The following is a 54,821-nucleotide window of genomic DNA, read 5'->3' on the forward strand; positions in this document are numbered from 1 at the left end:
CCGTGAACATGCCGGCCATCAGACCGTTCGCGGCGGTGGCGGCGAGCAGCCCCGGGACCAGGAACTGTCGGTACTCGGAAGCGGGCATGGCGAGCGCGCTGCCGAAGACGTAGCCGAAGAACAGCAGCATGGTGACCGGCATGGTCTGCGTGAGGATCAGCAGGCCCGGGGCGTGCCGGGCCTTCTGCAGCTGGCGGGTGAGGACGGCGCCGCCGTCGGACAGCAGGGTGCTCATGCGGCGTTCTCCTTGAGTTCGGTGGCGGGACGGGCCGCGGTGAGGCGCAGGAACACCTCGTCGAGGGTGGGCGGGCGCAGACTCGCGTCGGTGACGGCGATGCCGGCCGCGTCGAGCGCCCGGACGATCTGCGGCAGCGTGAGCCCGGGGTCGAGGACGGTCGCGCCGACGGTGAGGCGCTCCCGGTCCAGCGCGGGCAGGCCCCCCGTCAGCCGGTCGAGTACGGCGGCCGCGTGCGCGAGCGCCTCGGCCCCGTCGACGCTGACCTCGGCGTAGGCGCCGATCAGGGCCTTGAGCTCGGCAGGGGTGCCGGTGGCGGCCGCCCGGCCGTGGTCCACGACCACGATGTCGTCGGCGATCCGGTCGGCCTCCTCCAGGTACTGGGTGGTGAGCAGCACGGTGGTCCCCTCGCGCGCGAGGTCTCGTACGGCCCTCCAGATCTGCTTGCGGGCCGCCGGGTCCAGGCCGGTCGTGGGCTCGTCGAGGAACAGCACGCGGGGCCGGGTGACCAGTCCGGCGGCCAGGTCGAGGCGCCGGCGCATCCCGCCGGACCAGGTGCCCGCCACCCGGTCGGCGGCCTCGGCGAGGCCGAAGCCCTCCAGCAGCTCGTCGGCGCGGTTCCGGACGGCCCGGCCGCGCAGTCCGGCGAGGCGCGCGAAGAGCCGGAGGTTCTCGGCGCCGGTCAAATCCCCGTCGACAGAGGCGAATTGACCGGTGGCCCCGATGTTGCGACGGACGGCGGCCGGGTCCAGGGTCACGTCGTGGCCCGCGACCAGGGCGCGGCCGGCCGTGGGTGCGGTGAGGGTGCTGAGGATCCGGACGGCGGTGGTCTTGCCCGCGCCGTTGGGGCCGAGGAGACCGCACACCGTGCCCGGCGGTACGGCGAGGTCGAGGCCGCGCAGTGCATGGACCTTGCCGTAGCTCTTCTCGAGACCCTCACTAAGTACAGCGTACGTAGTAGTCATGTGGTGCACCCTACCTGACTACGTACGCCGTACGTAACTACGATGGTGGGGATGGACGAGGTGATGAGCGATGACACCCAGCGGCCGCTCCGCTGAACCCGAAGTGATCTGGGCCCGCCCGCCGCGGGCCGGCCGCGGCCCCCGGCCCGCCCACAGCCGCGACTCGATCGCCGCCGAGGCGGTGCGGATCGCCGACGAGGAGGGGGTCGACGCCGTCTCGATGCGGCGCGTGGCGGCCGGGATTGGCGCCGGGACCATGTCCCTCTACAACTACGTACCGCGCAAGGAGGACCTGTACGAGCTGATGGTCGACGCGGTCAGCGGGGAGTATGATCTCGCGCCGCCGGCCGGCGACTGGCGGGCCGACCAGCTCGCGCTGGCCCGCCAGACCCGCGCGATCATGCACCGGCACCCCTGGCTGCCCCGGCTGCTGAGCCCGGTCCACGGATTCGGCCCGAACGCCCTGCGGTACCTGGAGCACAGCCTGGCCTGCCTGGCGCCGCTGGACGCCCCGAGCGGGGAGAAGCTGGAACTGATCGCGGCGGTCAACGGCACGGTCGCCACCTTCGTGGCGGGCGAGCTGGCCCTGGCCGAGCGGGCCCGCCAGCTCCCCTGGAGCGAGGCGGAGGAACAGGCGGTACGGGCGGCCTGGCTCGGCTCCCGGCTGATGACGGGGGACTACCCGCTCTTGGCGGGCGTCCTCGCGACCGCGCCGGGCGTCCCGGGCGAACTGGCCGATCCGGCCGCGATGTTCGACCGCTCGGTGTCGCGACTATTGGGAGCCTGGGGCTCCTGACCCCCGCCGCACCGCAGCCCGGGGTCCCCTGCTTTCAGCCCGTCCGGCGTTTGAGGGCCGGGGTCCGGGCGGAGCCCGGGGAACGGTGGAAGGGCGGGTAGGGGACTCCGCGGGCCCCGGTGTGAGGCCCCGGTCACGGAGTCAGAGCAGGGCGAACTGGCCGCCCGGGCCTTCCTCCTGGTGGTCCAGGACCGAGGCCGGGCGCCGGGTCCAGGCGGGGGGCGGGAGGACCCCGGCCTGGCGCAGCGCGGTGGGGTCCAGGGGCGGGCCGACCTCGAACGCGGCCCGCTCCGGCTCCAGTTCGGCCAGCAGGGCCAGGGTCGTGACCAGCGCCAGCAGCTCCGTGGTCCAGCCCTGCGGCCACTCGGCCGGGCCGACCGCGTCCAGTCCCTCGGCCTCCGGGTCCCGGTGCGCGAGCCGGGCGGCGAACCAGGACTCCAGGACGCGGACGCCCTGGACCTCGTACTCCCAGGCCGAGGCGGGTACGGGCGACACGGTGCCGCCGTCCCCGACGGTCAGCGTCTCCGTCTCCGGGTCGTAGGAGAGCTCCCGCGGCCACGCCGGCAGGGCGGAGCGGACGTACGGACGCCGCCCGCCGGGCAGCCGGGGTGCCTCGCCGCCGCGGGCCCCGCGGAGCCGGACGGAGAGCACCCGGTGGCCCAGCTCCAGCCCGGCCCGCCAGCGCGCGGCGTCGGCGGTGAGGGGGACCTCGTACCCCCGGGGCCCGGGGCGGCCGGCGGCGAGGATCCAGCAGAGCACGTCCTCGGGGGCGACCCAGGTGCCGTACTGCTCCCCGAGCAGGTGCTGCAGCCCGGGGGCGAGATTGGGCTCGGCGCCGCCCGGGCGGCGGTGCAGCGGGCGGATCCGGCCGAGGCGGCCCGCCGGGAGGTGTGCGGTGACCAGCAGCGCCGCGGGCTGCGCCGGCTCCACGACGAACAGCTGCTGCTCGTCCAGCACCCGCCACAGCTCCGGGCGGGCCAGGTCGATGAGCCGCTGGTCGGGCAGCAGCCACTGTTCGTCGTAGGGCTCGCGCAGGATCCGTACGGGGTCGGGGCGCGGCCCGGGCGTGTCCGCGAAGCGGGCCGTGGACCCGGCGCGCTGGCCCGGCAGGGCCGCCGCCCCGGCGCCGGTGGTCCGCGCCCGGGTGGGGCGGAACAGCCGCTCCCGCTCGGGGCCCTCGGCGGCGGCCAGGGCGGCCCACCGGGCCCGCAGGGTCGCCGGATCGGGGGCCGCGATCCAGGACCGGCCCAGGCGCAGGGAGCCCACGGCCCAGGGCATCAGATCGTCCAGCAGCGGGTCCCGCGGGGATGCGTCAGCACTCACGGGGCCGATGGTAGCGACGCCACCCGGTGGCCGGGCCGCGTCCGGGCCGGAGAGCTAGGCTCCTTATGTAGGGATCTGTACGTGTAGGTACCCGGGAGGCGGACATGAGTCAGTACGACGAGTACTCGACCCCTTCGCAGGCCGAGGGGGAGCGGCTGGACGAGGATCTGGACGAGAAGCAGAAGAAGCTCCGCCACGCCCAGACGCAGCGGACCACCCCGTCCCAGGCGGAGGGTGAGCGGGGAGCGGAGGACGACCAGAAGTAGCTGCCCGTCAGTGTGCGTCGACCGTCACCGTGAAGGAGAAGCGGTCGCCCCGGTAGCGGATCCGCGCCACGTCGACCACCCGCCCGGGGCCGTCGTAGGTGACGCCCGTGTAGTGCAGGATCGGGCTCAGCAGGGGCACTTGGAGCAGCTCGGCCGTGAGCGGGTCGGCGAGCCGCGCCTCCACGGTGTCGGTGATCCGGCTGATGTCCACCTTCGCGATGTCCCGCAGCACCTTCGTCATCGGCCAACGCTCCAGATCCGCCAGGTCGATGGAGTCGGCGAGCTCCGGACGCACCGCGTTCTCCGCCCAGTTGGTCGGCTCGCCGCTCTCGCTGTCGCGGCGGAGCCTGCGGTACGTGACCACCTCGGCGGTGTCCGGGAAGTGCTCCAGCAGCTCCCCGGACACCGCCGTCCGCTCGTGTCCGAGGATCGTCGTGCGGTCGCCCGACTGCTGGGCCACGATCGCGTCGACCGAGCCGAGCAGCCGGACCGGGGCCCCGCGCAGCGCCCCCGGCTCGATGAAGGTCCCGCGCCGCCGGTGGCGGCTGATGAGCCCCTCGGTCTCCAGTTCCTTGAGCGCCTGCCGCATGGTCAGCACGCTCACCCCGTAGTGCTCGGCGAGCTGCTCCTCGGTGGGCAGGCGCAGCGAGGCGTCCGCCGTGCGCCCGAGTATCGAGGCGCGCAGCGACTGGGAGACCTGGTACCAGAGCGGCAGCTTCCGGTTCAGTACCAGTGAGTCGGGGGCGAAGGCGGTCACGGGTGGATCTCCGTACGACGGGACGGGGTGGCGCGGCGGGCCGCGCCGCGCGGCGTGCTGCTCGTGATGTTAGGCGCGGAAGTGGCGCTCCAGCCCCTGCCAGACGTCGTCGTATCCGCTCTGGAGGTGGTCGGCGCCGGCCGCCTGGGCGGTGGCGGTGATCGGCCAGCGGGTCTCGAACATGAAGGCCAGGCCGTCGTCGATCTTCTGCGGCTTCAGCTCGGCGGCGCTCGCCCGGTCGAAGGTCTCCCGGTCGGGGCCGTGCGCGGACATCATGTTGTGCAGGGAGCCGCCGCCGGGCACGAAGCCCTCGGCCTTGGCGTCGTAGGCGCCGTCGATGAGGCCCATGTACTCGCTCATCACGTTCCGGTGGAAGTACGGCGGGCGGAAGGTGTCCTCGCCGACCAGCCAGCGGGGCGCGAAGACCACGAAGTCCACACCGGCCAGGCCCGCCGTGTCGGAGGGCGAGGTCAGCACCGTGAAGATGGACGGGTCGGGGTGGTCGTAGCTGATGGAGCCCAGGACGTTGAAGCTGCGCAGGTCGTAGACGTACGGGACGTGCGTGCCGTGCCAGGCGACCACGTCGAGCGGGGAGTGATCGTAGGTGGCGGTCCAGAGGTTGCCGCAGAACTTGTTGACCACCTCGGTCGGACGCTCGGCGTCCTCGTACGCGGCCACCGGCGCGCGGAAGTCGCGGGCGGCGGCCAGGCCGTTGGCGCCGATGGGGCCCAGGTCGGGGAGCTCGAAGGGACGGCCGTAGTTCTCGCAGACGTACCCGCGGGCGGTCTCGTCCTGGAGCTCCACGCGGAAGCGGACCCCGCGCGGGATCAGCGCCATCTCGCCGGGGCGGGCGCTCAGCAGGCCGAACTCGGTGCGCAGGAGCAGGCCGCCGCGCTCGGGGACGATCAGCAGCTCGCCGTCGGAGTCGCTGAACACCCGGTCGGTCATGGAGGCGTTGGCCGAGTAGAGGTGGATGGCCATGCCGGAGCGCTGGGTGGTGTCGCCGTTGCCGCCGAGGGTCCACAGGCCCGCCAGGAAGTCGGTACCGGGGGCCGGGTCGGGCAGCGGGTTCCAGCGGAGCCGGTTCGGGTCCGCCGGGGCCTCCGTGAAGGGCGCGCTGCGCAGGGCGCCGTTGTCCGCGGCCAGGGTGAAGCGCGGGTGCGCGGCGGAGGGGCGGATCCGGTAGAGCCAGGAGCGGCGGTTGTGGGACCGCGGCTCGGTGAACGCGCTGCCGCTCAGCTGCTCCGCGTAGAGGCCGAGGGGGGAGCGCTGGGGCGAGTTCCGTCCGAGCGGGAGCGCCCCGGGCACGGCCTCCGAGCTGTGCTCGTTGCCGAAGCCGGTGAGGTACTCCAGCCCCTCCGCCGTCTTCCTGGCCTGCTCGCTGCCGCCGCTCATTGCACGCTCCCGGTCTGCCGAAGGAATCCTATGCCTGACAGTAGGATTCCCCGGCCCCCGCGTCAACGGGTGGCCCATTCCTGCACGAGGGGGTCCCAAAAGATGAACATTGCTCTACTCTCACGCGCATGTCGTGGACCCGCAGGTTTCCTGCCGTGCCGGCGGCGCTCCTCGCCGCCCTCCTCGCCCTCCTGTCACTCCTCGTCGCCGCGCCCGCCGCGAGCGCGCACGAGGAGCGCCCCGTCGAGTTCCCCGACGGCACCGGCTCCGTTCCCGTCTACCGCACGGGCGAGCCCGACCTGATCGTCTGCAAGACCGACCGGCCCGCCTTCGAGCGCCGGATATCCGCCTTCCCGGACGCGCTCAAGCAGCGCAACCTCGCCCTCTACGAGCGCTGCGAGAAGAACGGTTTCCGCGACCTCCAAGCGGCCGTGGACGCCGTGGACCGCCCGGGCATGAACATCGCGATCCTCCCCGGCCTCTACGAGGAGGAGCCCTCGCTCCCGGCGCCGACCGGCGAGTGCGCCTCGCTCAAGGCGCCGAACTCCTCGCTCGGCTACCAGATCCTGACCTACGAACAGCAGGTGGCCTGCCGCCACAACCAGAACCTGGTGGCGATCCTCGGCAAGACCGACCTCCAGATCGAAGGCACGGGTGCCTCCCGCCAGGACGTGGTGATCGACGCCAAGTACCAGAAGCTGAACGCCATCCGGGCCGACAAGGCCGACGGCATCTACTTCCGGAACTTCACCGCCCAGCGCACCACCTTCAACTCGCTGTACGTCCTCGCGGCCGACGGCTTCGTCATCGACGACGTCCTGACCCGCTGGAACGACGAGTACGGCTTCCTGACCTTCGCCAGCGACCACGGCCTCTACAAGAACTGCGAGTCCTACGGCAACGGCGACTCCGGCATCTACCCCGGCAGCGCCTCCGACATCAACGAGGACCGCGGCTACGACGTCCCCCGCTACTCCATCGAGATCACCGGCTGCCGCAGCCACCACAACATGGTCGGCTACTCCGGCACCGCGGGCGACTCGGTCTGGGTGCACGACAACGAGTTCGACCAGAACATGGGCGGCGCCTCGATGGACAGCGCCTTCCCCGGCCACCCCGGCCTCCCGCAGAACCACGCCTTCTTCGAACGCAACCTGATCCACGACAACAACGCCGACTACTACCGCCACGTCGCGGACGGCACCTGCGCGAAGCCTCCCGTGGAGCGCGGCTACGAGCAGGGGGTGGTCTGCCCGCAGATCTCCATGCCCCCCGGCACCGGCATCATCACCGCCGGCGGCAACTGGAACCTCTACGAGAACAACTGGGTGTACGGGCACCAGCGCGCGGGCTTCTTCCTCTCGGCCGTGCCCGCCTTCATCCGCGGCGAGGAGGAGCTGTCCAAGCAGACCGACACCTCCCACCACAACCGCTACGCCGGCAACATCCTGGGCAAGGACAAGTCCGGCGCCTCCCGCCCCAACGGCATGGACGTGTGGTGGGACGGCCAGGGCCGGGGCAACTGCTGGCAGCAGGGCCCGGACGGCTCCACCCCGGGCACGCTCCCGCAGTGCGGCGAGCGCCGCGGCGCGGTCTCCGGCGCCTCGGCCCGGCTGGCCGGTGAACCGGTGAAGCTGGCCCAGCTCCTCGTCTGCGCCGACTACAACGTGCAGGCGCGCAAACTCCCCGCCGGCTGCGACTGGTACGGCTCCCGGGGCCTCCAGCGGGTGGAGACCCAGCTCGCCCTCGCCGTCGCGGCGGTCCTCCTCCTGGTCGGCGGCCTCCTGTGGTGGCGCCGCCTGCGGGCCTCCCGGCTCGCCACGGTGGCCGCCCTGCTCGGCCTCGCGGGCCTGGCCCTGGACGTGGCCGGCTCCACGATGGGCCTGATCGGCACCTTCGTCCCGGCCCTGGCCCTGCTCTGCCTCGGCCTGTGGTGGACCGGCACCGGCCTCGCCCTGCGCCCCACCCGGCCCTGGCTGGCCCGCCTGACCCTGCTGCTGGGCGCCCTCACCCTGCTCGACGCCTTCGACAAGGCCGTCCTGATGGTTCCCTGGATCCCGCTCAGCCCCGCCTGGATCCGCTCCCTCGTCGCGGTGTTCTGGATCCTCTGGGCCGTCATCGCCGCAGCCCGCCCGGGCGGCACCCCGGCCCGCCCGGCAGGCCCGGGCGCGGACCCGGCCGGCGACCGGGTACCCGTCCCCGCGGGCCCGGCACCGACCCGCAGCGCGGAAGGCGAGGCCGGAGCCGGAGCCGTGGCCGCAGCCGGTCCCGGCACCGGTCCCGGCACCGGTTCCGGCACCGGTTCCGGCACCGGTCCCGGCACCGGCACTGGGACCGGCACTGGCACCGGGACCGGGACCGGCACCGGCACTGCGACCGGCCCGGAGCGGGGCGCTGCCGACGGAGGCCGGCCGTGACGGGGCAGCCGGGCGGTGACCGCCCCGAACGCCGGACCTCGTGCGAGGCCTGTGGGACACCGCCCGCCGGGGCCCGCCGGACCCGCCGGGTGGGCCGCGCGGCGGCGCTGCTCGCCCTGGCCCTGCTCCTGGCGGGCGGCGCGGCGACGGGCTGCGGGGGGCGGGCCACCACCCACCACAAGCCCGGCACCACCCACGAGCAGGCCTCAGGGAAGGTCGGCACCCTGCTCACCGCCGACGACGGCACGGGCCACCGGCTCCGCGAGGTCCCGGCCGAGGGCGCGCCGGAGGTCCGGCTCGCCGCCCGGCCGGACTCCGAGGACGGCTGGAACCTCCAGCTCACCGTGGCGAATTTCCACTTCACCCCCGACAGCACCGGCGGCGCCGCCCTCCCGGGTGCCGGACACGCGCACCTGGAGCTGGACGGCCGCAAACTGGCCCGCCTGTACGGCCCCTGGTTCCACCTGCCCGCCGCGCAGGTGCCGGAGGGCGGCCCGCACACCCTGACCGTCCGCCTCTACGCGGACGACCACACGGCCTGGGCGGTGGCGGGCAAGCCGGTCGAGGCGACCCTCCAACTCGCCGCGGCTTCGGGCCAGTCCACCCACACCCACTCCTCGGCCACACCGTCTCCCACACCCCCGGCGGCGTCGCAGGCGTCGGAGGCCGACCGCACGGTGACCGTCACCGTGCGGGACGGCAAGGTCAGCCCCGCCCCGGGCCGGGTGGAGGTGACGCGCGGCGAACGCGTGGCCCTGCGGGTCACCAGCGACCGCGCGGACACCCTGCACGTCCACGGCTTCGACAAGGAGCTCGCCCTGCCGGCAGGCCAGGAGGCCACCCTGATCCTGACGGCCGACCGCACGGGCCTCTTCGAGGTCGAGACCCACGGGTCCGGCCTCGTCCTGACCCAGCTCCTCGTCCGATGACCCCGCCGTCGCCGGTGCCGGTGCCGGTGCCGCTGGTGCCGTCGCTGCCGTCGCTGCCGTCGCTGCCGTCGCTGCCGTCGCTGCCGTCCCCGCCCACCGTGCTCGCGCACGGCATCGGCTCGCAGCACGACCTGCCGATCTCTCCCTTCTACGCCTTCGCCGGTGCCTTCACCGCACTCTTCGTCTCCTTCCTCGCGCTGGGGCTCCTCTGGTCCGCCTCCCGCTTCCGCGGCGACCGGTCCGGCCTGGCCCTGCCCGCCGGGCTCCAGCGGGTGGCCGACGCGCCGGCCACCCGCACCGCCCTGCGCGGGCTCGGCCTCGCGGCCTCGCTCGCCGTCCTCCTGTCCCTCCTCCTCGGCCCCGACGACCCCGCACGCAACCCCGCTCCCGGCGCCGTCTACGTCCTGCTCTGGGTCGGCCTCGTCCCCGCCTCCCTGCTCCTCGGTCCCGTCTGGCGCCTCCTCAACCCGCTCCGCGCCCTGTACCGGCTGCTCGCCCGGCTGCCGGCGAAGCCCCGGACGAGACCCCCGCTCCCCGCCCGGCTGGGGCAATGGCCGGCCGCCGCCGGGCTCTTCGCCTTCACCTGGCTCGAACTCGTCTCTCCCGATCCCGCCTCCACCACCACCCTCCTGATCGCCCTGACCGGCTACGCCGCCGTGCAGCTTCTGCTCGCCGCCCGCTACGGCGAGCGCTGGTTCGCCCACGGAGACGCCTTCGAGGTGTACTCCGAACTCCTGGCCCGGCTCTCTCCCCTCGGCCGTCGCAGCGACGGCCGCCTCGTTCTCCGTAACCCCTTCCACGGACTCGACGCGACGCCCGAGCGGCCCGGACTCGTCGCCACCGTCTGCGTCCTGCTCGGATCCACCGCCTACGACGGCTTCTCCGACAACCCCTCGTGGATCAACGCGATCCAGACCTCCCCCCTCGGCCGCACCGCCGCGGCCACCCTGGGGCTGCTCGGAGCCGTCGCGCTCGTCGCCGCCCTCTACTGCCTCTGCGCGGCGGTCACCCGCCTCGTCTGCGGCCCGCACCCCGGCCCGCTGACCGCCTTCGCGCACTCACTCGTACCGATCGCCCTCGGCTATCTCGTCGCCCACTACTTCTCCCTCCTTGTAGTCGAAGGACCACGCACAGTCATCATGGCATTGGGCACTGACAACGCCCCCGAACCCTTTTCCCCCTTGGGTCCCGGCGGCCTCGCAGCCCTCCAGGTGATCGCCGTGGTGACCGGCCACGTCCTCGGAGTGATCGCCGCGCACGACCGCTCCGTACGCCTCTTCCCGCCCGCGAGAGCCGTCGCCGGGCAGCTGCCGATGCTCGCGCTGATGATCACGTACACGGTCGGCGGCCTCAGCCTGCTGCTGAACTGAACTGAACTGAACTGAGCCGGTCGAACCGGCCGAACCGGTACCGCCGCCGACCCGTGAACCCAGGAGCGGCATGATGGACCCCGTGCCCCCAGCCCACCCCCTGCGCCGGACGCCGATCCAGCAGCGCAGCGCCGACCGGCTCGCCCGGATCCTCGACGCCTGCGCGGAACTCCTCGACGAGACCGGGTACGAGAACCTCAGCACCCGGGCCGTGGCCCTGCGGGCCGGCGTGCCGATCGGTTCGATCTACCGGTTCTTCGGCAACAAGCGGGCCATGGCCATCGCCCTGGCCCACCGCAACCTCGACCAGTACGCCGCCGGCATCGAGCAGCGGCTCGCGGACCTCCCGGACACCGACTGGCGCCCGGTCGTCGACGCGGTGCTGGACGAGTACCTGGTCATGAAGCGCAGCGTGCCCGGCTTCGCCCTCGTCGACTTCGGGGTGCCGGCGCCTCCCCCCGAGGGGCCCGCCTCCGACCCCAACCACCTGGTCGCCGTCCGCCTCACCGAGCTCCTCGGCGCGCACCTCGCCCGTACCCCGGACGCCGCCCTGGAGCGGGCCGTCCTGGTGGCGGTCGAGGCCACCGACGCCCTGATCCAGCTCGCCTTCCGCAACGACCCGGCCGGCGACCCCGACATCGTCGCCGAGACCCGCGCGATGATGCACGCCTACCTCGCGCGCGTCCTGGACTGAGGGGACGGCCGGCGCGCTCCCCTCAGGAGCGGCCGGGCAGGCCGGTCACCACCAGGTTGCCGTCCGGCGTGCGCCGGGCGAGGACGCCGGTGCGCAGGTAGCCGTCGGCGGTGAAGGAGGCCGCGTTGAGGCCGGGCGAGCGGTAGTAGCCGCGCGCGGTGTAGGGGCCCCGGGCCAGGAGTTCGCCGGGCTCCCCGGCGGGAACCTCCTCGCCGTCGGAGCCGACCACGCGGATCTGGTCGTCGGGGGAGAGCGGACGGCCCTGCGTCGTCAGCACCGTCTCCTCCGGGTCATCGGTCCGGGTGAGGGTGAGCAGCCCCTCGTCCGTACCGAAGACCTGCTGGAGGCGGCAGTCCCATGCGGAGCCCACCCGTTCGGCGGTCGCGCGGTCCAGCGGCGTGGTCCGGCCGCCGATCTGCACGAGCCGCAGGCTGCTCACGTCGGCCCCGGCCCCGGAAGGCGCGTCGAGCAACAGCCGGGCGGTGTCCGGCGTCAGCGCGGCGACGGTGACCCGCTCGCGCTCGACGGCCGCCAGGAGGGCGGCGGGTTCCGGGTCCTCGACCAGGACGACGGTGCCGCCCGCGGTGAGGGTGCCGATGATGCCGGGGCCGCCGAAGGCGAGGTTGAGGTCGGCGGGCAGTGCGGCGAGGTACACGTCGTCCTGGGTGAGCGACACCAGCTCGGCCGCGGCCCGCGCCTGGTAGGCGTAGTCGTTGTGGGTACGGGGAACCAGCCCGGGCGCCTCGCCGGCCCCGCCGGAGAGCAGGAAGAAGGCCACCTGCCCGGCACTCAGCGTGAGCGCCGGCTCGGGCGGCGAGTCGAGGGAGTGCAGCGGGAAGTAGTGGCAGCCCGAGGTGTCGGTCGTGAAACCGCCGTACGGGTCCGAGGCGCCCGGCGCCTCGAAGGTGAACACCCGGCGCAGGAAGGGGCCCTGGGCCGCGATGCCGGCGGCCATCTCCGTGTGGTCGAAGCCCCGGTACGTGGCGGGGCCGATGTACCCGGTGGCCTCGGAGACCTGGACGACGTGGGACACCTCGGGCGCGCGGTGCGAGACGGGGCAGAGCACGGGGACCGCGCCGGCGCGCATCAGCGCGAACGTGGCGACGACGAGCTCGGGGATGTCGGGAAGCTGGACGACCACCCGCTGCCCGGGCCGCAGGCCGCGCAGCCGGAATCCGGCGGCCATCCGGCTCACGCGGCGGTTCAGGGCCGCGTACGTGAGGCGGGTGTCGCCGTGGACGAGCGCCGTCCGGGGTCCGTACTGCAGGGCCCAGCCGCGCAGCAGGTTGTCCAGCGTGTTGCCCCGCCAGAGGCCGGACGCCCAGTAGTAGTCGACGAATTCCTCGGGCCAGGGCGTACAGCCGTCGAGCATGGATGTCATCCGGCCATCCAAACCGTCGCCGTCCGCGAGGGGCAATGTGCTTTCCCGACCAAGGGTGCTGAATCGCGTCAGCAGAAGGACCAATCGGCGCCGCTGACCAGGGGGAACGGTCCCGGCGCGGGGCGGCGGCCGCGCGTGCGCGGCGGGGCGGCGGTCCCGGCGCGGGCCGCCCGCGGAATCGGTGGGGCGCGGGCCCTCCCCACCGTGCCTACCGGTCGGTATGCTCGGTGCCGCCCGCGCGGTTCCGGCGCCCGCGCCGGTGTCCGTGCCCTGTGTCCGCCCACGCCCAGCGCCCCGCATCTCTGCCGGTGTTCCGCGCCCCTGCCCGTGCTCCGCAGCTCCGCCTGTGCCCAGTGCCCACTGCCTCCGCCCCTGCCCCGTGCCGCAGCCTGCCGCCCCCTGGAGGGCCCATGCCCCGCACCGCCCTGCGCATCTGCCCCCTCTGCGAAGCCACTTGCGGCCTCACGCTCACCATCGAGGGCGCCACCGTCACCGGGGCCCGGGGGGACCGCGAGGACGTGTTCAGCCGCGGTTTCATCTGCCCCAAGGGCGCCGCCTTCGGTGGCCTCGACGCCGACCCCGACCGGCTGCGGACCCCCCTCGTGCGACGCGACGGGCGGCTCCGGGAGGCCACCTGGGAGGAGGCGTTCCAGGCCGTCGCCGATGCGGTCCCCGCCCTCGTGCGGACGTACGGGCCCCAGTCCGTCGGCGTCGTCCTCGGCAACCCGAACGTCCACACCATGGCCGGGCAGCTCTACCCGCCCCTGCTCCTCAAGGCCCTCGGCACCCGCAACCTCTTCACCGCCAGCACCCTCGACCAGATGCCCAAACACGTCTCCAGCGGGCTGCTCTTCGGGGATCCCTTCGCCATCCCCGTCCCGGACCTCGACCGCACGGACTTCCTCCTGCTGCTGGGCGCGAACCCGGTCGAGTCCAACGGCTCCCTGTGCACCGCACCCGACTTCCCCGGCCGGCTCAAGGCGCTGCGCGCCCGCGGCGGCACCCTCGTCGTCGTCGACCCGCGCCGCACCCGCACCGCCGCACTCGCCGACCGCCACCTCGCACCGCGCCCCGGCAGCGACGCGCTGCTGCTCGCCGCCCTGGCCCGCACCCTGCTCGCCGAGGAGCTGACCGATCCGGGCGTACTCGCGGAACACACGCGGGGACTCGGGGAACTCGCCGAAGCGCTCGACCGTTTCACCCCCGAGGCCGTAGCACCCGCCTGCGACCTCACGGCCGATGAGATCCGCGACCTCGCCCGCGACCTCGCGGCCGCGCCGACCGCCGCCGTCTACGGGCGGATCGGCAGCTGCACCGTGGAGCACGGCACGCTCGCCAGCTGGCTGGTCGACGTGCTGAACATCCTGACCGGCAACCTCGACCGGCCGGGCGGAGCCCTGTTCCCGCTGTCCGCGACCGACCGCGCACCCCGGCCGGCCGGACCCGGCAAGGGCTTCGGCCTCGGGCGCTGGCACAGCCGGGTCAGCGGCCATCCCGAGGCCAAGGCCGAACTCCCGCTGTCCGCGCTGGCGGAGGAGATCGACACCCCGGGGGAGGGGCGGATCCGGGCCCTCGTCTCCATCGCGGCGAACCCCGTGCTGTCCGCCCCCGACGGCCGGCGCCTCGACGCGGCCCTGGCCGGGCTCGACTTCATGGTCAGCATCGACCCCTACCTCAACGAGACCTCGCGCCACGCCCACGTGGTCCTGCCTCCCGCACCGCCCTCGCAGAGCGCCCACTTCGACTTCGCCTTCAACACCTTCGCCATCCGCAACCAGGTCCGCTATTCACCGCCCGCCGTCCCGCTCGAGGACGGGCGCATGGACGAGTGCGAGATCCACGCCCGTCTCGTGCTCGCCGTCTCCGGCATGCACGGAACCGACCCGGCGGCCGTGGACGACCTGGCCATCGGCGCCACCCTCGCCCGGGAGTGCGCCGACCCGGACTCCCCCCTGCGCGGCCAGGATCCGGTGCGCCTCGCCGGGCTGCTCGCGGGCGGCAGCGGCCCCGAGCGCCGCCTCGACCTGATGCTCCGGCTCGGCCCCTACGGAGACCGCTTCGCGCCGGCCGCCGACCTGCCCGGGAGCGCCGCTACGGACACCCGCGCGGGCGCGCCCGACGGCGCGGCGGGCCCCGACAACGCGGCGGCCCCCGGCGGCCTCGGGCTGGAGCGGCTGCTCGCGCACCCGCACGGAATCGACCTGGGCCCGCTGCGGCCCCGGCTCCCCGGCCTGCTGAGGACGCGCAGCGGCGCCATCGAGCTCCTGCCGGACCCGATCGCGGCCGAACTCCCCAGGCTGCGCGCGGCCCTCGCCGACCGCCCCGCCGCCCTGGTGCTCGTGGGCCGCCGCCACCTGCGGTCCAACAACAGCTGGCTGCACAACGTCCCGGCCCTCACCGGAGGTTCCAACCGCTGCACCCTCCAGGTCCACCCGGAGGACGCCGCCCGGCTCGGCCTCACCGACGGGCGGCCGGCCCGGATCACCGCCGACGGCGGCAGCCTGGAGGTCCCCGTGGAGATCACCGACGCCGTCCGCACCGGGGTCGTGAGCCTCCCGCACGGGTGGGGACACGACCGCCCCGGCACCCGCCTGTCGGTGGCCGCTGCCGTGCCCGGAGTCAACGTGAACCAGCTCCTCGACGGCAGCCGGCTCGACCCGCTCTCCGGTACGGCCGTGCTCAACGGCTTCCCCGTCGAACTGACACCCATCCCCTGAGCTGGGGTTTTGCTCGTATTGCTCACGCGTGGACGTCTTGTTGGCCCCAGGAGGGGGCACCTAGGTTCCCCCCATGCTGACCTTCCTCGGCTTCGCCATGATCGCGACCTTCCTGGTCCTGATCATGCTGAAGAAAATGTCGCCCATCGCGGCGCTCGTCCTCATCCCCGCGCTCTTCTGCGTGTTCGCCGGACAGGGCGCGCAGCTCGGCGGCTACGTCATCGACGGAGTCGGCAAGCTCGCGCCGACCGCCGCCATGCTGATGTTCGCCATCGTCTACTTCGGCGTGATGATCGACGTCGGACTCTTCGACCCGATCGTGCGCGGCATCCTGCGCTTCTGCCGGGCCGACCCGATGCGCGTCGTGGTCGGCACCGCCGTCCTCGCCGCCATCGTCTCGCTCGACGGCGACGGCTCGACCACCTTCATGATCACCGTTTCGGCCATGTACCCGCTCTACAAGCGCCTCGGGATGAGCCTGGTGGTGATGACCGGAGTCGCGGCCACCGCCAACGGCGTCATGAACACCCTGCCCTGGGGCGGTCCCACGGCCCGCGCCGCCACCGCGCTCAAGCTCGATGCCGCCGACATCTTCGTACCGATGATCCCCGCGCTCGCGGTGGGCCTGCTCTTCGTCTTCGCCCTGGCCTACGTCCTCGGCCTCAAGGAGCGCCGCCGCCTCGGCACGCTGGCCCTCCCCGGGGACACCGAGCGGTCGGCGGAGCCGGCCGGGGAACTCCTGGTCGCGGCCGGCGGCGGCCCGGGCGGCCCGGCCGCCGCCGGGGGCACGCGTACGGCCTCCGGCGGCTACGCCGCGTCCGGGGCGGGCTCCGTCCCGTCCGAGGCGCCCACCGGTTCCGGAGCGTCCACCGGTTCCGATGCCTCCGTCGAGGGAGGCTTCCAGGGCCTCGACCCGCACCGCGCGACCCTGCGTCCCCGCCTCTACTGGTTCAACGCGGGCCTCACCGTCGCCCTGCTCACCGCCATGATCATGGAACTGCTCCCGATCCCGGTGCTCTTCCTCCTCGGGGCCGCCCTCGCCCTCACCGTCAACTTCCCCCACATGCCCGACCAGAAGGCCCGGATCGCCGCCCACGCCGAGAACGTCCTGAACGTCGCCGGAATGGTCTTCGCCGCGGCCGTCTTCACCGGCGTCCTCACCGGCACCGGCATGGTCAAGCACATGGCCGACTGGCTCGTCGGGGCCGTACCCGAGGGCATGGGCCCGCACATGGCCCTGGTCACCGGCCTGCTCAGCCTCCCGCTCACCTATTTCATGTCCAACGACGGCTTCTACTTCGGCGTCCTGCCGGTCCTCGCCGAGGCCGGCGCGGCCCACGGGGTCTCCCCGCTCGAGATCGCCCGCGCCTCCCTGGTCGGGCAGGCCCTGCACATGTCGAGCCCGCTCGTTCCGGCCGTCTACGTCCTCGTGGGCATGGCCAAGGTCGAGTTCGGCGACCACACCCGGTTCACCGTGAAGTGGGCGGCCCTGACCTCCCTGGTGGTGCTGGCGGCAGGGATGCTTTTCGGCATCATCTGACCCCGCCCGCCCCTGGCGACGCAAAACTACCGGCGCTAGTTTGTAGGGTGTTGCGATGTCAGGTCACGTGCTCGGGAGGATTGCCATGAAGGCGCACGACGGGATGTACATCGGCGGCGAGTGGCGGGCCGCCCTCGGCCAGGACCGCATCGAGGTGCTCAACCCGGCCGACGAGCGGCCGATCGCCTCGGTCCCGGCCGGTACGGCCGAGGACGTGGACGCGGCCGTACGCGCGGCCCGCGCGGCCTTCCCGGCCTGGGCGGCCACGGCCCCGGCCGAGCGCGCCGCGCTCATCGGGGCCCTGCGCGACGTCCTGGTCGCCCGCAAGGCGGAGATAGCCGGGACGATCACCGCCGAGCTGGGCTCGCCGCTGGGGTTCTCGGAGATGGTCCACGTCGGGGCGCCGATCGCCGTGGCCTCCTCCTACGCCGAGCTCGGGGCCTCGTACGCCTTCGAGGAGCGGATCGGGAACTCGACCGTGCTGCTGGAGCCGGTCGGCGTCGTCGGGGCGATCACCCCCTGGAACTACCCGCTGCACCAGATCGTTGCCAAGGTGGCACCCGCTCTCGCCGCAGGCTGCACCCTCGTCCTCAAGCCCGCCGAGGACACCCCGCTGACCGCACAGCTCTTCGCCGAAGCCGTGCACGAGGCGGGGATCCCCGCCGGGGTCTTCAACCTGGTGACCGGCACCGGACCGGTCGCCGGTCAGGCGCTGGCCGCACACGAAGGCGTCGACCTCGTCTCCTTCACCGGATCCACCGCAGTCGGCAAGCAGATCGGCGCCACGGCCGGCGCCGCCGTCAAGCGGGTCGCCCTGGAACTGGGCGGCAAATCGGCCAACGTCATCCTGCCCGGCGCCGACCTCGCCAAGGCCGTCGCCGCGGGCGTGGGCCACGTCATGAACAACGCCGGCCAGAGCTGCAACGCGCTCACCCGCATGCTCGTCCACCGCGACGAGTACGAGGAGGCGGTCTCCCTGGCGGCCGCCGCCGCGGCCAAGTACGCCTCCGGTGACCCCCTCGACCCGGGCACCCGTCTCGGCCCGGTCGTCAGCGCCAAGCAGCGCGACCGCGTCCGCGGCTTCATCACCCAGGGCGTGGAGGAGGGCGCGCGCCTTGTCGCGGGCGGGCCCGAGGCGCCGCACGAGCAGGGGTACTTCATCGCCCCGACCGTCTTCGCCGACGTCACGCCCCAGATGACCATCGCCCAGGAGGAGATCTTCGGCCCGGTGCTGTCGATCCTGCCCTACGCCGACCAGGACGAGGCCCTGGCCATCGCGAACGGCACCGACTACGGGCTGGGCGGGGCCGTCTGGGCGGCGGACGAGGAGACGGCCGTGGCCTTCGCCCGCCTGATGGACACCGGCCAGGTGGACATCAACGGCGGCCGCTTCAACCCGCTCGCCCCCTTCGGCGGGTACAAGAAGTCGGGCGTGGGCCGCGAGCTGGGCCCGCACGGCCTCGCCGAGTACCTCCAGACCAAGTCCCTGCAGTTCTAGCCGCCGTAGCCCCGTAGTCCCGCACGGTTCCAGCCCCGCAACACACACGGAGACGACGATCATGGTCCGCGCCGCCATCCTGCCCGCCGTCGGAGCCCCCCTGGAGATACGGGACATCGTGCTGCCCGAACCAGGCCCCGGCCAGGTCCGGGTGCGGCTCGCCGCCGCCGGTGTCTGCCACTCCGACCTCTCCCTCACCAACGGCACCATGCGGGTGCCCGTACCCGCCGTCCTCGGCCACGAGGGCGCGGGCACGGTCCTCGCCGTCGGCGAAGGGGTCACCCATGTCGCCCCCGGCGACGGGGTGGTGCTCAACTGGGCCCCGTCCTGCGGGCAGTGCCACCACTGCTCGATCGGCGAGGTCTGGCTCTGCGCCAAGGCGCTCACCGGGGTGGGCGCGGTGTACGCCCACGACGCCCTGGGTGCAGAGCTGCACCCAGGGCTGAACGTGGCGGCCTTCGCCGAGGAGACGGTCGTCGGGGCCAACTGCGTCCTGCCCGCCCCCGCGGGGATCCCGCTCACCGAGGCCGCACTGCTCGGCTGCGCGGTCCTCACCGGCTACGGGGCCGTCCACCACAGCGCCCAGGTCCGCCCCGGCGAGTCGGTGGCCGTCTTCGGAGCCGGCGGTGTGGGGCTGGCCGCCCTCCAGGCGGCCCGGATCGCGACGGAGGGACCGGTGGTGGCCGTCGACGTCTCCCCGGACAAGGAGGAACTGGCCCGGGCGGCCGGGGCCACGGAGTTCCTGCTCGCCTCCGAGACCACCGCCAAGGACATCCGCGCCCTCACCGGCGGCCAGGGCGCGGACGTGGCCGTCGAATGCGCCGGCCGGGCCGTGAGCATCCGGGCGGCGTGGGAGTCCACCCGGCGCGGCGGCCGTACGACGGTCGTCGGCATCGGCGGCAAGGAGGAGCAGGTCGGCTTCAACGCCCTGGAGATCTTCCACTTCGCGCGGACTCTCACCGGCTGCGTCTACGGGAACAGCGACCCCGCGCGTGACCTCCCGGTGATCGCCGACCACGTCCGGGCGGGGCGGATGGACCTCGGGGGGCTCGTCACCGACCGCATCACCCTCGACGGGATTCCGGCGGCGTTCGACGCGATGCTGGCGGGCAAGGGGGGTCGCTCGCTGGTGGTCTTCTAGGGCCCGGCCGGGCCCTGGGAGGCCGCGGGGCGGAGTTCCCCTACCCGCCCTTCCACCGTTCCCCGGGCGCTGCCCGGACCCCGGTCCTCAAGCGCCGGACGGGCTGGGAGGGGGCCCCGGGCTGCGCCCGGCCCCCCTGGGGCTCCGCCCCAGACCCCGCGCCTCAAACGCCGGCGGGGCTGGATTCGGCTCCGCCCGGCTGAAAGGCCCAGAGCCGGCGGAGCCGGGACTTCGCTGCTCCCGTCAGGCGTTTTCCCGCAGTGCCGCGTACTGGAGGGCCAGGCCGTCCAGCAGGGCCGCCAGGCCCGTTTCGAAGGCGCCCTCGTCCACCTCGTGCTGGCGTTCCGCCAGGAGGTGGGCCTGGCCCAGGTGCGGGTAGTCCGACGGGTCGTACGCCGTCTCGTCGTCCACGAAACCCCGGGCGAAGGAACCCACCGCCGAGCCCAGGATGAAGTACCGCATCAGCGCGCCGATCCGGGTCGCCTGCGCCGGCGGCCAGCCGGCCGCGGTCATCGCCCCGAAGACGGCGTCCGCCACCCGCAGCCCGGCCGGCCTGCGGCCCGGCCCCCGCGCCAGCACCGGCACGATGTTCGGATGGTCGGACAGTGCGGCCCGGTACGAGTGCGCCCAGTCGCGCAGCGCGACCTGCCACTCCCGCCCGTCCCCGGCCTCGAACATCGACAGGTCGACCCGCGCGCTCACCGCGTCCGCGACCGCGTCCAGGATCTCGTCCTTCGTGCGGAAGTGGTTGTACAGCGAAGGTCCGCTGACCCCCAGCGCCGCCGCCAGCCGCCGCGTCGAGACCGCCTCCAGTCCCTCGCCGTCCACGAGCGCGCCCGCCGCCTCGACGATGCGGGCTCTGCTGAGGAGGGGCTTGCGCGGTCTGGCCATGCGCCACATAGTAAGGCCTGCCCGAATTAAACTAGCGGTGGTAATTAACCCCGTACCGCCGCTCCCGTCCCGCCCGGAGGTGCCCGGTGAATCTGGAGCTCAGCGAGGAGCAGTCCGCCGTCCGCGATCTCGCCCGCGCGTTCACCGAGCGCGAGGTCGCCCCGTACGCCGCCGAGTGGGACCGCGCCGAGAGCGTCGACCGGGCCGTCGTGAAGAAGCTCGGCTCCGTCGGCTTCCTCGGCCTGACCGTCCCCGAGGAGTACGGCGGCTCCGGCGGCGACCATCTCTCCTACGTCCTGGTCACCGAGGAGCTCGGCCGCGGGGACTCCGCCGTGCGCGGCATCGTCTCCGTCTCCCTGGGCCTGGTCGCCAAGACGATCGCCGCCTGGGGGAGCGAGGAGCAGAAGCGCGCCTGGCTGCCGCGCCTGTGCTCCGGGGAGGCCCTCGGCTGCTTCGGGCTCACCGAGCCCGGCACCGGCTCCGACGCCGCCGCCCTGACCACCCGCGCCCGCCGCGAGGGCGACGCGTACGTGATCAGCGGCAGCAAGATGTTCATCACCAACGGCACCTGGGCCGACGTGGTCCTGCTCTTCGCCCGCACGAACGAGGACCCCGGCCACCGCGGGATCTCCGCGTTCCTCGTGCCCGCCGACGCCCCGGGTCTGACCCGCCGCGCGATCCACGGCAAGCTGGGCCTGCGCGGCCAGGCCACCGCCGAACTCGTCCTCGACGGGGTGCGCGTGCCCGCCTCCGCGATGCTCGGCCCCGAGGGGAAGGGCTTCTCCGTCGCCATGTCTGCCCTCGCCAAGGGCCGGATGTCCGTCGCCGCGGGCTGTGTGGGCATCGCCCAGGCCGCGCTGGACGCGGCCGTCTCCTACGCCGCCCAGCGCGAGCAGTTCGGCAAGCCGATCGCCCACCACCAGCTGGTCCAGGAGCTGATCGCCGACATCTCGGTCGACGTGGACGCCGCCCGGCTGCTGACCTGGCGGGTCGCCGACCTGATCGACCGCGGGCAGCCCTTCGCCACCGAGTCCTCCACCGCCAAGCTCTTCGCCTCCGAGGCCGCCGTCCGCGCCGCGAGCAACGCCCTCCAGGTGCACGGCGGTTACGGCTACATCGACGAGTACCCGGCCGGCAAGCTGCTGCGCGACGCCCGCGTGATGACCCTCTACGAGGGCACCAGTCAGATCCAGAAGCTCCTCATCGGCCGTGCCCGCACCGGGATTTCGGCCTTCTGAGCGCCGAAGTTCCTGAGTACGTAAGTGAGTACGTGCGCGGATGTGCGGCGGCCCGGCCCGCCCGAAGCTGGATCCATGAACGAGACACCGGTCAAGCAGCAGAACACGGGGGCCTACTACGGCCAGGCGGTCGCCTCCTTCGGCATCGCCATCGGTGCGGTGGCCCTGGGGATCTACAACATGGACGCCGACGGCTGGGTCCGCGCCTTCCTCGGCATCGCGGTCCTCTACCTCACCACCTCCGCCTTCACCCTCGCCAAGGTGATCCGCGACCGCCAGGAGGTCACCCAGATCGTCAGCCGGGTCGACCAGGCCAGGATGGAGAAGATCATGACGGGCTACGATCCCTTCGCCGTCCCGAAGCAGCCCAGCCCCCAGGATCGCTAAGCGCTTGCTCACCCCTCCGGTAAGCTGTTCCTCCCGGGATGTTCATTCCTGCGGGCCGAAGAGGGGGAGTGAGCGATGGACAGCATGGAGGAGACCGGCGGCTACCGGCCGTGGTCGGAGGTCACCCCCGACGCCGCGCGGCGGCTGCTCGTCGCCGCCGTGGAGGCCTTCGCGGAGCGCGGGTACCACGCCACCACCACCCGGGACATCGCCGGGCGGGCCGGCATGAGCCCGGCCGCGCTCTACATCCACTACAAGACCAAGGAAGAGCTGCTCCACCGGATCAGCCGGATCGGCCACGACAAGGCCCTGGAGATCCTGGACATCGCGGCCGCCGGCCCCGGCAGCGCCGCCGAGCGGCTCGACGCGGCCGTGCGGTCCTTCGTGGGGTGGCACGCGGCCCATCACACCACCGCGCGCGTGGTCCAGTACGAGCTCGATGCTCTCGCTCCGGAGCACCGCTCCGAGATCGTGGCCCTGCGACGGCAGAGCGACGCGGCCATCCGCCGCATCCTCGCCGACGGCGTCGCGGCCGGGGAGTTCTTCGTCCCCGACGTCCCCGGCACGACCCTCGCCGTGCTGTCGCTCTGCATCGACGTCGCCCGCTGGTTCAGCGCGGACGGCCGCCGCACGCCCGACGAGGTCGGCGCGCTCTACGCCGGCCTCGTGCTCCGCATGGTGGGCGCGGGCGGTGCGTCCGGCGAGCCCGGCACGCCTCAGAAGTAGTAGCGGGACACCGACTGCGCCACGCACACGGGCTTCCCGCCGCCCTCGATCTCCACGGTCACGGTGGCCGACACCTGGACGCCGCCGCCCGCCTCCACCACCTCGGTGATCACCGCGGTCGCGCGCAGCCGCGATCCGACCGGCACCGGAGCGGGGAAACGCACCTTGTCGGTCCCGTAGTTGATGCCCATCCGCATGCCCTCGACCCGCATGATCTGCGGCACCAGGCTCGGCAGCAGCGACAGCGTGAGGTAGCCGTGCGCGATCGTGGAGCCGAAGGGTCCGGACGCCGCCCGCTCCGGGTCCACGTGGATCCACTGGTGGTCCCCGGTGGCGTCCGCGAAGAGGTCGATCCGCTTCTGGTCCACCTCCAGCCAGTCGCTCGGACCGAGCGGCGCGCCGATCCCGGCGGTGAGCTCCTCGGCGGACGTGAAGATCCTCGGCTCGGACATACCCGTACCCCTCCTTGGCGAATAAGCGCTTGCTCAGCATGCTGGCGCCGTCATGGATCTGTCAACGACGTGCCACGACCTGCCACGACGTGCCCGCCTTCGCATCGGGCCGGGCCGATTACCCTCGGCTACCCTCGGCGGTGTGCCGCAGATTCCCGAGAAGGTCCACGAGCTCACCGTCGGCCAGCTGTCCGCCCGCAGCGGCGCGGCCGTCTCCGCACTGCACTTCTACGAGGCCAAGGGCCTGATCAGCAGCCGCCGCACCTCCGGCAACCAGCGCCGCTACACCCGCGACGCGCTGCGCCGGGTGGCGTTCGTACGGGCCGCCCAGCGCGTCGGCATCCCGCTCGCCAGCATCCGCGACGCCCTCTCGCAACTCCCCGAAGGCCGCACCCCCAACCGCGAGGACTGGGCCCGGCTGTCCGAGAGCTGGCGCGCCGAGCTCGATCAGCGCATAGCCCAGCTCGGGCGGCTGCGCGACCATTTGACCGACTGCATCGGCTGCGGATGCCTGTCCCTGGAGAACTGCGCGCTCTCCAACCCGGACGACGTCTTCGGTGAACGCATCACCGGTTCCCGGCTGTTGTGACCTCCCGCGCACGGGCGGCCGCCGCGACCAGCTCGGCATTGGACCGCGCCGCCCGCCCGTCCGGCAGGCGCAGTACGTCCCCTACGCCGATCCGCGCCCCGGTGCCGTACCGCGCGGCCAGCCGCAGCGCGGGCCAGGCCGCCTCCTCCCGCCCGAACAGCACCACCGCCACCGGCGGGAGCCGCCGCAACAGCTCGGCGACCACCCAGGGCCCCGCGGAGCCCAGCTCGGCGACGAGCCGCACCCGCGCGGGATCCCGTAGCGGCCAGGCGAGGAACCGCGCGACCGACCCGGCCCGGCCGCCCGCCGCGCCCGCCGCGGGTTCCGTGCCGGCGAGGCGGTTCCCGCCGGCCGCGGCGGCCCCGTCCGCCGGGACGTTCCCGCCCGCCGGGACCGCCCCGCCCGCCTGGACCTCCGCGTCCACCGCCACCCCGCGCTCCAGCAGCGCCTGGGCGAGCTCGCGCGCTCCCGGCTCCGCGAAGCGGACCACCGCACGGTCGGGCAGGACCGTCCAGCTCCGGATCCGCGCCAGCCGCGCCGCGTGGTCCGGCTCCGACGCGATGCTCAGGGGCACGGAGACCGCCACCCCGCCCCCGAGGCCGGCCTCGCGCAGGGCCTCCAGCAGCGGCCCGACCACCCGGGGCGAGAGGCTCTCGCGGCCGCACGGGGTGCGCGGGTGGACCAGTACCTCGCGGGCCCCGGCGGCCACCGCCGCCAGCGCCGCGGCGACCAGGTCCTCCGGGCTCATCGGGACGGCCGACCCGTCGGCGGCCCCCCGGGACCCGTTGAGCGACACCACGAGCGTCGGCTGCGCGCCCCCGCCCGTCCCGCCCCCGGGCGTCCCGCTCACGCCGCCCCAGCCAGGTCGCCACCCTGGAGCGCCGCGTCCGCGAGCGCCGGTCTCGGCACCACGATTCCGCAGCCCGCGCACACCGGCCCGTCCCAGGCCACCCCGGCCGAGGCAGAGGCCGATCCCCCCGCAGGTCCGACCCCCAAGGCCCCGGCCGCCCCCGGCTCCGGCCAGTGCAACTCCCGCGCCCCGCACACCGGACACGCCGTCCCCGGCTCCGACTCCAGCGCGTCCACCAGCCGTCTCAGCACCTCGCCGAGCGCCCCCTGCGGCCGCACGCCCGGATCGGCGCACCGGACCACCGCGTCCCCGCTGCCGCCCCACGCCCACTCGGGGCGCCGCAGCCCGTCGTGCTTCTCGCGCCGCCGGCGCTCCGCGAACTGCCGTTCGTACGCCAGCCAGACCCCCCGTGCCTCCTCCAGCTCCTCCAGCGCGGCCACCAGCCGCGAGGGGTCCGCCGCCCGGTCCTCGGGGCCGATCCCGTGCCGGTCGCACAGGTGCCACCAGGTCGCGCGGTGCCCGTACGGGGCGAACCGCTCCAGGCAGCGGCGCAGCGAGTGGCGCCGCAGGGCCCCGTCGTTGCGCGCGTCGCGCACCTGGTGGGCCAGACTCCGGAATCCCGCCATCACACCTTCACCTCCGCCGAGCGCCCAGCACCGGGCGCCGTGCCCGCCGCGCTGTGTTCCGCACAGGACCGGCGCCGTGTGCCCAACATGCCCGGCCCGGTGCGGGCGCATGCGGGGGCGGTCGGGGCGTGCGGGTGGCACATGGCCGGAAGTCAGCGCCCCATGCGCCCCGCGGCCACCACCAGCCGGGCCAGCTCCTCGTGGCAGATGTCGCTGTGCGCCCCCGAGGGGGCCCCGCCGCGCCGGACCACGGAGCCCGCGTCCACGCTCACGCAGCCCGCGCCGGGCAGGCCGTCCCGCAGCGCCGCGTCCAGGGTCAGCCGCGGGGATCCCGGCACGCCCCGGATGCCGTCGTGCCCGATCGCGCCCCACCGCTCGTCGAAACCGAGCAGACCGGCCGAATCGCCGGCCATCCGGGAGGCCAGCGGATAGAACACCTTGAGGGAGGAGTCGTAGGGGGAGTGGCAGGCCGTCACCGGCCCGTCGACCCTGCCCTGCAGTCCGCGCAGGGCGCCCCCGCGCCCCCGGTCGTGCGGCAGGTTGTCGGCGAACGCGTAGTGGGAGAAGGCCCCTTGGAGGACGGTGAGGGACTTCACGTTCCGCGCCCCGGACGGCAGGCCGCGCAGTGCGAAGGAGACCAGCCGGCCGCCGAAGCTGTGCCCGATGAGGTGCACCCGCAGGGCCGGGCGGCGGCCGGCCAGCTCCGCGAGCAGCGGCCCGAGCCCGTGCTCGCCGACCACCCCGGCCCGGGCCTTCATCTGGTAGTAGGTGGCCTGGCGCAGCACCTCCTTGGCACCGTTCCACAGGGTCCGCGTCCCGCCGCCCATCGAGAGGCCGGGCCCGGGGGAGTCCCCGGCGCCGCGGCCGTCCCCGGGGAGGGTGGCGCCCGCCTCGGCCAGGGCCGCGGTGAACTCGCGGCACACCCGCAGGACGTCCCCGCTGAGGAAGTCCGGCACCTCGCGCGGGGCGAAGGGCGCCGACAGATCGTCGCCCGGGCCCACCCCGTCCACCCCGGCCAGCTCCCGTACGAGCGCGCCGAACTCGGTGAAGTCGCCCTCGCGCGTGGGCCGTTCCTCCAGCAGCTCGGCGATCCGGTCCAGCTCCGCGGCCCGTCCGGGCCAGAACGCGCCGAGGGCCTGCCGGGTGACCGGGTCCAGGGCCGTTCCGTGCCCCGGGCGGCCCGACTCCGGCGCTGCGCCGACGGCCCCGCGGGCGTCGAAGTCGGGGATCGGTTCGTCCGAGAACCGGATCGAGGGCCACACGACCCCCACGTACCCCAGCCGTACCCCGGTCCCCACCAGATCCGCGAAGGGCGCGTAGAACCGGTCGAAGAGCCGGATCGCGGTGGACCGGTCGGAATTCCATCCGTGGGCGAAGACCAGCAGGTCGGTGGCCTCGATCCCGAAGACCCCCTCCCGGGCGCCCGGGCCCGCGTCGCCCTGCGCGTCGAAGGTCAGCTCCACGTACGGCCGGGCGCCGATCCCCGAAGCCGCCGCCGCCCCTGCCGCCCCCGCGGGCACCGCACCGCCGATGTGCACCATGACGCCCCCCTCCACGCCGTGTCCCTGCCCGCAGCATCCTGCGGAACAGGCCGCCCGGCCAGCCCCTCCGCACCAACCGGTTCACGGACGCTCACGGATACAGCAGGTACTCCTCCCGCACCGCCGCGAACTCCGCGAGCCCCGCCGCCCAGTCGCCCGCGATCTCCTCCACGCCCGCCCCCGCGTCGACCATCCGCCGCACCCGGTCCGAGCCCGTCAGCCGGTCGATCCACTGGTCGGAACGCCACGCGAACCCGCTCCACACCCGCCGCGCGGTGACCAGCAGCCCGATCCCGGCCCGTACCGGGTCGAAGGCCTCCCGGTCGTGGACGAGCAGCCGGACCCCGCCGCAGGTCTTCCCGGCGTGCTTGGAGAAGGAAGGCGTGAAATAGGCCTCCCGGAACCACACCCCGGGCAGCTCCAGCGCGTTCGCCGCCTCCGCCCACCGCCGGTCCACGCCCTCCGCGCCGACCAGCTCGAAGGGGGTGGTGGTCCCGCGCCCCTCCGACAGGTTGGTCCCCTCGAACAGGCAGGTCCCGGCGTACGCGAGGGCCGTGCCCGGCGTCGGCATGTTGGGGCTGGGCGGCACCCAGGGCAGCCCGGTCTCCTCGAAGAAGGACTCCCGCCGCCACCCCGCCATCCGCACCACCTCCAGCCGCGGGGCGGCGCCGGCTCCCCGCAGGAACTCGGCGGCGAAGAGCCCGGCCAGCTCGCCCGCCGTCATCCCGTGCGCCAGCGCGATCGGCTCCCGGCCCACGAAGCTCGCGTACGGGCGCTGCAGGACGGGCCCGGCCGCCCGCCGGGCGCCGACCGGGTTGGGGCGGTCCAGCACCACCACCGCCTTGCCGGCGAGCGCGGCCGCGCGCATGCAGTCGTAGAGGGTCCAGATGTAGGTGTAGAAGCGGGCGCCGACGTCCTGGATGTCGAAGACGACGGTGTCGACGCCGGCCGCCGTGAAGACGTCCGCGAGCCGCTGCCCGCTCTTGTCGTACGTGTCGTACACGGGCAGCCCGGTCGCCGGATCCCGCCCGGCCCCCTCCGAACCGCCGGCCTGGGCCGTCCCCCGGAAGCCGTGCTCGGGGCCGAACACCGCGACCAGGTCCACGCGGCGGTCCGCGTGCAGTACGTCGACCAGGTGGCGGGCGTCCGCGGTGATGCCGGTCGGGTTGGTGACCACCCCGACCCGCTGCCCGGCCAGGACGGCGTACCCGTCCGCGGCGAGCCCCTCGAACCCGCTCCGCACCCGCCCGCCAACACCGCCCACCGTCCCCGGACCCCGCACCCCGGGCCCGCGGGGCCCTGCCGCCGGGGCCGCTGCGCCGGGGGAGCCGGCGGCCGCTGCCCCCGCCCCCGGGGCTCCCGCCCCCAGGGCACCCGCGGCACCCGCCGCCCCGGCCAGACCCAGCAACCCGCGTCGCGACAGCGTCATCGCGCCAAAGTAGGGCTCCGAGCCCTTCCACCCCGACATACCGACTGGTTAGTCTGCCCGTGATCCGACAGGCGGCCCACGCACCAACCCACGAAGGGCGGACCCGTGAACGCGTTCCAGGACCAGCGAGTCGTCGTCACCGGCGCGGGCGGCGGCATCGGCGCCGCCCTCGCCCACCGCTTCGCCGCGGAGGGGGCGACCGTGGCGGTGAACGACCTGGACCCCGCCAAGGCGGCCTCCGTCGCGGAGGCCATCGGCGCCCGCGCGGTCGCGGTGCCCGGCGACGCCTCCGCGGTGGCCGCCGAGGCCCGCGAGGCGCTCGGCGGCACCGTCGACGTCTACTGCGCCAACGCCGGCCTGGCCTCCGGCGGCGACGCCTTCGCCGAGGAGGCCGTCTGGGAGGCGGCCTGGGACACCAACGTCATGGCCCACGTCCGCGCCGCCAGGCTGCTGCTGCCCGACTGGCTGGAGCGCGGGAGCGGCCGGTTCGTGTCCACCGTCTCGGCCGCCGGACTGCTGACCATGATCGGAGCGGCCCCGTACAGTGTCACCAAGCACGGCGCGCTCGCCTTCGCGGAATGGCTCTCGCTGACCTACCGCCACCGCGGGCTCCAGGTCCACGCCATCTGCCCGCAGGGGGTCCGGACCGACATGCTCACCGCCGCCGGATCGGCGGGCGAGCTGGTCCTCGCGCCGACCGCGATCGCGCCGGAGGCGGTCGCGGACGCACTGTTCGACGGCATGGAGAAGGGCCGGTTCTTGATCCTCCCGCACCCCGAGGTCGCGGACTTCTACACGTCCCGCGCCACCGACCCGGACCGCTGGCTGAGCGGCATGAACCACCTCCAGCGCAAGTGGGAGACCCGGTGACCGCAGACACCACGCCCGCGACCCCGCCGCCGCCCTCCCGCTACGCCGCCAAGCCCTGGCTGGGCCTGCTCAGCCCCGCCCAGCGGGCCCCGATCGCGCCCCCGCCCAGCGTCCTGCACGCCTTCCGTGCCGCCGTCGCCCGCGCCCCCGAACGCACCGCGCTCGCCTACTTCGACGGCCGCCTCGACTACGCCGAGGCCGACGCGCTCTCCGACTCCCTCGCCGGCCACCTCGCCGCCCGGGGCATCCGCCGCGGGGACCGGGTCGCGGTCATGCTCCAGAACACCCCGCACTTCGTGCTCGCCGTCCTGGCCGCCTGGAAGGCCGGGGCCGTCGTGGTCCCGCTCAACCCCATGTACAAGTCCGGCGAGGTCGGCCACGTCCTGCGCGACTCCGGGGCCGCCGCCCTGGTCTGCGAGGCCGGCGCCTGGTCGGCGTACCTGGGCGAGACGGTACGGGGGACCGGCGTACGGGTCGCCCTGACGGCGCACGACACGGACTTCCAGACCCGCAACGACCCCCGGGTCTTCCCCGAGCCCGGCAGCGCCGGGTTCCGCGGCGCGGAGCCGCCCCCCGGCGGGGCCGGAACCGCCGACGGGGCGCCGGGGTCCTGCGCAGCGGAGCCCTACGCGCCGGGCCCCGACGGGCCGGGCCCCGCCGACCTGCTCACTGTGGCCCGCCAGGGCCACCCCGTCCCGCCCGACCCGGAGCTCACGGCCGCCGACACCGCCCTCATCAGCTACACCTCCGGCACCAGCGGCACCCCCAAGGGCGCCATGAACCCGCACGGCGCGCTCACCCACAACGCCCTGCGCCAGGTGACCGGCCACCCCCTCCCCGAAGGCGCCGGCTACTTCGCGCTCGCCCCGCTCTTCCACATCACCGGCATGGTGTGCGAGCTCGCCGCCTGCTTCGCCAACGCCGGCACCCTGGTCCTCGCCCACCGCTTCGACGCCGGCGCCGTCCTCGACGCCTTCCTCGAGCACCGCCCCGCCTACACCGTGGGCCCGGCCACCGCCTTCATGGCCCTCGCCGCGCACCCCGCGGCCACCCCCGACCACTTCGCCTCGTTCCAGGTGGTCTCCTCCGGGGGTGCCCCGCTGCCGCCCGCCCTGGTCGAACGGCTGCGCGCCGCCTACGGCTTCTACCTGCGCAACGGCTACGGCCTGACCGAATGCACCGCCCCCTGCGCCTCCGTGCCCTTCCACCGCGAAGCCCCCGTGGACCCGGCCTCGGGCACCCTCTCCGTGGGCGTGCCCGGCGCCGACACCCTCGTACGGATCCTCGACGAGAGCGGCGCGGAGGTCCCCTTCGGCGAGACCGGGGAGATCGCCGTACGCGGACCCCAGGTCGTCCCCGGCTACTGGGGCCTGCCCGCCGACACCGCCAAGGCCTTCCCGGACGGCGAACTGCGCACCGGGGACGTCGGGTTCATGGACCCGGAGGGCTGGCTCTACGTGGTCGACCGCAAGAAGGACATGATCAACGCCTCCGGCTTCAAGGTCTGGCCGCGCGAGGTGGAGGACGTGCTCTACACCCACCCCGCCGTGCGCGAGGCGGCCGTCGTCGGCATCCCGGACCCCTACCGCGGGGAGAGCGTGAAGGCCTACGTCAGCCTGCGCCCCGGGACCGCGGCCGACCCGGCGGAGCTGTCCGCGTACTGCGCCGAGCGCCTTGCCGCGTACAAATACCCGCGCCGGGTGGAGATCCTGCCTGTCCTTCCGAAGACGACCAGTGGCAAGATCCTGCGACGGGAACTGCGGACACGCGACCACGGCTGAAAACAGCCGGACCGCGTGCGCACGGCCCGCACACACGAGGACACGAAAGGGAGGCGACAGCCATGGCCGCCAGAACCACGACGGAGACCGTCGGGGCGCACGAGGCCCCGGTACCGCGCCGGCTGCTCGCCGTCGCGACCAGGCTGTTCGCCGAGCGCGGCTACGACCGCACCTCGGTCCAGGAGATCGTCGAGGCGGCCGGGGTCACCAAGGGCGCGCTCTACCACTACTTCGGCTCCAAGGACGACCTGCTGCACGAGGTGTACGCGCGCATGCTGCGGCTCCAGCAGCAGCGGCTCGACGCGGTGGCCGGTTCCGATGCCCCGGTGGAGGAGCGGCTGCGGGCCGCGGCCGCCGACGTGGTGGTCACCACGATCGAGAACCTGGACGACGCGGCGATCTTCTTCCGCTCCATGCACCAGCTGAGCCCGGAGAAGTCCAAGCAGGTCCGGGCCGAGCGCCGGCGCTACCACGAGCGCTTCCGCGCCCTGATCGAGGAGGGCCAGAGCAGCGGGGTCTTCTCCGACGCCACCCCGGCCGACCTGGTGGTGGACTACCACTTCGGCTCGGTCCACCACCTGTCGACCTGGTACCACGAGGACGGCCCGCTCACGCCGCAGCAGGTGGCCGACCACCTCGCGGACCTGCTGATGCGGGCGCTGCGCCCGTAGCGGGCGCCGGGTGGAGCGCCGGGTAGTCGGTGTAGCCCTCCGGTCCGGACACGTACATCAGGAACTCCGGCCGGAGCTCGTTGAGCGGGGCGCCGGTGCGCAGCCGCTCCACGAAGTCGGGATTGGCCAGGAACCCGCGCCCGAGCGCGACCAGGTCCGCGCCGCCCGCCAGCAGGGCCTCGGCCCGCCGCCCGCCGCCGTCGGAGGCGACCTCCTCGTGGGAGAGCCGGGGGTTGGCGATCAGGGTGCCGGGCCAGGCCGCGCGGATCCTCCGGAAGAGGGGCCGGTCCGGCTCGGCGTGGACCAGGTGCAGATAGACCGGCCCGACCTCCGCCAGGGCCTCGACCAGCGCCGGGTAGATCGCCTCGGTGTCGCCCTCCTCGACGCCGTTGACCTCGATTCCGGGGGAGATCCGTACGCCGACCCGCTCGGGGCCGATCGCCTCGGCGACGGCCCGGACCACCTCGGTGGTGAACCGGATCCGGCCCGCCACCGATCCGCCCCACCCGTCGGTGCGCCGGTTGGTGTTCCGGGCCAGGAACTGGTGGAGCAGGTGGCCGTTGGCGGAGTGCACCTCCACCCCGGCGAAGCCCGCCTCGACGGCGCCCCGGGCGGCGGCCGCGAAGTCGGCGATGGTGGCCTCGATGTCCTCGGGCGTCATCTCCCGCGGGGCGACGGCCTCCCGGAGCCCGTCGGGGGTCTGCAGGAGTTCCGGGAAGCGCACCGCCGAAGGGGCGAGCGGGACGTGCCCGCTGGTGTCGGGGTGCCCGACCCGGCCGCCGTGCTGCAGCTGGAGGAACATCCGCCCGCCGGCGTCGCGGACGGCGTCGGTGACGCGGCGCCAGCCGGCGATCTGCTGCGGGGTGTGGATCCCGGGGATGTTCGGGTAGGTCTGCCCGACGGCGTTCGGGGTGGTGCCCTCGGCGATGATCAGGCCGGCCGAGGCGCGCTGGGCGTAGTAGGTGGCCATGAGGGTCCCGGGGGCGCCGTCGGCCCCGGCCCGGTTCCGGGTCAGCGGAGCCATGACCAGGCGGCTGGGGAGCTCCAGGCCGCCCAGGCGGGCGGGTTCGAAGAGCCGGGATGCGGTGGGGGCCTGCTGTGTCTGCGCCTGCTGTGTCTGCGTCATGCCGGGTACCGTAAAACCTGACACTGATGTCAGATTCAAGCCGGGAAACGGGGACGGAGCGCACATGAGGATCGGGGAGCTGGCGGCGCGCACCGGGGTCAGCGAGCGTTCGCTGCGCTACTACGAGCAGCAGGGACTGCTGGTCTCCGACCGGACCCCGGGCGGCCACCGCGACTTCGCCGAGCGGGCGGTGGACCGGGTCATCCGGATCCAGGAGCTCTACGCGGCGGGCCTGCACAGCACGAAGATCGCCCAGATCCTGCCCTGCATGCGCGACACCGACGGCGGGCCGAACGTACGGGCCACACCCGCGCTCGTCGCCGAGCTGACAGCGGAACGGGACCGGATCGACCGGCTGATCGCCGATCTGATCCGGTCCCGTGAGGTCCTGGACGAGGTCATCGACACGGCGGCGGGCCGCACCGCGACCCCCGCCGCGCGGAAGGTCTAGCCGAGCGGAGCGACCTTGCGTCCCCAGGTCTCCTTGGCCACCACGGCGAAGGAGACGTACCAGGCGACGCCCGCGGTGAAGAGGCCGAGGAAGCCGCCGGTGTGGCCGAGGGCCGTGCTCTGCGCCAGGTCGCCGAGGGCGAGGAAGAGGAAGGTCAGCGCCAGCGAGACGAACAGCACGCGGTGCGCGATGTCCAGCTTCATGGCGGCGATCGACATGTACGCGGTGAAGATGAACCAGGCCACCAGGAACCAGCCGGTCGCCACGTGCGCCTGGTCGGCCGGCAGCGTCGGGACGACGAACTTCACGTAGCCCGCGAAGGACATCCAGAACGCGCCGTACGAGACGAACGCCGTGGTCCCGAAGGTGTTGCCGCGGCGGAACTCCATGATGCCCGCGACGAACTGCGCGAGGCCGCCGTAGAACAGCGCCAGCGGCAGTACGACGGCGCTGAGCGCGGCGTTCGAGATCAGCCCCGAGTTGAAGAGGCTGAGCACGAAGGTGGTGAGGGCGAACGCCGCCAGACCGAGCGGGCCGGGGTTGGCCATGGCCTGCGGCGCGGTGACGGGGGAGGCCGTGGCATGCGGCGCGGTCGGTGCGGGGGCGGGCAGGGTGGTGCTGGGCATGGCGGGGCACTTTCAGTGGGGGACACTCCAAGATATCGGACATCTCGGGCTGGTCTGGACCACTTCGGGCCGTGCGGGGCGGGCCGAAGGACCCCTTCAGGGCCCGCCGATGGGCCTCCTGCGGGCCTCTGACGGACCTCAGGCGGGCCGCCGGAGGGCCGGGTCAGATCACCCGGCGGCCGCGCCGAGTGACTCGCCCGCGGACCCCGCCCGCGGACCTCGCCCAGAAGCCCGCCCGCGGACCTCGCCCAGAAGCCCGCCCGCGGACCTCGCCCAGAAGCCCGCCCGCGGACCCCGCCCGGGGAGCCCGCCCGCGGACCCCGCCCGGGGAGCCCGCCCGCCGAACCCGCCCGGGGAGCCCGCCCGCCGAACCCGCCCGGGGAGCCCGCCCGCGGTCCCCGCCCGCGGAGCCCGCGCGGGGACCCCGGGCCGGGTGGCCGGGCACCCCGCCACCGCGACCGCCCCCGCCCTCCCGCACTCAGCGGTAGCGCTTCAGCTCCCGGTGCGCCAGCGAGCGCTGGTGCACCTCGTCCGGCCCGTCCGCCAGCCGCAGCGTCCGCGCCGCCGCCCACAGCTCCGCCAGCGGGAAGTCCTGGCTCACCCCGCCCGCGCCGTGCAGCTGCACCGCGTCGTCCAGGATCCGCACCACCGCCCGCGGGGTCGCGATCTTGATGGCCTGGATCTCGGTGTGCGCACCCCTGTTGCCGGCCGTGTCCATCAGCCAGGCCGTCTTCAGCACCAGCAGCCGCAGCTGCTCCACGGTGACCCGCGCATCCGCGATCCAGTTCTGTACGACGCCCTGCGCGGCCAGCTCCTTGCCGAAGGCGGTACGTCCCACCGCGCGCCGGCACATCAGCTCGATGGCCCGCTCCGCCATGCCGATGAGCCGCATGCAGTGGTGGATCCGCCCCGGACCGAGCCGGGCCTGCGCGATGGCGAAGCCGCCGCCCTCCTCGCCGATCAGGTTCCCCGCCGGGACCCGGGCCCCGTCGAAGACGACCTCGGCGTGGCCGCCGTGGTCGTGGTCCTCGTACCCGTACACGGTCATCGCGCGCCGGATCTCCACGCCCGGAGTGTCGCGCGGGACCAGGATCATCGACTGCTGGCGGCGCGGATCGGCACCCCCGGGATCGGTCTTGCCCATCACGATGAAGATCCGGCAATCCGGGTTCATCGCCCCGGAGATGAACCACTTGCGGCCCGTGATCACGTACTCGTCGCCGCCCGCCGAGCGCTCGATCCGGGTCTCGATGTTCGTCGCGTCCGACGAGGCCACCTCCGGCTCGGTCATCGCGAACGCGGACCGGATCTCCCCGGCGAGCAGCGGCTCCAGCCACTGCTTCTTCTGCTCCTCGTTGCCGAACTGCGCGAGCAGCTCCATGTTCCCGGTGTCCGGAGCCGCGCAGTTCGTCGCCATCGGCGCCAGGTGCGGGCTGCGGCCGGTGATCTCGGCGAGCGGGGCGTACTGGAGGTTGGTCAGCCCGGCGCCGTACTCCGCGTCCGGCAAGAAGAGGTTCCAGAGCCCCTGACGGCGCGCCTCGGCCTTCAGCTCACCGAACACGGCCGGGGTGTCCCAGGGCGAGGCCAGCCGTGCGCGCTGCGCGGCGGCGACGGGCTCCGCCGGGTGGACGTACTCCTCCATGAACGCGAGCAGCCGCTCGCGGAGTTCCGCGGTCCGGGCGTCGAATGCGAAGTCCATCGGGTTCCTCAGCCTTCCTGGAGTGTGGTGAGTCCGTGCTCGATGAAGACCGGCACCAGCTCGCCGATCCGGTCGAAGCCCGCCCCGACGGTCTGTCCGAGCGTGTAGCGGTAGTGGATGCCTTCGAGGATCACCGCGAGCTTGAACCAGGCGAACGCCGTGTACCAGGCGACCTGCGAGGCGTCCCGGCCCGAGCGGGCCGCGTACCGCTCGATCAGCTCGGCGGGCGCCGGATGGCCGGGGGCCCCGCTGGTCGTGCTGACCGGGGAATCGGTCAGCCCCAGGTCGGAGCTGTACATCACCAGCAGCCCGAGATCGGTCAGCGGATCCCCGAGCGTGGACATCTCCCAGTCCAGCACCGCCCGGATCCTGTCGTCAGGACCGCCGATCAGTACGTTGTCCAGCCGGAAGTCCCCGTGCACCACGGTCGGCGCGGGGGAGTCGGGCAGCGCCCGGCCCAGCGAGCCGTGCAGCTCGTCGATCCCGGCGAGCTCCCGCCCCCGCGAGGCCGCGAGCTGCTTGCCCCAGCGGCGCAGCTGCCGGTCGAGGAAGCCCTCCGGCCGGCCGAAGTCGCCCAGGCCCACCGCCTCCGCGTCCACGGCGTGCAGCTCGACCAGCGTGTCGACCAGGCCCAGCACCGCCCGACGGGTCCGCTCCGGCCCGATCGCGGCGAGCTCCACGGCCGTCCGGTACGGCACCCCCTCCACGTACTCCATCACGTAGAACGGCGCCCCCAGCACGGCCTCGTCCTCGCACAGCAGCAGCGGCTCCGGCACCGGGACCGCCGTACCGTGCAGCGCCGCGATGACCCGGTGCTCGCGCCGCATGTCGTGCGCGGTGGCCAGTACGTGGCCCAGCGGCGGCCGCCGCACCACCCAGCGGGAGCTGCCGTCGCCCACCTCGTACGTGAGGTTCGACCGGCCGCCCTCGATCAGCCGGCCGGTCAGCGGCCCGGCCGCGAGCCCCGGCAGGGCCCGGTCGAGATGACCGCGCAGCCGCTCCAGATCCAGGCCTCGCGGATCGGCCGGCCCTGATCCTGACCCTGAGTCCGATGCTGACGTCATGCTGCGCACCTCCGTGCGGAGTCGGCGACGGGTTTCCGTGGGCCATCATGCCGACCAGTCGGTATGCCGTCCAGGGATCGGGCCGAAAGAACTCCTCCGGCCCCCGGGCTCCCAGGTCAGGCGTGGCAGAGGATCGGCGTCCCGCCGTTCATCACCGTCATGTCCCGCAGCACCGCCATGATGTCCAGCGGCACCCCCTCGGGCTCCCCGGCCAGTTCCGCGTAGGCCCGGTGCACGTTGGCCACGAGCCGCTCGCTCTCCCGCCAGCCGGCGAACTCCCCGAGGTCGGCCTGCCGGGCCGTCTCCAGCGGGGTCAGCCCCTTCGCGCGGCCCTCCCGGGCCAGCTCGGCCACGTACCGCAGGTAGCGCTCGGTGGCCTCGTACGCGCCGGGATCCGTCAGCGGCCCGTGCCCCGGCACGACCGTCTCCGCTCCCAGCGAGCGCAGCAGCTCCAGCGCCCGCAGCGAACCGGCCAGCGAGCCCATCGCCAGGAACGGCGTGCCCTCCGCGAAGACCAGGTCGCCCGTGAAGACGATCCGCTGCCCGGGCAGCCACACGAGGGAATCGCCCGTGGTGTGCGCGACGCCCGGGTGCAGGATCCGCACCTCGGTCTCCCCGACGTACAGCGTCATCCGGTCGCCGTACGTCAGATCGGGCGCGGTGATGTCCAGCGCGCCGAAGTCGGTCTCCGGCCAGATCAGCTCCAGCTGCCGCCCGGCGGCGAGCTGCTCGGCACGCGCGTTCTCGTGCGCCAGGACCAGCGCCTCCGGCGTGAACACCCCGTTGCCGTAGGTGTGGTCGCCGTGGTGGTGGGTGTTGACCACCGTGCGGGGGAGCGGCGCCCCGGCGGCCAGGACCGCCGCGCGCAGGGCCAGCGCCCGCCGCTCGGTGGCCGCCGTGTCCACGAGCAGCGTCCGGCCCCCGTCGGTCACGAAGCCGGCGTTGTTCAGGCACCAGCCGCCGTCCGGCTGCACGTAGGCGTGGACCCCGGGCGCGGGCTGGACGAGGTACGGCTCTTCGGCGGGCATCTGCGCTCTCCCCGGGTCGCTGTGACGGGCGCCTGGCATCCTGCCAGTCACGGCGGCCCGGGGGGAGGGGAAGTCAGGCCGTCAGCGGCCGTCAGTCAGTGGTCGTCAGTGGTCGTCAGTGGTCGTCGTAGTGTTCACCGTGCTGAGCGTGCCGGTGCCCGTCGTGCAGGTAGTCGACGTGGTCCCCGTGCCGGACCGAGTCGTGGCCGCAGTCCGTGCCGTGGGCGTGCTCGTGGGCGGTGTGCGGGGCGTGCCCGGCGGGCTCGCATTCGTCCCAGTGCCCGGAGTGCTCGCGGTGCAGATGCCCGTCGTGCGCGTAGTCGAGGTGGTCGCCGTGCTCGACTGCCCGGTGGCCGCAGTCGGGACCGTGGGCGTGGGCGTGCTCCTGGGCGGGGTGTTCCTGGTGCAGAGTCGTCATGACACCGACGCTAGTGCGGTACGACCCGGATCGCCCCTTGTGTCCGCTGCGCGCCGGGGTGGCATCACAAGGCGGACCTTCGCCTCATCGGCTCACACGATGAGCGCCATCGCGAACACGGCCAGACCCACCGCGCACGCCGTCGCGGCCAGCGCCGCGCCCGCCGTCAGCCCGGCCGGCCGCGCCGCCGCCAGCTCCCGCATCCGCCGGTGCGCCACCCACTGGAACGCCAGCCAGAGCAGCGCGATCACCGCGATCCCGGCGAACGCCACCGGGGAGCCCCCTCCGTGCAGGGCCTGGCGCAGCGCCAGCACGGCCACCACCGCGCACGACAGCGTCGTACGCCGCCACGCGAGCCGGGTCCGCTCGGGCTGCAGCCCCGCGTCCCGGCCGCCGGGACCCTCGGCGTCGGCGGCGTCGGCGGCGCTCACCGCCCCTTCGTCCAGCCCAGCAGGACGACCACCACCATCGCCACCGCGACCAGCCCCACCCCCAGGCTCAGCACCACCGGGAACCGGGACATCGGCAGGTCCTCGCCGCGCCGCATGGCCCGCTCGCACCGCACCCAGTGGTTGACCGCGCGCAGCGCGCACGCCGCACCCACCGCGAGCAGCGCGAAGGCCATGCCCACGCGCACCCCCCAGCGCAGGTCGGGCAGGAACTGGTCCACGGCGAACCCGCCGCCGATCAGGGCCAGGGCGGTCCTGATCCAGGCCAGGAAGGTCCGCTCGTTGGCCAGCGAGAAGCGGTAGTCGGGGGTCTCGCCCTCGTCCCTCACCCGAGCCGGCGCGAACCACAGCCGCGCGTCCTTGACGAAGTCGATCACCCGCCCAATCTACTGGCGCCCCGCCCCACCGGCCCCCGGAGCCGCCCTTCGGGCGCCCGCACCCGCCCACTGCCCCGGTGCTGCGCCCCCGGCGCCCGCACCCACCGCCCCGGGGCTGCGCCCCCGGCGCCCGCACCCACCGGCCCGGGGCTGCGCCCCCGGCGCCCGCAGCCGCCCGGCGGGCCCCGCCGGCCCCCGGGGCGGGCGCCGCCGCCCGGGTGGCTCCGTCGGTGCCCGGAGCCGCCCTACCCCCGCCCCGAGAGGAACTCCCGCAGCCTGCGGTACGCCTCCAGCCCGTCCGGCACCCACGGCCAGGAGCCGTCCGCGACCCGCGCCCCCACCTCACCCTCGGAGAGCCACGCGTGCCAGGCCACCTCCGAGGCCTGCGGCCGGACCGGCAGCTCGCAGCGGACCTCGTGGACGTAGCTCCACCAGGCCCCGCCCGGGCCCTCGTACAGGAACTTGAACAGCGGCTCGGGCTGCTCCAGCCCGGACACCCCCAGCTCCTCCTCCGCCTCCCGCAGGGCCGCCTCCGCGTAGCTCTCGCCGGCGCCGACCACCCCGCCCACGAACATGTCGTAGCACGAGGGGAAGACCAGCTTCGAGTCCGTCCGCCGGTGCGTGAAGATCCGCCCCTCCCCGTCCCTGGCCAGCACGAACACGCAGCGGTGGATGAGCCCCTCCGCGTACACCTCGCCCCGCGTGGCCCGCCCCGTCACCCGGTCCTCCCGGTCCACCACGTCCAGCACCTCGTCGGCCGCGCCCATGTCGTGATCCTCCACACCTGTTGACTGGTTACCGCTCCGTAGCAAAGGATCGCCCCACCACCGACGGAGGACGGGTTCCACATGACGTACGACGCAGACGTGATCGTGATCGGGGCCGGGCTCGCGGGCCTCGTGGCCACCGCCGAGCTCGTCGACGCCGGCCGCAAGGTCATCCTGCTCGACCAGGAGCCCGAGCAGTCCCTCGGCGGCCAGGCCCACTGGTCCTTCGGCGGCCTGTTCTTCGTCGACTCGCCCGAACAGCGCCGCATGCGGATCAAGGACACCCGTGAGCTGGCCCTCCAGGACTGGTCCGGCACGGCGGGCTTCGACCGCGAGGAGGACGCCTGGCCGCGCCGCTGGGCCGAGGCCTACGTGGACTTCGCGGCCGGCGAGAAGCGCCCCTGGCTGCACGCCCAGGGCGTCCGCTTCTTCCCCGTCGTCGGCTGGGCGGAGCGCGGCGGGTACGACGCGAACGGCCACGGGAACTCCGTCCCCCGCTTCCACATCACCTGGGGCACCGGCCCCGGCCTCGTGGAGCCCTTCGAGCGCCGCGTACGGGCCGGGGTGGCCCGCGGGCTGGTCCAGCTGAAGTTCCGCCACCGGGTCACCGGGCTCTCCCGTACCGCCGGCGCCCTCGACACCGTGACCGGCGAGGTCCTGGCCCCCTCCGACGCCGTGCGCGGCACCGCGAGCGGCCGCGAGGCCACCGGGGAGTTCTCCCTGCGCGCCCAGGCCGTGATCGTGACCAGCGGCGGCATCGGCGGCAACCACGACCTCGTACGGGCCCAGTGGCCGGCCCGCCTCGGCACCCCGCCCGCGCGGATGCTCTCCGGGGTCCCGGCCCACGTGGACGGCCTGATGCTGGGCATCGCCGAGGAGGCGGGCGCGAGCCACATCAACAAGGACCGGATGTGGCACTACACCGAGGGCATCGACAACTGGAACCCGATCTGGTCCAAGCACGGCATCCGCATCCTGCCCGGCCCCTCCTCGCTCTGGCTGGACGCCACCGGCAAGCGGCTGCCCGTACCGCTCTTCCCGGGCTTCGACACCCTCGGCACCCTCGACCACATCATGAGGACCGGGCACGACCACACCTGGTTCGTCCTCAACCAGCGGATCATCGGCAAGGAGTTCGGGCTCTCCGGATCCGAGCAGAACCCGGACCTGACCGGCAAGTCGGTCCGAGGGGTCATCGACCGTGCCCGCCAGGCCGTCCCCGGGCCGGTGCAGGCCTTCATGGACAACGGCGCCGACTTCGTCGTCGAGAAGGACCTCTCCGCGCTGGTCCGCGGCATGAACGCGGTCACCAAGGAGGGACTCCTCGACGAGGAGACCGTCCGCCGCGAGATCGTGGCCCGCGACCGGGAGATCGCCAACCCCTTCACCAAGGACCTCCAGGTCACGGCCATCCACGGCGCCCGCAAGTACCTCGGCGACAAGCTGATCCGCACCGCCGCCCCGCACCGGATCCTGGACCCGGCGGCGGGCCCGCTGATCGCCGTCCGGCTCTCGATCCTGACCCGCAAGTCCCTGGGCGGCCTGGAGACCGACCTCGACTCCCGCGTCCTGACCGCCACGGGAGAACCCCTCCCGGGCCTCTACGCGGCGGGCGAGGCGGCCGGCTTCGGCGGCGGCGGCGTCCACGGCTACCGGGCCCTGGAGGGCACCTTCCTCGGCGGCTGCATCTTCTCGGGCCGCGCGGCGGGCCGTGCGGCGGCCGCGGCCGTCTCCTGACCGGTCCTCTCCCGGCCGGCCCGCTCCTGACCTGCGCCGTGTCCGCCCAGGCCGGGGCCCCGGCCGGGACGGGGACAGGACTGGTGTGCGGGTCCGGCGGGACGGGGTAACGTCTTTGTCGTGACTGACAGCAAGAACATCAACAACCCCGTGGGCCAGGGCGGCGGCCAGCGCAAGAAGCTGTCCCGCGCCGAGCGCCAGAACAACGGCCCGCACCGCAACCTCGACCGCCAGAACGCGGCCGACCGCAAGGCGGAGCTGCTGCGCAAGATGCGCGAGAAGGCAGCCGCGGCCGAGGGCGCCGCGCAGGCGGGCGACGACACCGCCCAGAGCTGAGCCACCGCCGCCGCAGGGCGGCACGTGCATGACAGGGCCCGGACCGCGACGCGCGGTCCGGGCCCTGCTGCGGTCTCCCGGCCCCTCAGGGCAGGCGGGTCACCAGACGGAACCGCTCCGCCACGACCGGGGTGTCGTCGTCGACCGTGAAGTGCGGGTCGCCGATGGCCTCGCGCATCTGCGGGCCGTGCCAGAACTCCTCGTGACCTGAGCGCCATTCGGCCACTGACGCGAATCCCTCGCCCTCGTCCAGCGCGTGCTGGAGGTCCACGTCCGCCAGCCGCAGGACCCGTACGTCCGTCACCTCCAGGACACCCACCGGAAGCCCGGCGGAGTCCACGATCACCATCCGCTCGCCCGCCACCGGCAGCGGATCCCCGGCCGCCTCGTAATCGGCCACGACGCCCGTGGTGGTGGTCTTGGCGCCGCTCAGGACGGCAGCCACCAGCTGGTCCCGCAGCGGCCCCGGGAAGGCGAACTCGATGGCCGGAAGATCTTCGTATGCCGTCATGGCGCCCAGCCTACGGTCCTGCGCGCGCCCCCGGCCGGACCGGTACGCGTCCCGCCCGCAAGCCGCCGGCGCCCCGCCGACAACCTGCCGCGAACCCGGAACAACCGCAGCAACTCGCCAGTACGGAGGACCAGTTGAATCGAGCCACGCGGTGGACTGGACCTTGACGCGGAGCTGTGCGTACCGCTTTGCTGTGCGTGATCTTCTCGTCACACCGTCCAACCGCCCGCGTCCTGGAGGGAAAACCGCGGATGCCGCCCCCTCCGCCGCCCCTCGGCCGCGCCCGCAAGCGGGACGCCCAGCTCTTCGACCCCGCCCTCTGCGACCGTGAACTCGTCGACGTCCGCGCGCAGTTCACCCAGGGCCGGTGGGCCAAGGCCCGCTCCCTCCTCGTCGCCACGGGGGACGACTGGGACCGCCGGGGGCACCGGTTCGTGGTCCTCGCCGAAACCCCGGCCGCGACCGCCTGGGCGCACGAATGGCTCCTCGCCGAACCGGAGAGCGCCGACGCCGTCACCCTCCTGGCCTGCGCGTCCGTCGTCACCGCCCTGCGCCGCAAAGGCACGCCCGAAGCCGCCGAGGAGGCCTGCCGCCGCGCCGCGGCCCTGCTCCCGGCCGACCCCACCCCCTGGCTCGGCCTGCTGCTCCTCACCCGGGCCTTCGGCACCGAGGAGGAGTTCAGCCGCCACTTCGACCAGGTCCGGGCCCGGCACCGCGAACACCACCACGCCCACCACCTGATGGTCTCCCGGCTGGCCGAGCGGGCCCCGGCCGCCGGCAGCGACCCGCTCCACGAGGTCTACGACTTCGCCGCCTGGGCCGCCGAGGAGTCCCCGGCCGACTCCCCGCTCGCCGTCCTCCCCGTCATCGCCCACGCCGAGCGCTACCGCGTCCTCGCCGCCGGCCAGGGCCACGGCCCGGACGCCGGGGCCGAGCACTGGTCCGGCCGCCGCGCCCGCCAGGTGCTGCGCTCCGCCTTCGACTGGTGGCTGGAGTGGGAGCGCGAGGACCACCCCCGCAACCGGGTGGACCTCAACTTCCTCGCCCACGCCAAACTCTGCGAGGGCCGCCCCGCAGAGGCCGCCGCCCTCTTCCAGCGCATCGGCAGCCACGCCACCCGGGCCCCGTGGTCCTACCCGGACCGCGACCCGCACAAGGCCTTCCTCGCCGCACGCAGCGCCGCGCTCGGCACCGCCTGACCCCGGCCCAGCCCGGCCCGTACCGCCCAGCCCGCACCGCCCCCGCACGTCCGCTCAGCAAGTGCCGCTCAGTCCCCACCCCCGAAAGGACACCCCGCCATGCCGACGGGCAGATCCACCACGCTCACCGACCCGGCCGGCCAGGCCGAGATCCGTACGTACAAGGGCCAGGAACGCGCCCTGCGCGCCGACCGCCTCGGCACCGCGGGCCTCCTGCTCTCCGTGCTCGCCGCGAGCGCACCCCTGATGGTCGTCGCGGGTGTCATGCCCACCACCTTCGGGGTCATGGGCATCGTCGGACAGCCCCTGCTGTTCGTGATCCTCGGCGCCGTCCTCGCCCTCTTCAGCGTCGGGTACGCCGAGATGAGCCGGCACGTCCACAACGCCGGCGCCTTCTACGCCTACATCGCGCGCGGCCTCGGCCCCACCGCGGGCGCCGGCGCCTCGTTCGTCGCCCTCGTCGCCTACAGCGCCATGCAGGTCGGCGTCTACGGCATCCTCGGCTTCGAGATCTCCGGCCTTTTCGCCACCTACCTCGACACCGAACTCGCCTGGTGGATACCGGCGCTGGCCGCCGTCGCCCTTACCGGCGCCCTCGGCTGGCTGAAGATCGACCTCAACGCCAAGGTCCTCGGAGTCCTCCTGCTCATCGAGGTCCTCCTCGTCGTCGTCTTCGACGCCGCCGCCCTCAGCGACCCGGGCCCCGCCGGCCTCTCCCTCCACGCCTTCAACCCCGAGACCCTCACCGGCGCCGGCCTCGGCACCGCCCTGTGCTTCTGCATCGCCGCCTTCGTCGGCTTCGAGCAGTCCCCGGTGTACGCCGAGGAGACCAGCAGGCCGCACATCGTCGTCTCCCGGGTGATGTTCCTCGCCGTCGGCTTCGTCGCCCTCTTCTTCGCCTTCAGCGCCTGGGCCCTCACCGTGGCCACCGGCCCCGGAGAGGTGGTCAAGGCCTCCGCCGAGGCCGGCCCCGGCCTGCTCTTCCAGCTCACCGAGAGCCGCCTGGGCGCCACCTTCACCGACGTCCTGCACGTCCTCTTCGTGACCGGCATGTTCGCGGCGATGCTCAGCTTCCACAACGTCGTCTCGCGCTACGCCTTCGCCATGGGCCGCGAGGGCCTGCTCCCGGCCGCCTTCGGCCGCACCAGCGCGGGTACCGGCGCCCCCGCCACCGGCTCGCTCCTGCAGACCGTGATCTCCGTCGTGGTCGTCCTGGCCTTCGCGTTCACCGACGACCTGCCGACCGGAGACCCCACCGCGCCCGTCCTGCACCTGTTCACCTGGATGGGCAGCGTCGGCGCCCTCGGCGTGACCCTCCTCATGGCCACCGCCTCCTTCGCGGTCATCGCCTTCTTCGTCCGCCGCGGCACCGCCGGCGCCCAGCTCTGGCGGCTCGGCGCGGCGGGCCTGGCCGGCCTCGCGCTGCTCGCCATCGCCGTCTACACGGTCAAGGACTTCGGCGTCCTGGTCGGCGCCGGGGAGGGCTCCGCGCTGAGCTGGATCCTGCCCGGCATCATCGCGGCCGCCGCCGCCGTGGGCCTGGCGCACGGCCTCTTCCTGCGCTCCGCCCGCCCTGCGGCGCACGCCCGCATCGGCCTGGGCAACGAGGCCTTCCGCCTCGACCAGGCGGCGGAGTCGGCCGCCACCGACATCCCGTCCCCGCGCGGCTGACCCGTACCGCACATACGAAGAGGGGCCCCGCCGCGGCGGGGCCCCTCTTCTCGTGTTCAGGCCTTCTTGACCACGCTGGACTTCAGCTGCATGGCACCGAAGCCGTCGATCTTGCAATCGATGTCGTGGCCGTCGACCCCGTCGATGAGCCGGATGTTGCGCACCTTGGTCCCGGCCTTGATCCCCGAGGGGCTCCCCTTGACCTTGAGCGCCTTCACGACCGTCACGGTGTCGCCGTCGCTCAGCACGTTCCCCACGGCGTCCTTCACGACCTGCTCCCCGGCGTCCGCCGAGCCGCCGGCGCCCTCCTCGGCGGGCACCCACTCGTGACCGCACTCGGGGCACACCACGAGCGCGTTCATCTCGTAGGTGTACTCGCAGGAACATTTCGGGCAAGGCGGAAGATTCTCGTTCACCCGGACAGAATATCCCGAACCGACCAGCCGGGATCCGTCGCGGACCCGTCCCGCCGATGGTGCCGCCAAACGCAGAAAACCCCACATGAAGTGGGGTTTTCGCTTGGTGTCCGAGGGGGGACTTGAACCCCCACGCCCGATAAAGGGCACTAGCACCTCAAGCTAGCGCGTCTGCCATTCCGCCACCCGGACAAGGTGTCTGTCTCGCGTCCCTCGCGGGCCGTTCCGACGTGGAAAACATTACCAAACATTCCGGGGTCCTCGATCACACCCCCCGGCGACCGCGGATCTCCCTTGGGGGAAGCGGCCCGGGGCGCGAGGATGGAGGCAGTTCGGTACTGATCAGTGGGAGGAAGCAGCGTGAGCGAATCGGGCGCGGGCAGGACCGTCACCGGCGAGGACGAGGTCGTCGACCTCTGCCGGGACCTCATCCGGATCGACACCAGCAACTACGGGGACCACTCCGGGCCCGGCGAGCGCAAGGCGGCCGAGTGGGTCGCGGAGCAGCTCGCCGAGGTCGGGCTGGAGCCGCAGATCTTCGAATCGCACAAGGGGCGCGCCTCGACCGTGGCGCGGATCGAGGGCGAGGACCCCTCGCGGCCGGCCCTGCTGATCCACGGGCACACCGACGTGGTCCCGGCCAACGCCGCCGACTGGACCTACGACCCCTTCGCCGGCGAGATCGCCGACGGCTGCGTGTGGGGCCGCGGCGCGGTCGACATGAAGGACATGGACGCGATGACGCTGGCCGTCGTACGCGACCGGATGCGCAGCGGCCGCAAGCCCCCGCGCGACATCGTGCTGGCCTTCCTCGCCGACGAGGAGGCGGGCGGCACCTACGGCGCCCGGTACCTCGTCGACAAGCACCCCGGCCTCTTCGAGGGGGTGACGGAGGCGATCGGCGAGGTCGGCGGTTTCTCCTTCACCGTCAACGAGAACCTGCGGCTGTACCTGGTGGAGACCGCCCAGAAGGGCATGCACTGGATGCGGCTCACCGTGGAGGGCACCGCCGGCCACGGGTCCATGACCAACAACGACAACGCCATCACGGAGCTCTGCGAGGCCGTGGGACGCCTGGGACGCCACAAGTGGCCCGTACGGGTCACCAAGACCGTCCGGCACTTCCTGGACGAGCTCTCGGACGCGCTGGGCACCCCGCTGGACCCCGACGACATGGACGCCACGCTCGCCAAGCTCGGCGGCATCGCCAAGATGGTCGGCGCGACCCTGCGCAACTCGGCCGCCCCGACCATGCTCGGCGCCGGCTACAAGGTCAACGTCATCCCCGGGCAGGCCACCGCCCACGTGGACGGCCGCTTCCTGCCGGGCTACGAGGAGGAGTTCTTCGCCGACCTCGACCGGATCCTCGGGCCGCGCGTGAAGCGCGAGGACGTCCACGCGGACAAGGCGCTGGAGACGGACTTCGACGGCAAGCTCGTGGACGCCATGCAGACCGCCCTCAAGGCGCACGACCCGATCGCCCGCGCGGTCCCGTACATGCTCTCCGGCGGTACGGACGCCAAGTCCTTCGACGACCTCGGCATCCGCTGCTTCGGCTTCGCCCCGCTCCAGCTCCCGCCGGAGCTGGACTTCGCCGGGATGTTCCACGGCGTGGACGAGCGGGTGCCGGTGGAGGGCCTGAAGTTCGGCGTCCGGGTCCTGGACCGGTTCATCGACGAGTCCTGAGGCGGGCGGGGGGCGGCGCGGGGCGTAGCTAACGCCGGGAAATCGGGAAGGTGTGCGGAATCCACTGAGAAGAGTGAATGCGCTCATACGCTCGTAGCCCCGGTGATCCCTCCTCGTTACAGGTGGTGCGGTCCGCGGCTGGGACCGCGCTTGCCTACTAGGAGGAACAATGCTCAAGAAGGTTGCCGCCGCTGCGGCTGTCACCGGTGGTCTGGTTCTCGCGGGTGCGGGTCTGGCTGTCGCCGACGCGGGTGCCCAGGGTGCGGCCATCGGTTCGCCCGGTGTCGCCTCCGGCAACGTCATCCAGGTTCCGGTCCACGTTCCCGTGAACGTCTGCGGTAACACGATCTCCGTGATCGGCCTGCTGAACCCGGCTTTCGGCACCACCTGCGTCAACGCCTGACGTTTCTGAAGTTCTCGGCCCCGGAGCGCATTCCAGCGCTCCGGGGCTGTCGGGCTTTACGGGCCCGACGACGATCTTTCGGCGTACCAGGCGGGGGAGCCTGCGCGGCCAGTGCGCCGACCGGGCGTGCACGTGCGTGCGCGTGCGCGATGGACACACCAGGGGACGAAGTACAGATGCGACGACAGGTACAGGTCACCGGCAGGAAGACCTTGGTCACCATGGCGGCCGCGGGGGGTCTGCTCGCACTCGCAGGGGGCTACGCACACGCGGACTCCGGCGCCGCCGGCCGCGCCGCGCACTCACCGGGACTGCTGTCCGGGAACGCCTTCCAGGCTCCCGTGGACGCACCGCTGAACGCCTGCGGGAACACGGTGACGGTGGTGGGGGCCCTGAACCCGGCCTTCGGCAACCACTGCGCGAACCTCCCGGCCCGGCCGGGACACCCGCAGCACCCCCAGCACCCGAACCACCCCGAACACCCGGGCCACCCGCACGAACCGTGCGACGAGGACACCGGCCCGGGGCACCCGCAACACCCGGGCGGCCCGGGGGACTACGGGAACCCGGGTGGTCCGGGCGACCACGGCAATCCGGGCGGTCCCGGCGACCACGGGAACCCGGGTGGTCCGGGCGACCACGGAAACCCGGGGGGTCCTGGGGGTCACGGGAACCCGGGAGGTCCCGGCGACCACGGAAACCCGGGGGGTCCTGGGGGCCACGGGAATCCCGGAGGTCCTGGAGGCAACGGCAATCCGGGCGGTCCCGGCGACCATGGGAACCCAGGGGGTCCTGGGGGCCACGGCACCCCGGGCGGCAACGGCAACCCCGGGGTTCCGGGTGGCGGGCTGCAGCCCGGGACTCCCAACGGGCCCGGCTCCGGCCCGGGCGCCGGATCGGTGACGCCGGTGACCCACCCCGCACAGGGGGTTGGCGACTCCACCGCTCCCACCCCGGCCAGGGGCCTCGCCGCCACGGGCTCCGGTGACGTGCTCACCGCCGGACTGCCCCTGGCCGCGGGCATGCTGCTGGCCGGCGCCGTGCTCTACCGCCGGGCGCGCAGCGCGGCCTGACGGTTCCTCAAGGACGCGGGTCCCGGCCCCGGGACCCGCGTCACCAGGTCGCGCGGACCTGACGGATGATCCGGCGGCGCAATCGCACGCGGCGACTGCCGTCCCGGAGCAGGGTCAGCCGATCGAGCTCCCAGTGCCCGTACTCGGCGTGTTCGGTCAGCAGGCGGGTCGTTTCCTGACGTGGAACCCCACGGGGCACGTACAAGTCGACAAATTCGTATTCCGGCATCGCATCTATTGTGCCGCGAGAGCCCCGCTACGGATAGCGTCTGCACTATGTCTGATGCCGCTCTGCCCACTGTTGCCGAGGTACGCGCCGCCGCCGAGGCGGTCAAGGCCGCGCTCGACCGTCACCTCGCCGCGGTCGAGCGCAGGATCGGGGACGATGATCCGGACGTCTACGCCGCGTTCAACGAACTCGCCGCCGCCGCCGAGGAGTACGACGAGCTCCTCTACGACCGCTACGACGAGGTCACCCCGTTCGAGATCCCCACTCCCGAGGACGGGCTCCCGTACACCGGCCCCGCCGAACCCGCCGCCTTCAGCGTGCTCATCCGCCGCGACTACGCCGTCGTCGAACCGGCCCGCCTGATCGCCCAGGCCGAACGCGTCGTCGCACACGACCGCGAGGCCGAACTCGCCCACGACGGCGGCACCGCCGACGCGCTCGGCGTGCTCTTCGGGGAGTACGAGCCGGACGAAATCGCCTCCCGGGCCAAGGACTTCGGGCTGGAGGAGGGTGATTCCACACTGTGGATCGCCGCCTCGGAGGAGGTCGCGGAACCGGGGGAGTGGCTCGGTTCGCCCTTCGGGCACATCGATCCGCAGGACGTCATGCACCGGTTCGACGTCAGCTCGGTCTTCGACGAGGACGACGAGGGGGAGGACGAGGAGGCCGGGGACGGCGAACCGGCCGCCCGCGGCCTGACCCCGGCCTGACCGCCCGACCCCGTACGGAACGACCGCGGCCCCCGTCCCACCCGGGACGGGGGCCGCGGTGCGGTTGCTACCCGGGCTGCGCCGACGCGGATGCCGAAGCCACGAGCGCCCGCAGCAGACCCGTCAGCCGGGTCGTACGGGGCTTCGCCGGGACCTCCGCGACCGCGCGCGGCAGGGCCTGGTCCACCCCGTGCACCACCGACAGGTGCCGCTCGGCCCGGCCGAAGGCCGTGTACACCCAGTCCCGGGACAGGGCCTGCGCCGCGTCCCCGGGCAGTACGACGACCGCCGCGGGCCAGCGGGCCCCGACGGCCTGGTGCGCCGTCACGGCCCAGCCGTGCCGCACCTGCGACTCCACCCGCTCCTTCGGTACGACGATCCGCGCGCCCGCGGCTCCGGCCAGGTGCAGCCCCTGGGCGTCGGCCGACACCACCCGGGCCGGCAGCGCCCGCCCGGCGGAGGGCACGTGGACCACCCGGTCACCGGGGTCGAAGCCGCCGAACCGGCCCGGGCCCGGGTTCAGCCGCTCCTTCAGGGCCGCGTTGAGCGCGCGGGTGCCCGCCGGGCCGCCGTGGCCCGGGGTGATCACCTGGACGGCGTCCGCCGGGATCCCGAAGGCGCGGGGCACGGACTCGGCCACCAGCTGCACGGTGCGGTGCACCGCCTCCCCGGCGTCGCGGACCGGGACGATGACGACCTCCTTGCCGGGGGCGTCGACCTGGTTCAGCTCCCCGACGCCCACGCCCGAGACCAGCTCGCCGATCGGGCCCGGGTCCGGGATCCGGGAGACCAGCTGCGGGCAGGCCCGGGCCGCGAGCACATCGGCGAAGACCCGGCCGGGACCGGCGGAGCCCAGGACCGCGGGATCGCCGGACAGCACCAGGCGGGCCCCGTCGGGGACGGACTCCACCAGTGCGGCGGCCGTCTCCACGTCCAGCTGCGGGGCGTCCAGGACGATGAGCAGGTCCAGCGCGAACTGCCCGTCGGCGTCCCGGCCCGGGCCCTCGGCGCCCGCCAGCAGGCCCGCGACGGTGACGGCCCCCTCGGCCGGGGCGTGTGCGGCCAGGCAGGCCCGCAGGCCGAACTCCCCTGCCGCCGCGAGGAGTGCGCGGGGTTCGGCGCGGGCGGCCTCGCCGCCGGTGTGGGTGACCAGGCCGTGGCCGGCGGCGGCGCGGATCAGCTCGGCGCCCGTGCCGGTGGCCGCCTTGTCCCAGTCGGCCGGGTCGGTGAAGGTGTTGGCGAGCCGGGCCAGGCCCTCGGCGAGGCTCTCCTCGGCCATGGCGGAGCCCTCCAGGCCCACGAGGATCCGTACGGGCTGCTCCTCGTCTTCGGAGACGGGTGGACCCACCGGCTCCTCGAAGGCCAGCGCCGCGCCCTCGGCGACGGCCGCCTCCAGTGCCTCCGCGGGGTCCGGTACGCCGTACTGGGCGAGGGCCGACTCCAGGGTGGGGGCCTCCAGCACGGTGTGGCCCTTGGCGGCGGCCTGCGCCAGCAGCCAGCCCACCAGGGCGGCGGCCCGCCGTTCGTCGCCGGGGCCGGTCGCTTCGGCGCCGAGCAGGGCGCGGGCGAACCCGTCGGCCTGGGTCGGCCGGACCCCGGCGACGGCCAGCAGCCGCCAGGGGGACTCCGCGAGCTGCTCGGCGGCGTCCTCCCCGAGGGCGGCGGCGGTCTGCGGGGCGAGGGCCTCGGGGGCTCCGCCCCGGGCCAGGACGGCGCGGATCGCCTGGACGGCGTCGGGGGAGGGCGCGGGGGTTGCCTGCGGCGCGGGGGACGGCGTGCGGACCGGCGCGGGCGCGGTGGTGGGGGCTGCGGACGGGGCCGGCCGGCGGGGCGCCGGGGGCGCGTCGAACTTGGCGGGGGGTTTGCCGCCGCTCTCCACGGCCCGTACGGCGGCCAGCAGGTCGGCGGCCGTGCCGCGGAGCTTGGCGCCGGCCTCCACGGGGGCTTCGCGCTCCGCCTTGCGGCGGGCGATGCGCTCCCGCTCGATCTTCTGGGCGGCCAGCTCCGCCGCGGCCTCACTGAGCTGCGGCGCGGCCTCCGTCGCGGCCCCGGCGGCCTCCGTCCCGGGGCCGTCAGCCGCTGTCCCGACTTCGGCGGCCTCCGTCCCGGTCCCGTCAGCCGCTGTCCCGGCCTCGGCGGCCTCCGTCCCGGCCCCGTCAGCCTCCGTCGCGGCCTCGGCGGCCTCCGTCCCGTTCTCGGGGCCGGTGGCGGGCCCTGCGGGGCTTTCCCCCACCCCGCCCCTTCCCGAAACCGGGGGCTCCGCCCCCGGCCCCCCGACCCCGCCCCCGGCTTCGCCGGTCGGTGCGGCCTCTGCGGCAGCGTCCGCCTCCCCGGCTTCGCCGGTCGGGGCGGGTTCCGCCTCCGGGTCTTCGGCTTCGCCGGACGGCGCGGCCTCCGCGGCAGCGTCGGCCTCCCCGGTTTCGGCGGTCGGCGTGGGGTCCGCGGCCGCGGGCTCGGCTTCGGCCGACGGGGTGGGCTGCGGCCCGGCCGGGTCGGTCGGGTCTGCCGCGGCGGCGGTGTCGGTCACAAGGTGCTCCAGTCCTGATCGGGATAGCGGTGGACGGGCGCCGAGACGTCGTCCAGCGCTTGGCGGATCTCCTCCGGAAGACTAAGGGCCTCCACCGACAGGGCCGCCCCGAGCTGCGCCGACGTGCGCGCGCCGACGATCGGCGCCGCCACCCCGGGGCGGTCGCGGACCCAGGCCAGGGCCACCTGGAGCGGGGTCACCGCGAGGCCGTGCGCGGCCGTCGCCACCGCGTCCACGATGCGGCTCGCCGTCTCGTCCAGGTAGGGGTCCACGAACGCGGCCAGGGTCTCCGAGGCGCCCCGGGAGTCCGCCGGGGTGCCGGACCGGTACTTGCCCGTCAGGACGCCCCGGCCGAGCGGGGAGGACGGGAGGAGGGACAGGCCCAGGTCCAGGGCGGCCGGGACCACCTCCCGCTCCACGCCGCGCTGGAGCAGGGAGTACTCCATCTGCGTCGAGGCCAGCCGGGTCCGTACCCCCGGCGCCGCCAGCTGCCAGGTCGCCGCCTTCGCGAGCTGCCAGCCGCTGAAGTTCGACACGCCCGCGTACCGCGCCCGGCCGCTGCTCACCGCGATGTCCAGCGCCTGGAGGGTCTCCTCCAGCGGGGTCCAGGGGTCGAAGGCGTGGACCTGCCAGAGGTCGACGTAGTCCGTGTCCAGACGGGCCAGGGAATCGTCCAGCGCAGCGAGCAGATGGCCGCGCGAGGCGTCGAAGCGGCGGTCCGGGTCCGCGACCCCGCCCGCCTTCGTCGCGATGACGAGGTCCCGCCGCGGGACCACGGAACCGATCAACTGACCGAGGAGGTACTCCGCTTCCCCGCCCCCGTACACATCGGCGGTGTCCACGAGCGTGCCGCCCGCGTTCCAGAACGCCTTCAACTGCGCGGCCGCTTCCGCCTCGTCCGGTCCGTCCGCCGACCGGCCCCAGGTCAGTGTGCCGAGACCGATGCGGGAGACGCGCAGTCCGGTGCGGCCGAGATGCCTCTGCTCCATGAGGGCTGAGACTACTGCCGCACTGACGCGGGACGGCCGGGCGCGCTACAGTCCCCGCAGACCTACGTTACTGATCGGTAAACCGGTAAGGGGACCACTCATGCGGCTCGGCATCAATCTCGGCTACTGGGGCGCTGGCATGGACGCCGACAACCTGGCCGTGGCACAGGAGGCCGACCGCCTCGGCTACGACGTCTGCTGGGCCGCGGAGGCCTACGGCTCCGACGCGCCGACCGTCCTCGCCTGGGTCGCCGCCCAGACCGAGCGCATCGACGTGGGCTCCGCGATCCTGCAGATCCCGGCCCGCCAGCCCGCGATGACGGCCATGACGGCCGCCACCCTCGACTCCCTCACCAAGGGCCGCTTCCGGCTCGGCCTCGGCGTCTCCGGACCGCAGGTGTCCGAAGGCTGGTACGGCGTGAAGTTCGACAAGCCGCTCGCGCGGACCCGCGAGTACGTGGAGATCGTCCGCAAGGCGATGACCCGCGAGCGGCTCTCGTACGAGGGCGAGCACTGGACCCTGCCGCTGCCCGGCGGCCCGGGCAAGCCGCTCAAGCTGACCGTGCACCCCGAGCGCGAGCACATCCCGCTCTACATCGCCGCCATCGGGCCCAAGAACCTGGAGCAGACCGGCGAGATCGCCGACGGCGCCCTGCTGATCTTCCCGGCCGCCGAGCACCTGGAGGCCACCGCCCTCACGCACATCCGGACGGGCCGCGAGAAGGCCGGGCTGACGATGGACGGCTTCGACGTCTGCCCGACCGTGCCGCTGGCCCTCGGCGACGACGTGACCGCGCTCGCCGACATGTTCCGCCCGTACACCGCCCTGTACGTGGGCGGCATGGGCAGCCGCAAGCAGAACTTCTACAACCAGCTGGCCCAGCGCATGGGCTACGAGAAGGAAGCCGCCGAGATCCAGGACAAGTACCTGGCGGGCGACAAGCAGGGCGCGGCCGCCGCGATCCCGCACTCGCTGATCGACTCCACCACCCTGCTGGGTTCGGTGGAGCGCATCGCCGACGGCATGCGGGCCTACGCCGAGGCCGGGGTCACCACCCTGACGCTCGCCCCGGCCGGCTTCACCCTGGAGGAGCGCACCGCCGCCCTGCGGGCCGGCGTGGAGGCCATGGAGCGCGCCGGCCTGGCCTGAGCGGAGCCCCCCCGCGGCGCCCTGCCCGGGCGGCGTCGAGAAGGTGTGGTCTGCGGCCGTGGTGGGGGCTCGGGGGGTCTTCCCCGCCACGGCCGACACAGCCAACAACGCGCGCGGCGGCCCCGGGGTTACGCGCCGCGGGCCGTCCCGGGGTTTCGTTCATTCGGACGAGCCGCGCGCCCCGCGGGTTGCCCGCCCGGGCGGGCGGCGTTTGACTCTGTTCATGCTCTCTGCCCGCAGCCTGTTCCAGGAGATCGTCGACCACGACGACAGCTTCCAGCTGTTCTGTTCCATCGCCGCCAGCGGGGAGTCCCAGGGCGGCTGGGAGAACGGCCGGATCGCGGCCCTGGTCCCCGACGGCATGCGCGATCTCGCACCCAAGATCACCCGGCACGGCGCCGACGAGGACAAGCACGGGCGGATCTTCAACGCCCTGCTGCGCAAGCGCGGCCTGCCGCCCGTTCCGGTCCCGCCCGAGACCGACTACACGATGCTGCTGGAGCGCCGCGGCATCGGCCTCGCGCACGACAAGCTCCGCCGCGAGGAGCCCCTGACCGAGCGGGACATCGTGGTCTACCTCTCGCACAGCCGGGTCACCGAACAGCGCGCGGCCGACCAGATGGACATGCTGGTCAAGAACTTCGGGGACGACCCCGAGCTCGGCAAGGCCATCCGCATGATCAGCCACGACGAGGACAACCACC

At 74.0% G+C, this 54,821-nt stretch carries 54 protein-coding genes, 1 tRNA gene and 1 pseudogene (2 of these 56 running past the window's edge); 29 read left to right on the forward strand and 27 right to left on the reverse strand.

Annotation, left to right across the window (positions count from 1 at the left end; translation table 11 throughout):
• Window positions 1–235, reverse strand: partial view of an ABC transporter permease gene (locus tag NLX94_RS21935; protein WP_254384705.1) — the beginning only. The gene continues 554 nt to the left of window position 1, outside the view; only the first 235 of its 789 coding nucleotides appear in the window; it begins with the start codon at window positions 233–235; its stop codon lies off the left edge, out of view.
• A complete protein-coding gene (locus NLX94_RS21940) occupies window positions 232–1,200 on the reverse strand; it encodes an ATP-binding cassette domain-containing protein (protein ID WP_254384706.1) in 969 nt (322 codons plus the stop codon). The genes NLX94_RS21935 and NLX94_RS21940 overlap by 4 nt, the downstream gene beginning before the upstream one ends.
• A 70-nt stretch (window positions 1,201–1,270) precedes the next feature.
• Between NLX94_RS21940 and NLX94_RS21945 the strand changes: the two genes are divergently transcribed.
• A complete protein-coding gene (locus tag NLX94_RS21945; protein ID WP_254384707.1) occupies window positions 1,271–1,996 on the forward strand; it encodes a TetR/AcrR family transcriptional regulator in 726 nt (241 codons plus the stop codon).
• A gap of 141 nt (window positions 1,997–2,137) precedes the next feature.
• Here NLX94_RS21945 and NLX94_RS21950 read toward each other — a convergent pair whose 3' ends face one another.
• Window positions 2,138–3,274 (reverse strand): type ISP restriction/modification enzyme, encoded by a 1,137-nt coding sequence (locus NLX94_RS21950; RefSeq protein WP_254384936.1) that lies wholly within the window; start codon window positions 3,272–3,274, stop codon window positions 2,138–2,140.
• 149 nt (window positions 3,275–3,423) lie between these two features.
• Here NLX94_RS21950 and NLX94_RS21955 point away from each other — a divergent pair, with 149 nt between their 5' ends.
• On the forward strand, window positions 3,424–3,585 hold the full coding sequence (locus NLX94_RS21955; protein WP_254384708.1) for a hypothetical protein: 162 nt from the start codon (window positions 3,424–3,426) through the stop codon (window positions 3,583–3,585).
• Between the two features lie 7 nt (window positions 3,586–3,592).
• Here the strand turns inward: NLX94_RS21955 and NLX94_RS21960 are convergent, their stop codons facing one another.
• Window positions 3,593–4,342 carry a GntR family transcriptional regulator gene (locus tag NLX94_RS21960; RefSeq protein WP_254384709.1) on the reverse strand — a complete coding sequence of 250 codons (750 nt, stop codon included), beginning with the start codon at window positions 4,340–4,342 and terminating at the stop codon, window positions 3,593–3,595.
• 69 nt (window positions 4,343–4,411) lie between these two features.
• The gene (gene hmgA, locus NLX94_RS21965) at window positions 4,412–5,737 is read right to left on the reverse strand and encodes a homogentisate 1,2-dioxygenase (RefSeq protein ID WP_254384710.1); all 1,326 of its coding nucleotides are present in this window, start codon (window positions 5,735–5,737) and stop codon (window positions 4,412–4,414) included.
• Window positions 5,738–5,865: 128 nt separating this feature from the next.
• Between hmgA and NLX94_RS21970 the strand changes: the two genes are divergently transcribed.
• The 4 genes from NLX94_RS21970 to NLX94_RS21985 all read left to right on the forward strand — a co-directional run bounded on the left by NLX94_RS21970 (window position 5,866) and on the right by NLX94_RS21985 (window position 11,147).
• The gene (locus tag NLX94_RS21970; RefSeq protein WP_254384711.1) at window positions 5,866–8,154 is read left to right on the forward strand and encodes a right-handed parallel beta-helix repeat-containing protein; all 2,289 of its coding nucleotides are present in this window, start codon (window positions 5,866–5,868) and stop codon (window positions 8,152–8,154) included.
• Window positions 8,155–8,261: 107 nt separating this feature from the next.
• Window positions 8,262–9,083: a cupredoxin domain-containing protein gene (locus NLX94_RS21975; RefSeq protein ID WP_254384937.1), complete on the forward strand. Its 822-nt coding sequence runs from the start codon at window positions 8,262–8,264 to the stop codon at window positions 9,081–9,083.
• A gap of 62 nt (window positions 9,084–9,145) precedes the next feature.
• Entirely contained in the window at window positions 9,146–10,453 is a 1,308-nt protein-coding gene (locus NLX94_RS21980; protein WP_374684010.1) for a hypothetical protein, read from the forward strand.
• Window positions 10,454–10,526: 73 nt separating this feature from the next.
• Window positions 10,527–11,147 (forward strand): TetR/AcrR family transcriptional regulator, encoded by a 621-nt coding sequence (locus NLX94_RS21985; protein WP_254384938.1) that lies wholly within the window; start codon window positions 10,527–10,529, stop codon window positions 11,145–11,147.
• Between the two features lie 22 nt (window positions 11,148–11,169).
• On the opposite strand, the gene NLX94_RS21990 is transcribed toward NLX94_RS21985, so the two are convergent.
• Window positions 11,170–12,528, reverse strand: a complete 1,359-nt coding sequence (locus NLX94_RS21990) for an AMP-binding protein (RefSeq protein ID WP_254384713.1) — start codon at window positions 12,526–12,528, stop codon at window positions 11,170–11,172.
• Window positions 12,529–12,938: 410 nt separating this feature from the next.
• Here NLX94_RS21990 and NLX94_RS21995 point away from each other — a divergent pair, with 410 nt between their 5' ends.
• The 4 genes from NLX94_RS21995 (at window position 12,939) to NLX94_RS22010 (ending at window position 19,424) form a co-directional block, all read left to right on the forward strand.
• Window positions 12,939–15,245, forward strand: coding sequence for a molybdopterin oxidoreductase family protein (locus tag NLX94_RS21995; protein WP_254384714.1), 2,307 nt, complete (start codon window positions 12,939–12,941; stop codon window positions 15,243–15,245).
• 73 nt (window positions 15,246–15,318) lie between these two features.
• Window positions 15,319–16,785 carry a CitMHS family transporter gene (locus tag NLX94_RS22000; protein WP_254384715.1) on the forward strand — a complete coding sequence of 489 codons (1,467 nt, stop codon included), beginning with the start codon at window positions 15,319–15,321 and terminating at the stop codon, window positions 16,783–16,785.
• An 85-nt stretch (window positions 16,786–16,870) separates the two neighbouring features.
• A complete protein-coding gene (locus NLX94_RS22005; RefSeq protein ID WP_254384716.1) occupies window positions 16,871–18,283 on the forward strand; it encodes an aldehyde dehydrogenase family protein in 1,413 nt (470 codons plus the stop codon).
• A 61-nt stretch (window positions 18,284–18,344) separates the two neighbouring features.
• Entirely contained in the window at window positions 18,345–19,424 is a 1,080-nt protein-coding gene (locus tag NLX94_RS22010) for a Zn-dependent alcohol dehydrogenase (RefSeq protein WP_254384717.1), read from the forward strand.
• Window positions 19,425–19,667: 243 nt separating this feature from the next.
• Here NLX94_RS22010 and NLX94_RS22015 read toward each other — a convergent pair whose 3' ends face one another.
• Window positions 19,668–20,324, reverse strand: coding sequence for a TetR/AcrR family transcriptional regulator (locus NLX94_RS22015; RefSeq protein ID WP_374684006.1), 657 nt, complete (start codon window positions 20,322–20,324; stop codon window positions 19,668–19,670).
• A 77-nt stretch (window positions 20,325–20,401) separates the two neighbouring features.
• Here NLX94_RS22015 and NLX94_RS22020 point away from each other — a divergent pair, with 77 nt between their 5' ends.
• The 3 genes from NLX94_RS22020 (at window position 20,402) to NLX94_RS22030 (ending at window position 22,666) form a co-directional block, all read left to right on the forward strand.
• Window positions 20,402–21,553 carry an acyl-CoA dehydrogenase family protein gene (locus tag NLX94_RS22020; RefSeq protein WP_254384719.1) on the forward strand — a complete coding sequence of 384 codons (1,152 nt, stop codon included), beginning with the start codon at window positions 20,402–20,404 and terminating at the stop codon, window positions 21,551–21,553.
• A 75-nt stretch (window positions 21,554–21,628) separates the two neighbouring features.
• Complete coding sequence (locus tag NLX94_RS22025) at window positions 21,629–21,940, forward strand: YiaA/YiaB family inner membrane protein (protein WP_254384720.1); 312 nt, start codon at window positions 21,629–21,631, stop codon at window positions 21,938–21,940.
• 75 nt (window positions 21,941–22,015) lie between these two features.
• Window positions 22,016–22,666, forward strand: coding sequence for a TetR/AcrR family transcriptional regulator (locus tag NLX94_RS22030; RefSeq protein WP_254384721.1), 651 nt, complete (start codon window positions 22,016–22,018; stop codon window positions 22,664–22,666).
• Here NLX94_RS22030 and NLX94_RS22035 read toward each other — a convergent pair.
• Window positions 22,657–23,118: a MaoC family dehydratase gene (locus NLX94_RS22035; RefSeq protein WP_254384722.1), complete on the reverse strand. Its 462-nt coding sequence runs from the start codon at window positions 23,116–23,118 to the stop codon at window positions 22,657–22,659. The genes NLX94_RS22030 and NLX94_RS22035 overlap by 10 nt on opposite strands.
• 142 nt (window positions 23,119–23,260) lie before the next feature.
• Here NLX94_RS22035 and soxR point away from each other — a divergent pair, with 142 nt between their 5' ends.
• Window positions 23,261–23,707: a redox-sensitive transcriptional activator SoxR gene (soxR, locus tag NLX94_RS22040; protein ID WP_254384723.1), complete on the forward strand. Its 447-nt coding sequence runs from the start codon at window positions 23,261–23,263 to the stop codon at window positions 23,705–23,707.
• On the opposite strand, the gene NLX94_RS22045 is transcribed toward soxR, so the two are convergent.
• The 4 genes from NLX94_RS22045 to NLX94_RS22060 form a co-directional block, all read right to left on the reverse strand.
• Window positions 23,685–24,557: a 3-keto-5-aminohexanoate cleavage protein gene (locus NLX94_RS22045; RefSeq protein ID WP_254384724.1), complete on the reverse strand. Its 873-nt coding sequence runs from the start codon at window positions 24,555–24,557 to the stop codon at window positions 23,685–23,687. The two genes, soxR and NLX94_RS22045, sit on opposite strands and share 23 nt — an antisense overlap.
• A complete protein-coding gene (locus NLX94_RS22050; protein WP_254384725.1) occupies window positions 24,554–25,183 on the reverse strand; it encodes a hypothetical protein in 630 nt (209 codons plus the stop codon). Before NLX94_RS22050 ends, NLX94_RS22045 begins: the two co-directional genes overlap by 4 nt.
• 152 nt (window positions 25,184–25,335) lie before the next feature.
• Window positions 25,336–26,724: a serine-threonine protein kinase gene (locus NLX94_RS22055; RefSeq protein ID WP_254384726.1), complete on the reverse strand. Its 1,389-nt coding sequence runs from the start codon at window positions 26,722–26,724 to the stop codon at window positions 25,336–25,338.
• Window positions 26,725–26,815: 91 nt separating this feature from the next.
• Window positions 26,816–28,153 (reverse strand): exo-beta-N-acetylmuramidase NamZ domain-containing protein, encoded by a 1,338-nt coding sequence (locus NLX94_RS22060; protein ID WP_254384727.1) that lies wholly within the window; start codon window positions 28,151–28,153, stop codon window positions 26,816–26,818.
• A gap of 105 nt (window positions 28,154–28,258) precedes the next feature.
• Between NLX94_RS22060 and NLX94_RS22065 the strand changes: the two genes are divergently transcribed.
• From NLX94_RS22065 to NLX94_RS22075, 3 genes are all read left to right on the forward strand, one after another.
• Window positions 28,259–29,023, forward strand: a complete 765-nt coding sequence (locus NLX94_RS22065) for an SDR family oxidoreductase (protein ID WP_254384728.1) — start codon at window positions 28,259–28,261, stop codon at window positions 29,021–29,023.
• Window positions 29,020–30,804 (forward strand): AMP-binding protein, encoded by a 1,785-nt coding sequence (locus NLX94_RS22070; protein ID WP_254384729.1) that lies wholly within the window; start codon window positions 29,020–29,022, stop codon window positions 30,802–30,804. Before NLX94_RS22065 ends, NLX94_RS22070 begins: the two co-directional genes overlap by 4 nt.
• Before the next feature lie 62 nt (window positions 30,805–30,866).
• Window positions 30,867–31,475: a TetR/AcrR family transcriptional regulator gene (locus NLX94_RS22075; RefSeq protein ID WP_254384730.1), complete on the forward strand. Its 609-nt coding sequence runs from the start codon at window positions 30,867–30,869 to the stop codon at window positions 31,473–31,475.
• Here NLX94_RS22075 and NLX94_RS22080 read toward each other — a convergent pair.
• On the reverse strand, window positions 31,414–32,601 hold the full coding sequence (locus NLX94_RS22080) for an alkene reductase (RefSeq protein ID WP_254384731.1): 1,188 nt from the start codon (window positions 32,599–32,601) through the stop codon (window positions 31,414–31,416). The two genes, NLX94_RS22075 and NLX94_RS22080, sit on opposite strands and share 62 nt — an antisense overlap.
• Window positions 32,602–32,665: 64 nt before the next feature.
• On the opposite strand from NLX94_RS22080, the gene NLX94_RS22085 reads away from it, so the two are divergent.
• Window positions 32,666–33,052 carry a MerR family transcriptional regulator gene (locus tag NLX94_RS22085; protein ID WP_254384732.1) on the forward strand — a complete coding sequence of 129 codons (387 nt, stop codon included), beginning with the start codon at window positions 32,666–32,668 and terminating at the stop codon, window positions 33,050–33,052.
• Here the strand turns inward: NLX94_RS22085 and NLX94_RS22090 are convergent.
• From NLX94_RS22090 to NLX94_RS22130, 8 genes are all read right to left on the reverse strand, one after another.
• Window positions 33,049–33,678, reverse strand: a complete 630-nt coding sequence (locus tag NLX94_RS22090) for an acetate uptake transporter (RefSeq protein WP_254384733.1) — start codon at window positions 33,676–33,678, stop codon at window positions 33,049–33,051. The genes NLX94_RS22085 and NLX94_RS22090 overlap by 4 nt on opposite strands.
• A gap of 478 nt (window positions 33,679–34,156) precedes the next feature.
• Window positions 34,157–35,377 carry an acyl-CoA dehydrogenase family protein gene (locus tag NLX94_RS22100; RefSeq protein WP_254384734.1) on the reverse strand — a complete coding sequence of 407 codons (1,221 nt, stop codon included), beginning with the start codon at window positions 35,375–35,377 and terminating at the stop codon, window positions 34,157–34,159.
• A gap of 8 nt (window positions 35,378–35,385) precedes the next feature.
• Window positions 35,386–36,441, reverse strand: a complete 1,056-nt coding sequence (locus NLX94_RS22105; RefSeq protein ID WP_254384735.1) for a phosphotransferase family protein — start codon at window positions 36,439–36,441, stop codon at window positions 35,386–35,388.
• Window positions 36,442–36,557: 116 nt separating this feature from the next.
• The gene (locus NLX94_RS22110) at window positions 36,558–37,469 is read right to left on the reverse strand and encodes an MBL fold metallo-hydrolase (protein WP_254384736.1); all 912 of its coding nucleotides are present in this window, start codon (window positions 37,467–37,469) and stop codon (window positions 36,558–36,560) included.
• Window positions 37,470–37,584: 115 nt separating this feature from the next.
• Window positions 37,585–37,887, reverse strand: a complete 303-nt coding sequence (locus tag NLX94_RS22115; protein ID WP_254384737.1) for a hypothetical protein — start codon at window positions 37,885–37,887, stop codon at window positions 37,585–37,587.
• Between the two features lie 92 nt (window positions 37,888–37,979).
• Window positions 37,980–38,318: a DUF202 domain-containing protein gene (locus NLX94_RS22120; RefSeq protein WP_254384738.1), complete on the reverse strand. Its 339-nt coding sequence runs from the start codon at window positions 38,316–38,318 to the stop codon at window positions 37,980–37,982.
• Window positions 38,315–38,713, reverse strand: coding sequence for a DUF202 domain-containing protein (locus NLX94_RS22125; protein WP_254384739.1), 399 nt, complete (start codon window positions 38,711–38,713; stop codon window positions 38,315–38,317). Before NLX94_RS22125 ends, NLX94_RS22120 begins: the two co-directional genes overlap by 4 nt.
• Window positions 38,714–38,958: 245 nt before the next feature.
• Window positions 38,959–39,480 carry an NUDIX domain-containing protein gene (locus tag NLX94_RS22130; RefSeq protein WP_254384740.1) on the reverse strand — a complete coding sequence of 174 codons (522 nt, stop codon included), beginning with the start codon at window positions 39,478–39,480 and terminating at the stop codon, window positions 38,959–38,961.
• An 81-nt stretch (window positions 39,481–39,561) separates the two neighbouring features.
• Here NLX94_RS22130 and NLX94_RS22135 point away from each other — a divergent pair, with 81 nt between their 5' ends.
• A complete protein-coding gene (locus NLX94_RS22135) occupies window positions 39,562–41,217 on the forward strand; it encodes an FAD-binding dehydrogenase (RefSeq protein ID WP_254384741.1) in 1,656 nt (551 codons plus the stop codon).
• 120 nt (window positions 41,218–41,337) lie between these two features.
• Window positions 41,338–41,553, forward strand: coding sequence for a DUF6243 family protein (locus NLX94_RS22140; protein WP_254384742.1), 216 nt, complete (start codon window positions 41,338–41,340; stop codon window positions 41,551–41,553).
• Between the two features lie 85 nt (window positions 41,554–41,638).
• Here the strand turns inward: NLX94_RS22140 and NLX94_RS22145 are convergent, their stop codons facing one another.
• Window positions 41,639–42,064 (reverse strand): ASCH domain-containing protein, encoded by a 426-nt coding sequence (locus NLX94_RS22145; RefSeq protein WP_254384743.1) that lies wholly within the window; start codon window positions 42,062–42,064, stop codon window positions 41,639–41,641.
• Between the two features lie 251 nt (window positions 42,065–42,315).
• Between NLX94_RS22145 and NLX94_RS22150 the strand changes: the two genes are divergently transcribed.
• Window positions 42,316–43,263, forward strand: coding sequence for a hypothetical protein (locus NLX94_RS22150; RefSeq protein ID WP_254384744.1), 948 nt, complete (start codon window positions 42,316–42,318; stop codon window positions 43,261–43,263).
• 99 nt (window positions 43,264–43,362) lie between these two features.
• A complete protein-coding gene (locus tag NLX94_RS22155) occupies window positions 43,363–44,934 on the forward strand; it encodes an APC family permease (protein WP_254384745.1) in 1,572 nt (523 codons plus the stop codon).
• Window positions 44,935–44,990: 56 nt separating this feature from the next.
• On the opposite strand, the gene NLX94_RS22160 is transcribed toward NLX94_RS22155, so the two are convergent.
• Window positions 44,991–45,350 (reverse strand): zinc ribbon domain-containing protein YjdM, encoded by a 360-nt coding sequence (locus NLX94_RS22160; RefSeq protein WP_254384746.1) that lies wholly within the window; start codon window positions 45,348–45,350, stop codon window positions 44,991–44,993.
• A gap of 104 nt (window positions 45,351–45,454) precedes the next feature.
• Window positions 45,455–45,542: transfer RNA gene (locus tag NLX94_RS22165), tRNA-Leu, on the reverse strand.
• Between the two features lie 168 nt (window positions 45,543–45,710).
• On the opposite strand from NLX94_RS22165, the gene NLX94_RS22170 reads away from it, so the two are divergent.
• The 4 genes and pseudogenes from NLX94_RS22170 (at window position 45,711) to NLX94_RS39400 (ending at window position 48,512) form a co-directional block, all read left to right on the forward strand.
• Complete coding sequence (locus NLX94_RS22170; protein WP_254384747.1) at window positions 45,711–47,036, forward strand: M20/M25/M40 family metallo-hydrolase; 1,326 nt, start codon at window positions 45,711–45,713, stop codon at window positions 47,034–47,036.
• Window positions 47,037–47,205: 169 nt separating this feature from the next.
• Window positions 47,206–47,439: a chaplin ChpH gene (gene chpH / locus NLX94_RS22175; RefSeq protein WP_254384748.1), complete on the forward strand. Its 234-nt coding sequence runs from the start codon at window positions 47,206–47,208 to the stop codon at window positions 47,437–47,439.
• A gap of 221 nt (window positions 47,440–47,660) precedes the next feature.
• Window positions 47,661–47,804 (forward strand): annotated as a pseudogene (locus NLX94_RS39395) (chaplin); the annotation flags it as partial.
• Window positions 47,805–48,347: 543 nt separating this feature from the next.
• Complete coding sequence (locus NLX94_RS39400; protein WP_308402496.1) at window positions 48,348–48,512, forward strand: hypothetical protein; 165 nt, start codon at window positions 48,348–48,350, stop codon at window positions 48,510–48,512.
• Window positions 48,513–48,552: 40 nt separating this feature from the next.
• On the opposite strand, the gene NLX94_RS22185 is transcribed toward NLX94_RS39400, so the two are convergent.
• The gene (locus NLX94_RS22185; protein ID WP_243333977.1) at window positions 48,553–48,741 is read right to left on the reverse strand and encodes a DUF5703 family protein; all 189 of its coding nucleotides are present in this window, start codon (window positions 48,739–48,741) and stop codon (window positions 48,553–48,555) included.
• Between the two features lie 47 nt (window positions 48,742–48,788).
• On the opposite strand from NLX94_RS22185, the gene NLX94_RS22190 reads away from it, so the two are divergent.
• Window positions 48,789–49,451, forward strand: coding sequence for a hypothetical protein (locus NLX94_RS22190; RefSeq protein WP_254384749.1), 663 nt, complete (start codon window positions 48,789–48,791; stop codon window positions 49,449–49,451).
• Between the two features lie 67 nt (window positions 49,452–49,518).
• Here the strand turns inward: NLX94_RS22190 and NLX94_RS22195 are convergent, their stop codons facing one another.
• On the reverse strand, window positions 49,519–51,978 hold the full coding sequence (locus NLX94_RS22195; protein WP_254384750.1) for a helix-hairpin-helix domain-containing protein: 2,460 nt from the start codon (window positions 51,976–51,978) through the stop codon (window positions 49,519–49,521).
• Window positions 51,975–52,967, reverse strand: a complete 993-nt coding sequence (locus NLX94_RS22200) for an aldo/keto reductase (protein ID WP_254384751.1) — start codon at window positions 52,965–52,967, stop codon at window positions 51,975–51,977. Before NLX94_RS22200 ends, NLX94_RS22195 begins: the two co-directional genes overlap by 4 nt.
• Window positions 52,968–53,067: 100 nt before the next feature.
• On the opposite strand from NLX94_RS22200, the gene NLX94_RS22205 reads away from it, so the two are divergent.
• Together NLX94_RS22205 and NLX94_RS22210 are read left to right on the forward strand one after the other, a co-directional pair.
• On the forward strand, window positions 53,068–54,117 hold the full coding sequence (locus tag NLX94_RS22205; protein ID WP_254384752.1) for an LLM class F420-dependent oxidoreductase: 1,050 nt from the start codon (window positions 53,068–53,070) through the stop codon (window positions 54,115–54,117).
• A 223-nt stretch (window positions 54,118–54,340) separates the two neighbouring features.
• On the forward strand, window positions 54,341–54,821 hold the 5' portion of the coding sequence (locus tag NLX94_RS22210; RefSeq protein ID WP_254384753.1) for a ferritin-like domain-containing protein. 308 nt of this gene lie beyond the right edge of the window; 481 of the gene's 789 nt are visible here — the first part of the coding sequence; it begins with the start codon at window positions 54,341–54,343; its stop codon lies beyond the right edge, outside the window.

Origin of the sequence: Streptomyces sp. TBY4 (genome assembly GCF_024213195.1) — a bacterium.
Taxonomy (GTDB): Bacteria; Actinomycetota; Actinomycetes; order Streptomycetales; family Streptomycetaceae; genus Streptomyces.

What these genes read in the sequence shown, in the direction of transcription:
- NLX94_RS21940 (WP_254384706.1), bottom strand. Translation starts at nt 1,200, where the DNA reads ATGACTACTACGTACGCTGTACTTAGTGAGGGTCTCGAGAAGAGCTAC.
- NLX94_RS21945 (WP_254384707.1), top strand. Translation starts at nt 1,271, where the DNA reads ATGACACCCAGCGGCCGCTCCGCTGAACCCGAAGTGATCTGGGCCCGC.
- NLX94_RS21950 (WP_254384936.1), bottom strand. Translation starts at nt 3,274, where the DNA reads ATGCCCTGGGCCGTGGGCTCCCTGCGCCTGGGCCGGTCCTGGATCGCG.
- NLX94_RS21955 (WP_254384708.1), top strand. Translation starts at nt 3,424, where the DNA reads ATGAGTCAGTACGACGAGTACTCGACCCCTTCGCAGGCCGAGGGGGAG.
- hmgA (WP_254384710.1), bottom strand. Translation starts at nt 5,737, where the DNA reads ATGAGCGGCGGCAGCGAGCAGGCCAGGAAGACGGCGGAGGGGCTGGAG.
- NLX94_RS21970 (WP_254384711.1), top strand. Translation starts at nt 5,866, where the DNA reads ATGTCGTGGACCCGCAGGTTTCCTGCCGTGCCGGCGGCGCTCCTCGCC.
- NLX94_RS21985 (WP_254384938.1), top strand. Translation starts at nt 10,527, where the DNA reads ATGGACCCCGTGCCCCCAGCCCACCCCCTGCGCCGGACGCCGATCCAG.
- NLX94_RS21990 (WP_254384713.1), bottom strand. Translation starts at nt 12,528, where the DNA reads ATGACATCCATGCTCGACGGCTGTACGCCCTGGCCCGAGGAATTCGTC.
- NLX94_RS21995 (WP_254384714.1), top strand. Translation starts at nt 12,939, where the DNA reads ATGCCCCGCACCGCCCTGCGCATCTGCCCCCTCTGCGAAGCCACTTGC.
- NLX94_RS22000 (WP_254384715.1), top strand. Translation starts at nt 15,319, where the DNA reads ATGCTGACCTTCCTCGGCTTCGCCATGATCGCGACCTTCCTGGTCCTG.
- NLX94_RS22005 (WP_254384716.1), top strand. Translation starts at nt 16,871, where the DNA reads ATGAAGGCGCACGACGGGATGTACATCGGCGGCGAGTGGCGGGCCGCC.
- NLX94_RS22010 (WP_254384717.1), top strand. Translation starts at nt 18,345, where the DNA reads ATGGTCCGCGCCGCCATCCTGCCCGCCGTCGGAGCCCCCCTGGAGATA.
- NLX94_RS22015 (WP_374684006.1), bottom strand. Translation starts at nt 20,324, where the DNA reads ATGTGGCGCATGGCCAGACCGCGCAAGCCCCTCCTCAGCAGAGCCCGC.
- NLX94_RS22025 (WP_254384720.1), top strand. Translation starts at nt 21,629, where the DNA reads ATGAACGAGACACCGGTCAAGCAGCAGAACACGGGGGCCTACTACGGC.
- NLX94_RS22030 (WP_254384721.1), top strand. Translation starts at nt 22,016, where the DNA reads ATGGACAGCATGGAGGAGACCGGCGGCTACCGGCCGTGGTCGGAGGTC.
- NLX94_RS22035 (WP_254384722.1), bottom strand. Translation starts at nt 23,118, where the DNA reads ATGTCCGAGCCGAGGATCTTCACGTCCGCCGAGGAGCTCACCGCCGGG.
- NLX94_RS22050 (WP_254384725.1), bottom strand. Translation starts at nt 25,183, where the DNA reads ATGGCGGGATTCCGGAGTCTGGCCCACCAGGTGCGCGACGCGCGCAAC.
- NLX94_RS22055 (WP_254384726.1), bottom strand. Translation starts at nt 26,724, where the DNA reads ATGGTGCACATCGGCGGTGCGGTGCCCGCGGGGGCGGCAGGGGCGGCG.
- NLX94_RS22060 (WP_254384727.1), bottom strand. Translation starts at nt 28,153, where the DNA reads ATGACGCTGTCGCGACGCGGGTTGCTGGGTCTGGCCGGGGCGGCGGGT.
- NLX94_RS22075 (WP_254384730.1), top strand. Translation starts at nt 30,867, where the DNA reads ATGGCCGCCAGAACCACGACGGAGACCGTCGGGGCGCACGAGGCCCCG.
- NLX94_RS22080 (WP_254384731.1), bottom strand. Translation starts at nt 32,601, where the DNA reads ATGACGCAGACACAGCAGGCGCAGACACAGCAGGCCCCCACCGCATCC.
- NLX94_RS22085 (WP_254384732.1), top strand. Translation starts at nt 32,666, where the DNA reads ATGAGGATCGGGGAGCTGGCGGCGCGCACCGGGGTCAGCGAGCGTTCG.
- NLX94_RS22090 (WP_254384733.1), bottom strand. Translation starts at nt 33,678, where the DNA reads ATGCCCAGCACCACCCTGCCCGCCCCCGCACCGACCGCGCCGCATGCC.
- NLX94_RS22100 (WP_254384734.1), bottom strand. Translation starts at nt 35,377, where the DNA reads ATGGACTTCGCATTCGACGCCCGGACCGCGGAACTCCGCGAGCGGCTG.
- NLX94_RS22105 (WP_254384735.1), bottom strand. Translation starts at nt 36,441, where the DNA reads ATGACGTCAGCATCGGACTCAGGGTCAGGATCAGGGCCGGCCGATCCG.
- NLX94_RS22110 (WP_254384736.1), bottom strand. Translation starts at nt 37,469, where the DNA reads ATGCCCGCCGAAGAGCCGTACCTCGTCCAGCCCGCGCCCGGGGTCCAC.
- NLX94_RS22115 (WP_254384737.1), bottom strand. Translation starts at nt 37,887, where the DNA reads ATGACGACTCTGCACCAGGAACACCCCGCCCAGGAGCACGCCCACGCC.
- NLX94_RS22130 (WP_254384740.1), bottom strand. Translation starts at nt 39,480, where the DNA reads ATGGGCGCGGCCGACGAGGTGCTGGACGTGGTGGACCGGGAGGACCGG.
- NLX94_RS22135 (WP_254384741.1), top strand. Translation starts at nt 39,562, where the DNA reads ATGACGTACGACGCAGACGTGATCGTGATCGGGGCCGGGCTCGCGGGC.
- NLX94_RS22145 (WP_254384743.1), bottom strand. Translation starts at nt 42,064, where the DNA reads ATGACGGCATACGAAGATCTTCCGGCCATCGAGTTCGCCTTCCCGGGG.
- NLX94_RS22150 (WP_254384744.1), top strand. Translation starts at nt 42,316, where the DNA reads ATGCCGCCCCCTCCGCCGCCCCTCGGCCGCGCCCGCAAGCGGGACGCC.
- NLX94_RS22155 (WP_254384745.1), top strand. Translation starts at nt 43,363, where the DNA reads ATGCCGACGGGCAGATCCACCACGCTCACCGACCCGGCCGGCCAGGCC.
- chpH (WP_254384748.1), top strand. Translation starts at nt 47,206, where the DNA reads ATGCTCAAGAAGGTTGCCGCCGCTGCGGCTGTCACCGGTGGTCTGGTT.
- NLX94_RS22185 (WP_243333977.1), bottom strand. Translation starts at nt 48,741, where the DNA reads ATGCCGGAATACGAATTTGTCGACTTGTACGTGCCCCGTGGGGTTCCA.
- NLX94_RS22190 (WP_254384749.1), top strand. Translation starts at nt 48,789, where the DNA reads ATGTCTGATGCCGCTCTGCCCACTGTTGCCGAGGTACGCGCCGCCGCC.
- NLX94_RS22200 (WP_254384751.1), bottom strand. Translation starts at nt 52,967, where the DNA reads ATGGAGCAGAGGCATCTCGGCCGCACCGGACTGCGCGTCTCCCGCATC.
- NLX94_RS22205 (WP_254384752.1), top strand. Translation starts at nt 53,068, where the DNA reads ATGCGGCTCGGCATCAATCTCGGCTACTGGGGCGCTGGCATGGACGCC.